Annotated in this window: 55 protein-coding genes and 1 pseudogene (2 of these 56 cut by a window edge); 22 read left to right on the top strand and 34 right to left on the bottom strand. The window is 72.0% G+C overall.

Annotated features, from left to right (window positions below; translation table 11 throughout):
* Together AB0D93_RS14360 and AB0D93_RS14355 are read left to right on the top strand one after the other, a co-directional pair.
* A protein-coding gene (locus AB0D93_RS14360; protein WP_362118509.1) for a lysylphosphatidylglycerol synthase transmembrane domain-containing protein crosses the window boundary here: on the top strand, positions 1-2,335 show its 3' portion. Its footprint begins 488 nt before the window's first position; 2,335 of the gene's 2,823 nt are visible here — the last part of the coding sequence; the start codon falls outside the window, past its left edge; it ends in the stop codon at positions 2,333-2,335.
* A gap of 72 nt (positions 2,336-2,407) precedes the next feature.
* Positions 2,408-3,952, top strand: a complete 1,545-nt coding sequence (locus AB0D93_RS14355; RefSeq protein WP_362118506.1) for an alpha/beta hydrolase — start codon at positions 2,408-2,410, stop codon at positions 3,950-3,952.
* Between the two features lie 63 nt (positions 3,953-4,015).
* Here the strand turns inward: AB0D93_RS14355 and AB0D93_RS14350 are convergent, their stop codons facing one another.
* From AB0D93_RS14350 to AB0D93_RS14290, 13 genes are all read right to left on the bottom strand, one after another.
* Positions 4,016-4,399, bottom strand: coding sequence for a hypothetical protein (locus AB0D93_RS14350; protein ID WP_362118503.1), 384 nt, complete (start codon positions 4,397-4,399; stop codon positions 4,016-4,018).
* A gap of 261 nt (positions 4,400-4,660) precedes the next feature.
* Positions 4,661-5,839, bottom strand: a complete 1,179-nt coding sequence (gene moeZ, locus AB0D93_RS14345) for an adenylyltransferase/sulfurtransferase MoeZ (RefSeq protein WP_362118500.1) — start codon at positions 5,837-5,839, stop codon at positions 4,661-4,663.
* Positions 5,840-5,902: 63 nt separating this feature from the next.
* Positions 5,903-6,652 carry a spherulation-specific family 4 protein gene (locus AB0D93_RS14340; RefSeq protein WP_362118497.1) on the bottom strand — a complete coding sequence of 250 codons (750 nt, stop codon included), beginning with the start codon at positions 6,650-6,652 and terminating at the stop codon, positions 5,903-5,905.
* Positions 6,640-7,599 carry an NAD-dependent epimerase/dehydratase gene (locus AB0D93_RS14335; RefSeq protein WP_362118494.1) on the bottom strand — a complete coding sequence of 320 codons (960 nt, stop codon included), beginning with the start codon at positions 7,597-7,599 and terminating at the stop codon, positions 6,640-6,642. Before AB0D93_RS14335 ends, AB0D93_RS14340 begins: the two co-directional genes overlap by 13 nt.
* Positions 7,600-7,827: 228 nt before the next feature.
* Positions 7,828-9,090 (bottom strand): hypothetical protein, encoded by a 1,263-nt coding sequence (locus tag AB0D93_RS14330; protein WP_362118491.1) that lies wholly within the window; start codon positions 9,088-9,090, stop codon positions 7,828-7,830.
* Complete coding sequence (locus AB0D93_RS14325) at positions 9,087-10,793, bottom strand: DUF3492 domain-containing protein (RefSeq protein WP_362118488.1); 1,707 nt, start codon at positions 10,791-10,793, stop codon at positions 9,087-9,089. Before AB0D93_RS14325 ends, AB0D93_RS14330 begins: the two co-directional genes overlap by 4 nt.
* Positions 10,794-10,995: 202 nt before the next feature.
* Positions 10,996-12,588 (bottom strand): ABC transporter ATP-binding protein, encoded by a 1,593-nt coding sequence (locus tag AB0D93_RS14320; protein ID WP_362118485.1) that lies wholly within the window; start codon positions 12,586-12,588, stop codon positions 10,996-10,998.
* The gene (locus tag AB0D93_RS14315) at positions 12,585-13,583 is read right to left on the bottom strand and encodes an ABC transporter permease (protein WP_362118482.1); all 999 of its coding nucleotides are present in this window, start codon (positions 13,581-13,583) and stop codon (positions 12,585-12,587) included. Before AB0D93_RS14315 ends, AB0D93_RS14320 begins: the two co-directional genes overlap by 4 nt.
* Entirely contained in the window at positions 13,580-14,614 is a 1,035-nt protein-coding gene (locus AB0D93_RS14310) for an ABC transporter permease (protein WP_362118479.1), read from the bottom strand. Before AB0D93_RS14310 ends, AB0D93_RS14315 begins: the two co-directional genes overlap by 4 nt.
* A gap of 4 nt (positions 14,615-14,618) precedes the next feature.
* Positions 14,619-16,337, bottom strand: a complete 1,719-nt coding sequence (locus AB0D93_RS14305) for an ABC transporter substrate-binding protein (protein WP_362118476.1) — start codon at positions 16,335-16,337, stop codon at positions 14,619-14,621.
* Positions 16,338-16,506: 169 nt separating this feature from the next.
* Positions 16,507-16,602 (bottom strand): Ms4533A family Cys-rich leader peptide, encoded by a 96-nt coding sequence (locus tag AB0D93_RS14300; RefSeq protein ID WP_362118473.1) that lies wholly within the window; start codon positions 16,600-16,602, stop codon positions 16,507-16,509.
* A gap of 56 nt (positions 16,603-16,658) precedes the next feature.
* Positions 16,659-17,930: a DUF3152 domain-containing protein gene (locus tag AB0D93_RS14295; RefSeq protein WP_362118470.1), complete on the bottom strand. Its 1,272-nt coding sequence runs from the start codon at positions 17,928-17,930 to the stop codon at positions 16,659-16,661.
* Positions 17,931-18,477: 547 nt separating this feature from the next.
* The gene (locus AB0D93_RS14290) at positions 18,478-19,461 is read right to left on the bottom strand and encodes an alpha/beta hydrolase (protein ID WP_362118467.1); all 984 of its coding nucleotides are present in this window, start codon (positions 19,459-19,461) and stop codon (positions 18,478-18,480) included.
* A 246-nt stretch (positions 19,462-19,707) separates the two neighbouring features.
* Between AB0D93_RS14290 and AB0D93_RS14285 the strand changes: the two genes are divergently transcribed.
* The 4 genes from AB0D93_RS14285 (at position 19,708) to AB0D93_RS14270 (ending at position 21,532) form a co-directional block, all read left to right on the top strand.
* Positions 19,708-19,932 (top strand): hypothetical protein, encoded by a 225-nt coding sequence (locus AB0D93_RS14285; protein ID WP_362118464.1) that lies wholly within the window; start codon positions 19,708-19,710, stop codon positions 19,930-19,932.
* 156 nt (positions 19,933-20,088) lie between these two features.
* Positions 20,089-20,730 (top strand): TetR/AcrR family transcriptional regulator, encoded by a 642-nt coding sequence (locus tag AB0D93_RS14280; protein ID WP_362118461.1) that lies wholly within the window; start codon positions 20,089-20,091, stop codon positions 20,728-20,730.
* Between the two features lie 134 nt (positions 20,731-20,864).
* Entirely contained in the window at positions 20,865-21,092 is a 228-nt protein-coding gene (locus AB0D93_RS14275; RefSeq protein ID WP_031163497.1) for a DUF3107 domain-containing protein, read from the top strand.
* Between the two features lie 170 nt (positions 21,093-21,262).
* Positions 21,263-21,532, top strand: a complete 270-nt coding sequence (locus tag AB0D93_RS14270) for a hypothetical protein (RefSeq protein ID WP_362118457.1) — start codon at positions 21,263-21,265, stop codon at positions 21,530-21,532.
* Between the two features lie 120 nt (positions 21,533-21,652).
* On the opposite strand, the gene AB0D93_RS14265 is transcribed toward AB0D93_RS14270, so the two are convergent.
* Positions 21,653-22,390, bottom strand: a complete 738-nt coding sequence (locus AB0D93_RS14265) for a ferritin-like fold-containing protein (RefSeq protein ID WP_362118454.1) — start codon at positions 22,388-22,390, stop codon at positions 21,653-21,655.
* Positions 22,391-22,895: 505 nt separating this feature from the next.
* On the opposite strand from AB0D93_RS14265, the gene AB0D93_RS14260 reads away from it, so the two are divergent.
* Both AB0D93_RS14260 and AB0D93_RS14255 read left to right on the top strand, forming a co-directional pair.
* Complete coding sequence (locus AB0D93_RS14260) at positions 22,896-25,367, top strand: DEAD/DEAH box helicase (protein WP_362118451.1); 2,472 nt, start codon at positions 22,896-22,898, stop codon at positions 25,365-25,367.
* 188 nt (positions 25,368-25,555) lie between these two features.
* On the top strand, positions 25,556-26,428 hold the full coding sequence (locus tag AB0D93_RS14255) for an alpha/beta hydrolase (protein WP_362118448.1): 873 nt from the start codon (positions 25,556-25,558) through the stop codon (positions 26,426-26,428).
* Between the two features lie 24 nt (positions 26,429-26,452).
* Here the strand turns inward: AB0D93_RS14255 and AB0D93_RS14250 are convergent, their stop codons facing one another.
* Positions 26,453-27,349 carry an NYN domain-containing protein gene (locus AB0D93_RS14250; protein WP_362118444.1) on the bottom strand — a complete coding sequence of 299 codons (897 nt, stop codon included), beginning with the start codon at positions 27,347-27,349 and terminating at the stop codon, positions 26,453-26,455.
* A 195-nt stretch (positions 27,350-27,544) separates the two neighbouring features.
* Between AB0D93_RS14250 and AB0D93_RS14245 the strand changes: the two genes are divergently transcribed.
* Entirely contained in the window at positions 27,545-27,697 is a 153-nt protein-coding gene (locus tag AB0D93_RS14245; protein ID WP_099054875.1) for a hypothetical protein, read from the top strand.
* Positions 27,698-27,742: 45 nt separating this feature from the next.
* Here AB0D93_RS14245 and AB0D93_RS14240 read toward each other — a convergent pair whose 3' ends face one another.
* The 3 genes from AB0D93_RS14240 to AB0D93_RS14230 all read right to left on the bottom strand — a co-directional run bounded on the left by AB0D93_RS14240 (position 27,743) and on the right by AB0D93_RS14230 (position 30,214).
* Complete coding sequence (locus tag AB0D93_RS14240) at positions 27,743-28,348, bottom strand: MarC family protein (RefSeq protein ID WP_362118440.1); 606 nt, start codon at positions 28,346-28,348, stop codon at positions 27,743-27,745.
* Between the two features lie 83 nt (positions 28,349-28,431).
* Positions 28,432-29,289 (bottom strand): PHP domain-containing protein, encoded by an 858-nt coding sequence (locus AB0D93_RS14235; RefSeq protein ID WP_362118437.1) that lies wholly within the window; start codon positions 29,287-29,289, stop codon positions 28,432-28,434.
* 283 nt (positions 29,290-29,572) lie between these two features.
* Positions 29,573-30,214 (bottom strand): DUF6758 family protein, encoded by a 642-nt coding sequence (locus AB0D93_RS14230; RefSeq protein WP_362118434.1) that lies wholly within the window; start codon positions 30,212-30,214, stop codon positions 29,573-29,575.
* A 171-nt stretch (positions 30,215-30,385) separates the two neighbouring features.
* On the opposite strand from AB0D93_RS14230, the pseudogene AB0D93_RS14225 reads away from it, so the two are divergent.
* Positions 30,386-31,596: pseudogene (locus AB0D93_RS14225) on the top strand (MFS transporter).
* 41 nt (positions 31,597-31,637) lie between these two features.
* Here the strand turns inward: AB0D93_RS14225 and AB0D93_RS14220 are convergent.
* Positions 31,638-32,222, bottom strand: coding sequence for a suppressor of fused domain protein (locus tag AB0D93_RS14220; protein WP_362118431.1), 585 nt, complete (start codon positions 32,220-32,222; stop codon positions 31,638-31,640).
* A gap of 486 nt (positions 32,223-32,708) precedes the next feature.
* Between AB0D93_RS14220 and AB0D93_RS14215 the strand changes: the two genes are divergently transcribed.
* Positions 32,709-33,833: a magnesium and cobalt transport protein CorA gene (locus AB0D93_RS14215; RefSeq protein ID WP_362118428.1), complete on the top strand. Its 1,125-nt coding sequence runs from the start codon at positions 32,709-32,711 to the stop codon at positions 33,831-33,833.
* Between the two features lie 24 nt (positions 33,834-33,857).
* The gene (locus AB0D93_RS14210) at positions 33,858-34,373 is read left to right on the top strand and encodes a hypothetical protein (protein ID WP_362118426.1); all 516 of its coding nucleotides are present in this window, start codon (positions 33,858-33,860) and stop codon (positions 34,371-34,373) included.
* A 63-nt stretch (positions 34,374-34,436) separates the two neighbouring features.
* Here the strand turns inward: AB0D93_RS14210 and AB0D93_RS14205 are convergent, their stop codons facing one another.
* A complete protein-coding gene (locus AB0D93_RS14205; RefSeq protein ID WP_362118424.1) occupies positions 34,437-35,180 on the bottom strand; it encodes a hypothetical protein in 744 nt (247 codons plus the stop codon).
* 226 nt (positions 35,181-35,406) lie between these two features.
* Here AB0D93_RS14205 and AB0D93_RS14200 point away from each other — a divergent pair, with 226 nt between their 5' ends.
* The 3 genes from AB0D93_RS14200 to AB0D93_RS14190 are packed head-to-tail and all read left to right on the top strand — an operon-like array spanning position 35,407 to position 38,465.
* Entirely contained in the window at positions 35,407-36,696 is a 1,290-nt protein-coding gene (locus AB0D93_RS14200) for a CBS domain-containing protein (protein WP_362118422.1), read from the top strand.
* The gene (locus tag AB0D93_RS14195; protein ID WP_362118419.1) at positions 36,686-37,288 is read left to right on the top strand and encodes a DUF1003 domain-containing protein; all 603 of its coding nucleotides are present in this window, start codon (positions 36,686-36,688) and stop codon (positions 37,286-37,288) included. The genes AB0D93_RS14200 and AB0D93_RS14195 overlap by 11 nt, the downstream gene beginning before the upstream one ends.
* Before the next feature lie 43 nt (positions 37,289-37,331).
* Positions 37,332-38,465, top strand: a complete 1,134-nt coding sequence (locus AB0D93_RS14190) for an Mrp/NBP35 family ATP-binding protein (RefSeq protein ID WP_362118416.1) — start codon at positions 37,332-37,334, stop codon at positions 38,463-38,465.
* A gap of 76 nt (positions 38,466-38,541) precedes the next feature.
* Here AB0D93_RS14190 and AB0D93_RS14185 read toward each other — a convergent pair whose 3' ends face one another.
* From AB0D93_RS14185 to sigE, 5 genes are all read right to left on the bottom strand, one after another.
* Entirely contained in the window at positions 38,542-39,207 is a 666-nt protein-coding gene (locus AB0D93_RS14185; RefSeq protein WP_362118413.1) for a hypothetical protein, read from the bottom strand.
* Between the two features lie 239 nt (positions 39,208-39,446).
* The gene (locus AB0D93_RS14180; protein ID WP_362118410.1) at positions 39,447-39,881 is read right to left on the bottom strand and encodes a sec-independent translocase; all 435 of its coding nucleotides are present in this window, start codon (positions 39,879-39,881) and stop codon (positions 39,447-39,449) included.
* An 84-nt stretch (positions 39,882-39,965) separates the two neighbouring features.
* On the bottom strand, positions 39,966-41,738 hold the full coding sequence (locus AB0D93_RS14175) for a trypsin-like peptidase domain-containing protein (RefSeq protein WP_362119139.1): 1,773 nt from the start codon (positions 41,736-41,738) through the stop codon (positions 39,966-39,968).
* Between the two features lie 407 nt (positions 41,739-42,145).
* Complete coding sequence (locus AB0D93_RS14170; protein ID WP_362118407.1) at positions 42,146-43,165, bottom strand: zf-HC2 domain-containing protein; 1,020 nt, start codon at positions 43,163-43,165, stop codon at positions 42,146-42,148.
* Positions 43,162-43,872, bottom strand: a complete 711-nt coding sequence (gene sigE / locus AB0D93_RS14165) for an RNA polymerase sigma factor SigE (RefSeq protein WP_362118404.1) — start codon at positions 43,870-43,872, stop codon at positions 43,162-43,164. The genes AB0D93_RS14170 and sigE overlap by 4 nt, the downstream gene beginning before the upstream one ends.
* Positions 43,873-44,133: 261 nt before the next feature.
* On the opposite strand from sigE, the gene AB0D93_RS14160 reads away from it, so the two are divergent.
* Positions 44,134-44,805: an O-methyltransferase gene (locus AB0D93_RS14160; protein ID WP_362119136.1), complete on the top strand. Its 672-nt coding sequence runs from the start codon at positions 44,134-44,136 to the stop codon at positions 44,803-44,805.
* Between the two features lie 83 nt (positions 44,806-44,888).
* On the opposite strand, the gene AB0D93_RS14155 is transcribed toward AB0D93_RS14160, so the two are convergent.
* A complete protein-coding gene (locus tag AB0D93_RS14155) occupies positions 44,889-45,056 on the bottom strand; it encodes a DUF3117 domain-containing protein (RefSeq protein ID WP_069778857.1) in 168 nt (55 codons plus the stop codon).
* A gap of 144 nt (positions 45,057-45,200) precedes the next feature.
* Complete coding sequence (locus AB0D93_RS14150; protein ID WP_362118400.1) at positions 45,201-45,365, bottom strand: hypothetical protein; 165 nt, start codon at positions 45,363-45,365, stop codon at positions 45,201-45,203.
* A gap of 62 nt (positions 45,366-45,427) precedes the next feature.
* On the opposite strand from AB0D93_RS14150, the gene AB0D93_RS14145 reads away from it, so the two are divergent.
* On the top strand, positions 45,428-46,231 hold the full coding sequence (locus AB0D93_RS14145) for an enoyl-CoA hydratase-related protein (protein ID WP_362118397.1): 804 nt from the start codon (positions 45,428-45,430) through the stop codon (positions 46,229-46,231).
* Positions 46,232-46,244: 13 nt separating this feature from the next.
* On the opposite strand, the gene AB0D93_RS14140 is transcribed toward AB0D93_RS14145, so the two are convergent.
* From AB0D93_RS14140 to AB0D93_RS14130, 3 genes are read right to left on the bottom strand one after another with little or no spacing between them, the layout of a single operon-like run.
* Complete coding sequence (locus tag AB0D93_RS14140) at positions 46,245-46,898, bottom strand: GNAT family N-acetyltransferase (RefSeq protein WP_362118394.1); 654 nt, start codon at positions 46,896-46,898, stop codon at positions 46,245-46,247.
* Positions 46,891-47,481, bottom strand: a complete 591-nt coding sequence (locus AB0D93_RS14135; RefSeq protein ID WP_362118391.1) for a DNA-3-methyladenine glycosylase I — start codon at positions 47,479-47,481, stop codon at positions 46,891-46,893. Before AB0D93_RS14135 ends, AB0D93_RS14140 begins: the two co-directional genes overlap by 8 nt.
* Entirely contained in the window at positions 47,478-47,834 is a 357-nt protein-coding gene (locus AB0D93_RS14130; protein WP_362118388.1) for a DivIVA domain-containing protein, read from the bottom strand. The genes AB0D93_RS14135 and AB0D93_RS14130 overlap by 4 nt, the downstream gene beginning before the upstream one ends.
* Positions 47,835-47,971: 137 nt before the next feature.
* On the opposite strand from AB0D93_RS14130, the gene folP reads away from it, so the two are divergent.
* On the top strand, positions 47,972-48,832 hold the full coding sequence (gene folP / locus AB0D93_RS14125; protein WP_362118385.1) for a dihydropteroate synthase: 861 nt from the start codon (positions 47,972-47,974) through the stop codon (positions 48,830-48,832).
* A 28-nt stretch (positions 48,833-48,860) separates the two neighbouring features.
* Here folP and AB0D93_RS14120 read toward each other — a convergent pair whose 3' ends face one another.
* Together AB0D93_RS14120 and dapE are read right to left on the bottom strand one after the other, a co-directional pair.
* Positions 48,861-49,619, bottom strand: coding sequence for a TIGR00730 family Rossman fold protein (locus tag AB0D93_RS14120; protein ID WP_362118382.1), 759 nt, complete (start codon positions 49,617-49,619; stop codon positions 48,861-48,863).
* 154 nt (positions 49,620-49,773) lie between these two features.
* Positions 49,774-50,853 (bottom strand): succinyl-diaminopimelate desuccinylase, encoded by a 1,080-nt coding sequence (gene dapE / locus AB0D93_RS14115; RefSeq protein ID WP_362118379.1) that lies wholly within the window; start codon positions 50,851-50,853, stop codon positions 49,774-49,776.
* Positions 50,854-50,948: 95 nt separating this feature from the next.
* Between dapE and AB0D93_RS14110 the strand changes: the two genes are divergently transcribed.
* Together AB0D93_RS14110 and AB0D93_RS14105 are read left to right on the top strand one after the other, a co-directional pair.
* Complete coding sequence (locus AB0D93_RS14110; RefSeq protein ID WP_362118376.1) at positions 50,949-51,941, top strand: heavy metal transporter; 993 nt, start codon at positions 50,949-50,951, stop codon at positions 51,939-51,941.
* A gap of 287 nt (positions 51,942-52,228) precedes the next feature.
* Positions 52,229-52,651, top strand: coding sequence for an ATP-binding protein (locus AB0D93_RS14105; protein ID WP_362118373.1), 423 nt, complete (start codon positions 52,229-52,231; stop codon positions 52,649-52,651).
* 79 nt (positions 52,652-52,730) lie between these two features.
* Here the strand turns inward: AB0D93_RS14105 and AB0D93_RS14100 are convergent, their stop codons facing one another.
* Together AB0D93_RS14100 and fdxA are read right to left on the bottom strand one after the other, a co-directional pair.
* Positions 52,731-53,828, bottom strand: coding sequence for a bifunctional succinyldiaminopimelate transaminase/glutamate-prephenate aminotransferase (locus tag AB0D93_RS14100; protein WP_362118370.1), 1,098 nt, complete (start codon positions 53,826-53,828; stop codon positions 52,731-52,733).
* Between the two features lie 123 nt (positions 53,829-53,951).
* Entirely contained in the window at positions 53,952-54,272 is a 321-nt protein-coding gene (fdxA, locus tag AB0D93_RS14095; RefSeq protein ID WP_023546973.1) for a ferredoxin, read from the bottom strand.
* A 140-nt stretch (positions 54,273-54,412) separates the two neighbouring features.
* On the opposite strand from fdxA, the gene AB0D93_RS14090 reads away from it, so the two are divergent.
* Together AB0D93_RS14090 and AB0D93_RS14085 are read left to right on the top strand one after the other, a co-directional pair.
* Entirely contained in the window at positions 54,413-55,558 is a 1,146-nt protein-coding gene (locus tag AB0D93_RS14090) for a GNAT family N-acetyltransferase (RefSeq protein WP_362119133.1), read from the top strand.
* A gap of 28 nt (positions 55,559-55,586) precedes the next feature.
* On the top strand, positions 55,587-56,054 hold the 5' portion of the coding sequence (locus tag AB0D93_RS14085; RefSeq protein WP_362118366.1) for a transglutaminase-like domain-containing protein. The gene runs 399 nt beyond the window's last position; the window shows 468 of its 867 coding nt (coding positions 1-468); it begins with the start codon at positions 55,587-55,589; the stop codon falls past the right edge of the window.

The raw sequence follows: 56,054 nt of genomic DNA, 5'->3' as shown, positions 1-56,054 counted from the left end.
GCGGCTGATCAAACGCGACGGGCTGCGCATCGCCGACGGGGTCCTCGCGGCCGTCCTCGCCCACGGAGTGACCCTCGCGACCGACCTGTGGGTCGCCCGGGCGGCTCCGGGCTCGATCCAGGAGGCGCTCACCCAGCCCTCGCCGGGCGACATCCACGCCCTGACCGACCCCGTGCACGGCTATCTGGCGCCCGTGATCGCCTATATGACGGCCGTCGGCATGTCCCGCAGACCCAGATGGCGTGCGGTGCTGTGGATCGTGCTGCTGCTCGACGCGTTCTCGATGCTGGTCACGGGCTACACGACCCCGTTCTCGATCATCCTGACGGTGCTGATCGGCTGGACGATCGCCTACGGCACGCTGTACGCGGTCGGCTCCCCCAATGTCCGCCCCACCGGACAGACCCTGATGGCGGGCCTGAGGCACGTGGGCTTCCACCCCGTCAGCGCGGCCCGTGAGGAGGCCGTGGAGTCGGAGAACGGCGACCGCGGCAGGCGCTACTTCGTCACCCTGGAGGACGGTCCTCCGCTGGACGTCACGGTCGTGGACCGGGAACAGCAGGCCCAGGGCTTCTTCTACCGGGCGTGGCGCAATCTCACCCTGCGCGGCTTCGCCACCCGCTCCAGCCTCCAGTCGCTGCGCCAGGCGCTGGAGCAGGAGGCCCTGCTGGCCTACGCGGCGATCGCGGCCGGGGCCAACGCGCCCAAGCTGATCGCGACCTCCGAACTGGGCCCCGACGCCGTCATGCTCGTCTACGAGCACAGCGGCGGGCGCACCCTGGACTCGCTGGCCGACGAGGAGATCACCGACGAGTTGCTGCGCAACACCTGGCACCAGGTGCAGGCGCTGCAGTCGCGGCGCATCGCGCACCGCAGGCTCGCGGGTGACGCGATTCTGGTGGATCGTTCCGGCAGGGTGATCCTCACCGAGTTGCGCGGCGGCGAGATCGCGGCCGGCGATCTGCTGCTGCGCATGGACGTGGCGCAGCTGGTCACCACGCTCGGTCTGCGGGTGGGCGCCGAACGGGCCGTGGCCTCGGCGGTCGGCGTGCTCGGCCCGGACGCGGTCGCCGACTGTCTGCCGATGCTCCAGCCGATCGCGCTGACGCGCTCCACGCGCGCGACGCTGCGCCGGCTGGCCCGCGAGCGCGCCGAGCGGGAACGGGAAGCGGTCCTGGAGGCGTCCCGGCAGGCCAAGCAGACCCGCCTGGAGGAGGCGTCCGAGACGAGCCGGCCCGCCCTCGAGAAGCCCGACAAGAAGACCGTCCGCGCCGAGCAGCGCGCGGAGCGGCGGGCCATCGACGAAGCGATGGAAGAGGCCCGCGAGGAGGACCTGCTCACCCAGATCCGGCACGAGGTGCTGCGGATCAGGCCACAGGCCCCCGTGGAGCCGGCCCGGCTGGAACGGGTGCGGCCGCGCACGCTGATCAGCTTCATCGCGGGTGCGATCGGCGCGTACTACCTGCTGACGCAGCTCACCCACATCGAGTTCGGCACGCTCTTCGCGCAGGCCCAGTGGGGCTGGGTGATCGCCGCGGTGCTGTTCGCCGCGCTCAGCTACGTCGCCGCGGCGATGGCGCTGCTGGGGTTCGTCCCGGAGCGGGTGCCGTTCCTGAGGGCGGTGGCGGCGCAGGTCGCCGGGTCCTTCGTCAAGATCGTGGCGCCGGCCGCGGTGGGTGGTGTCGCCCTCAACACGCGTTTCCTGCAGCGCGCCGGCGTACGCGCGGGGCTCGCGGTGGCGAGCGTCGGGGCGTCGCAGCTGTTCGGGCTCGGCTGTCACATCCTGATGCTGCTGTCCTTCGGTTATCTCACCGGTACCGAGAAGACGCCGTCGCTGTCGCCGTCCCGCACGGTCATCGCGGGTCTGCTGACCGTGGCGGTGCTCGTGCTCGTGGTGACCTCGGTGCCGTTCCTGCGGAAGTTCCTCGTCACGCGCGTGCGGTCGTTGTTCGCCGGTGTCGTACCGCGCATGCTCGACGTGCTGCAGCGGCCGCAGAAGCTCGTCACCGGTATCGGCGGCATGCTCCTGCTGACGGCCTGCTTCGTGATGTGCCTGGACGCCTCCGTACGGGCGTTCGGCGACGGCTCGACCTCGCTCAGCATCGCCAGCGTCGCCGTCGTCTTCCTCGCCGGCAACGCGCTGGGGTCCGCGGCGCCCACTCCGGGCGGCGTGGGCGCGGTGGAGGCGAGCCTCACACTCGGCCTGATCGCGTTCGGCCTGCCCAAGGAGGTCGCCGCCCCGGCCGTCCTGCTGTACCGCCTGCTGACGCTGTGGCTGCCGGTGCTGCCGGGCTGGCTGGCCTTCAACCACCTCACCCGCAAGGGAGCCCTGTAAGGCCCGGGGGCGTTATACCTCGTACGGCCCGCGCCCCGCGCGCACCGGCGTGCGCGCCGTCAGGATGGGGGCATGGCGAACTCCTCCCGGCTGCGCGCCGCCGCCCTGGCAACCACTGCCGTGCTGCTGTCCGCTCCGCTGGCCGGATGCGGCGACGGCATCAAGGACAGCGACCTCGCGGCGCAGAAGCTGGACTGGAAGGACTGCCCGGCGCCGTCCGAGGCGGAGGGCGGTGGCAGCGCCCCGTCGCCGCTGCCGCACGGCGGCACGTGGCAGTGCGCCACCATGCAGGCGCCTCTGGACTGGAACAAACCGAAGGGCGACACCATCGGCATCGCCCTGATCCGCGCCCGGACCAGCGGCCCCGAGAGCAAGCGGATCGGCTCCCTCGTGTTCAACTTCGGCGGCCCCGGTGGCAGCGGCGTCAGCTCGCTCCCCGCGTTCGGCTCGGACTACGCCGCCCTGCGCACCCGTTACGACCTGGTCAGCTTCGACCCGCGCGGGGTCGGCCGCAGCGCGCCGGTGAAGTGCAAGAGCGACGCCCAGCTGGACGTGTTCTTCCAGCAGGACGCGACCCCCGACGACAGTGCCGAGCGCGCGGCGCTGCTCAACCGCACCAAGCAGTTCAACGCGGCCTGTGAGCAGAACTCCAGGAAGATCCTGCCGCACGTGGCGACCACGGACGCGGCCCGAGACATGGACCTGATGCGTCAGGTCCTCGGCGACGCCAAGCTGCACTACTTCGGCATCTCCTACGGCACCGAACTCGGCGGCGTGTACGCGCACTTGTTCCCGAAGAACGTGGGCCGGGCCGTGCTGGACGCCGTCGTCGACCCCACCCAGAACCCCGAACAGAGCGCGCTCGGGCAGGCCCGGGGTTTCCAGCTGGCGCTGAACAACTTCGCCGAGGACTGCACCTCGAAGGCCACGGAATGCCCGGTCGGCGACACTCCGCAGGACGTGAAGAACCGCATCGCGAAACTGCTCAACGACCTGGAGAAGAAGCCGATCCCCGGTATCCCGCCGCGCCAGCTCACCCAGACCGCCGCGACGAACGGCATCGCGCAGTCCCTGTACTCCAAGGACTTCTGGGAGTACCTCACCGAGGGCCTGGAGCAGGCGTACGAGGGTGACGGCAAGGTCCTCATGCTGCTGTCCGACGCGATGAACGGCCGCAGCGAGGACGGCCAGTACAGCAACATCACCGCGGCGAACATCGCCATCAACTGCGCCGACCAGAAACCGCGGTACACGGCCGACCAGGTCCAGGGGAAAGTTCCCGAGTTCCGTGCCGCCTCCCCGCTGTTCGGGGACTACCTGGCCTGGGGCCTGGTCAGCTGTACCAACTGGCCCGTGGCGGGCGCCGCCGACCACCCCGACGTCAGCGCGCCCGGCTCGGCGCCCATCCTCGTCGTCGGCAACACCGGCGACCCGGCCACCCCGTACGAGGGCGCGAGGAAGATGGCCGAGGCGCTCGGCAAGGGCGTGGCCGTCGAGCTGACGTACAAGGGCCAGGGACACGGGGCGTACGACAGCGGGAACAAGTGCGTGCAGGCCGCGGTGAACGCCTACCTGCTGGACGGGAAGAAGCCGAAGGCCGGCAAGGTCTGCTCCTGACGGCGCCGGGGCCCCGGGCGCCGCACGCGCCCGAGGCCCCCGTCATCCGCGTACGGAACTCCCTCAGCCGCAGTGACCCCAGTTGGTGTCATCTCCGGTGGGCCCGACTTCCCCGCCGAAACGCACACATGTCCCGTGTGCGTAGACGCGCACAGGGCCGGCGTACTGCGTGTAGTAACCCGAGTCCGAGACCTTGGTCCCGCCGAGCACCTCGATCCACACGGCCATGTGCAGTTTGACCCCGGGATTGCGCGAGGTGGCCACCGCGCAGTTGTAGCCGTTGTCGTAATAGAGGTCGGCCCATCCGGTATCAAAGGAAAGGTGCTCGATCCGGGTTCCGGAGCAGCCCGAGGCCGCTTCCGCGGTCCCCGTCCCTGCGAACAGCATCGACCCGGCGAGGGCCGTGACGGCCGCGCCCAGTCCAAGACCTCGAAGCCCCTTGAACAACTTCGATTACCCCCAGTTTCAGCCGACACCACATCAGGTGTTCGGAATACGAAAAGTCACGCTCACACTAGGACAGACGCGTTTTGCATGTCCCCATCAATACGCTCAGGTCCCGGTGATCTTGGTCACGGGGGCGCTCGGCCGCGCGGGGCGTGGGCGGCGCCGGGGGTGCGGTGCTCGGAACAACGACAGAAGCCCACGGCGTCCGACAGGGTCGGAGCCGTGGGCTTCGCTAGCCTCGCCGGTCGGCGAGACCGGTGATCAGTACACCGGCTTGTGCGGTTCGATCTGGTTGACCCAGCCGATGACGCCGCCGCCGACGTGGACGGCGTCCGCGAAGCCGGCCGACTTCAGGACCGCGAGGACTTCCGCACTGCGGACACCCGTCTTGCAGTGCAGGACGATCTTCTTGTCCTGCGGGAGGCCCTCCAGGGCGGTGCCCATCAGGAACTCGTTCTTCGGGATCAGCGTGGCGCCCGGGATGGAGACGATCTCGTACTCGTTCGGCTCGCGGACGTCGATGATCTCGATGTTCTCGCCGTCGTCGATCCACTCCTTGAGCTGCTTGGGAGTGATCGTCGAGTCGGCGGCCGCCGCCTGGGCCTCCTCCGACACGACGCCGCAGAAGGCCTCGTAGTCGATGAGCTCGGTGACGGTCGGGGTCTCGCCGCAGACCGCGCAGTTCGGGTCCTTGCGGACCTTGACCTGGCGGTACGTCATCTCCAGGGCGTCGTAGATCATCAGGCGGCCGACGAGCGGCTCACCGATGCCCGCGAGGAGCTTGATCGCCTCGTTGACCTGGATGGAGCCGATGGACGCGCACAGCACGCCCAGGACGCCGCCCTCGGCGCAGGAGGGGACCATGCCGGGGGGCGGGGGCTCCGGGTAGAGGCAGCGGTAGCAGGGGCCGTGCTCGGACCAGAAGACGGAGGCCTGGCCGTCGAAGCGGTAGATCGAGCCCCACACGTACGGCTTGTTCAGCAGCACGCAGGCGTCGTTGACCAGGTAGCGCGTCGCGAAGTTGTCCGTGCCGTCGACGATCAGGTCGTACTGGCTGAAGATGTCCATCACGTTGTCGGCCTCGAGCCGCTCCTCGTGAAGGATCACGTTCACGTACGGGTTGATGCCCTTGACGGTGTCACGGGCGGACTCGGCCTTGGAGCGGCCGATGTCGGACTGGCTGTGGATGATCTGGCGCTGCAGGTTCGACTCGTCGACCTCGTCGAACTCCACGATGCCGAGGGTGCCCACGCCCGCGGCGGCCAGGTACATCAGCGCCGGCGAGCCCAGGCCGCCGGCGCCCACACACAGCACCTTGGCGTTCTTCAGCCGCTTCTGCCCGTCCATGCCCACGTCGGGGATGATCAGGTGGCGGGAGTACCTGCGGACCTCGTCTACGGTGAGCTCAGAGGCTGGCTCAACCAGGGGTGGCAGCGACACGGGGACTCCGTTGGTCGGTCAATCACTACAGTTGTTCTCCTCGTAACACTGCCACGCCCTTCTTCATTCCGAGACACCTGTTCCGATACGCGAGACGATTTCGTCCCAGTAGCCGGGCATCGTCTCCCAGGGGTCGGCGCGGCCGCGACCGTCCGTGCGATCGGTGAAGTAGATCGTCGCCGCTCCCTGCCAGCGGGCGATGCGCAGCGCCTCCTCCAGATGGCCGCGCGGTACGCCGTGCACGAAGTGGCAGAAGCGGTCCGGTGGATAGTCGGCGGTCCACTCGGCGACCTGCGACCAGCGGTAGTCGGACCAGGGGCCGGAGAAGGTCACCAGCTGGTCGGCGTTCTCCGCGTAGCCGGGGTGCGGGTGGCTGCCGTGGCCCAGGACGATGTGGGCAGTGTCACTGATCGCCCGGAGTGTGGTGATCGCGCGCCGGACCTCGGGGAGCTCGGTGCGGTCGGTGGGGCAGCGGTCCAGCAGGAAGCCGTCGACCCGGTACCAGTCGAGGTGGCGATGGGCGTCGGAGAGCAGGTCGGCGAAGGCGCGGGCGCCGTGGGTGAGGTCCAGGTGGCCGAGGACGCGGACGCCCGCGCCCCGCAGCCGGCCCGCGGCCTCCAGACAGTGCGGGTCCGGGCGCGTGCCGGGGCCGGCGGCCACGTTGAGCACCACCCAGTCCAGCGGGGTGCCCGGGCGCGCGAGTTCGGCCCACTGGGCGGGGGCGACGAGCGGGTGGGCGTAGCCGGGGACACCGATGCCGGTGCGCAGACCGGTGCTCGGGACGCCTGCTGGGGTGCTGGTCAGATGCGGCATGCCGCCTCCATCCAGATGTCGGCCAGGGACTCTTCGAGGTTGATGCGGGGCCGCCAGCCGAGCCGGTCGCGCGCGGTGCGCACATCGGCCTGCTGCCAGCTGCCGCAGCCGTCCGGGTACGGGTAGGCCACCGGAGCCGCGTGGTCGGAGTCCGCGCGGGGATGGCCGATGGGGCTGCGCAACGGGACGGGCGGGGCGTCGAGTTCGTGCAGGGCGCCGCCGTATCCGGCCACGCGGGCGAGGACGGCGGCGGCGTCGCGGAGACGGACGGCACGGCCGGAGCCGATGTTGATGACGCCCTGCGCGGCGGACAGCGAGGCCGCGTGCACGGCGCGGGCGACGTCGCGTACGTCGACGAAGTCGCGCTGGACGCCGAGGCCGCCGAGTTTGAGTTCGCCGTCGCCGGACTGCATGGCCCGCCGCATCGCCTCGGCGAGACGCCCCAGCGGTGAGCCGGCCGGGGTGCCGGGGCCCGCCGGGGAGAAGACGCGCAGTACGACGGCGTCCAGACCCGAGCCGAGGACCAGTTCGGTCGCGGCGAGCTTGCTGACGCCGTACGGGCCGCCGGGGCGCGGTACGGCGTCCTCGGCGGTGGAGGAGCCGGGCTGACTCGGCCCGTACTCGGCGCCGCACCCGATCTGGACCAGCCGCGCCCCGCAGCCGCTGCGGCGCAGGGCCTCGCAGACGGTGGCGACGGCCACGGTGTTGTGCCGGGTGAGTTCGCGGGCGCCGCCGCGGATGGCGCCCGCGCAGTTGACGACGACCCCGGGGTGCACCGCGTCGAGGAAGCGGGTGAGTGCGCCGGGGCTGCCGGTGGCGAGGTCGAAGCGGACGTCCGCGTCGTCGCCGCGGCCGAGCGCGGTGAGCTGGACGGCCGGGTCGGCGAGCAGGCGGTCGGCGACGAAGCGGCCGATGTAGCCGTTGGCTCCGATCAGCAGGACCCTCATCGCGTGGCTCCCGGGGTGTGCGGACCGGCGTGACCGACGGGGCTCGCGTGACGAACGGCTCCGGCGGTCCCGGCGGCTCCTGCGCCTGCGGCTGCTCCGGACGCGCGGACGGTTCCGGAGGCTCCGGACGCGCCGGACGCTCCGGGTCGGGAGGTGGTCATCTGGCTTCTCCTTCAAAAAGGGGTGGTGCGGTCGCCTCCGGCGGCGGTTCGGGCCGGTGACAAGAGGTCAGTCGGGGGTTCCCGTGGGCGCGTGCGCCGAGGCCCGGGTGAGGGTGCGCCCGGCGTGGAGCAGCAGGGCCAGTGCCGCGATGCCGCAGGCGAGGGCCGGGACGGCGGACTCCCCCCAGGCCTGCACGAGGGTGTGGACGGGGGCTGCCAGGACGGCACAGCCGGGCAGCCTCGCGGCCGACGACAGGACGAGGGCCACCGCCTCCGTGGCGGCCGCGGCACCGAGCGCCACGGCCGGGGCGTGCCGGTGGTGGTGCACGGTGAGCAGGCGGGCGAGCAGCAGCAGGGCGCCCAGGGCGAGGGTCTGCGGGTAGGCCGCGGACTGGTGCAGGACGGTGCCGGACACCAGGAGCAGTGCGGTCAGCGCCCCCAGGAACAGGGTGAACGTGCCGAACAGCAGCGGTTTGACGGCGGCCGTGAAGTCCTCCAGGTCCCGGCTGCCGGCGAGTCTGCGGCGGGCGCCCGCGGTGAGCAGGTGGGCGCACCAGGCCGCGGGGGCGCAGGCCAGGGTGAGGGCCACGCAGGGCGCGGTGGCCGTGGGCCAGGGGCCGCCCGGGGAGCCGCTCGGCAGGGCGTCGGGGCCTCCGTCCAGGAGGGCGCCCAGGAGACCGTCGCCGAGGAGGGCGTATCCGAGCAGCCACAGGGTGCACGCGCGCGTGCCGTTCGCCGTGCGCCACGTGTGTGGGCCGGGCAGGCCGGCGAGGGGACCGCGGCGCAGTGCGGCACGGGTGGCGAGGGCGACGGCGAGGATACCGACGGCCGCGGCCAGGAGGCGGGGACGGCCGTGGGTGAGGCGCAGTCCGGTCACCGTGGCCGCGCCGAGGACGCCGGGCGCCAGGGTGAGCAGGATCCAGTCCGCGCGCACGCGGGGCGCGGGCAGGAGCTCGGTGTCCGGGCCCTGTTCGCCGTTGCGCGGCACACGGGCGTACAGCTCCTCGGCGAGCGAGAAGACGTCGCGGTGGCGGAAGCGGGCGGCCGTCCGGTCGGTGACGCCGTGCGCCTCCAGCCCGGCGGCGATCTCCAGCGGGTCCACGGCCCGCTCGCACAGCTCGCGGTGCTGGTGCAGCAGAGCCTTCACGGGGTCGGCGGCTCCCCGCCGGGGCTTGGCGACACGCCGCCCGCCCGGCTCCGGGCCACCCGGAGCGGCGTCGGCGGACCTTGGAGGCGCGTCGAGCCCGTCCTCCCCCTGCGTGCTTCGTTCGCTCAGCCTTCCCAGCGCGCCTCCGCGGCTGTCGGCGCGGTCGTCCCGTACACCCATCACGCCCCCTCCGCAGCGGCCAGTGGTGTGGCGCGTACCGGTGGTGCCGTGGCCCAGCCGGGGAGTGTGCGGGGCAGGACGCGGGCCGTGGGGCCGGTCCAGCGGCCGGGGACGTGGGACTCGGCGGGGGTGGCGAACGGCAGGGGGTCGCCGGCCTCGTCGAGGACGACGCGGCGGACCGGACAGCGCGAGACGATCTGCAGGTAAATGCCGTGAAACGCAGCGATGTTCTGCTCGACGGTGAACAGTTCGAGGGCGCGGGCGCGCGCGGCGGCGCCGAGGCGCTCACGGCGCTCGGGGTCGCGCAGCAATGTCACGCACGCCTCGGCGAGCGCCCGCGGATTGCGCGGCGGCACGACGAGGCCGGTGCCCCCGATGACCTCCACCACCGCGCCGACGTCGGTGGACACCGTGGCGCGGCCGCAGAACATGGCCTCGATGAGACCGACGGGGAAGCCCTCGACCACGCTGGACAGCACGACGACCGCGCCGGCGGCGTACGCCTCGGGCAGGGTCGGGGCCCCCGGGCCGCCGATCTCCTCGAAGGAGACCGGGTTGTCGCCGACCGCGTGCACGCCCTCGGCCTCGTCCGGGAAGAGCTGGGCGGCCAGCGCCCGGCAGTGGCCGAGGTAGGCCGTGCCCTCCGGACCGGAGGCCGCGCCGACGATCCTCAGGCGCGCCTTGGGCTCCTCCCTGCGCACCTCCGCGAAGGCGTGCAGCAGCGAGACGAGGTCCTTGGCGGGTTCGACGCGCCCCACCCAGACCAGCGTGTCCGGGTCGGCGCGGTCCGGGGCCTCGCCGACCTCCGCGAAGCGTGCGGCGTCCATGCCCGGGTGGACGGTCCGGATCCGGGCCCGCTCGGCGCCGCACCGTTCCTGCCAGCGCCGGGCGTGGGCGTTGCCGGGGGTGAGGATCTCGGCCCGCCGGTAGACCTCGGCGGCGAGGCGGCCGTGGAAGGCGCCGAGCAGCGCGCGTACGGCGGGGGCGGCGGTGTCGGGGCCGAGCGCCAGGTAGTGGGAGCGCAGTGGTACGCCGTACTCGGTGACCAGCAGTGGTACGCCGCAGAAGTGCCGGGCGAGCAGCCCGGGTAGGGCGGCGGGGCCGCCGGCCGCGGCGTGGCAGAGGTCGGCCGCGCCGAGTTCGTCGTCGCCGTACCAGTCGAGGGAGAGGGGGCGCAGCGCGCGTTCGAGGTGCGCGGCGACGGTGAGCAGATCGGGCACGCGCGCCTCGTGCGCCGTGCGCAGCGCGCCGGGGGCGCGGCAGGCGCGTTCGAGGATGCGTACGGCGGCGTCCGAGCGGAGGGCGCCGACCAGTCCGCCCTCCTCGCGGGCGAGTTCGGCGAGGCCGTACAGCGCGCTGCCGAAACGGTCCGGCAGATCCGCGGACCCGCCCTCGGACGCCGTGTCGGCTCCGGTACCGGCGCACACCGCTCCGACCAGTTCCCCGTAGTGCTCGGCGAACCGCCGGCGCGCGCGTCGCCCGTACACGATCCCGTCGTCCTCGGCCATCCACAGTGGCGCCGTACGTACCCGGCCGACCTGCGGCGGGAGCGCGACCCAGCCCTCGTCCTCCTGGTGCCGGCCGCGGCTGAGCGCGTAGATGTCGAACTCGTGCTGCTCGAGCCCGCGCACGAGCCGGTCGCACCAGAGTCCGGCGTCACCGCTCACATACGGGTAGCCACCCTCCGTAAGCAGTCCGATGCGCACGTGTGCACCCCCGATCTCCTGTCTGGGGAGCCGCCGTTCGTCCCGGCGGCTCGCAGCGGGACGAACGTAAGGGCACATGGCCGTGGTGCGACGGACGGTTGTCCATCGCACCACCAAAAGGGGTGAACGGTCGTAACTTTCGCGTGCGGGTCGCGTTCCGTCGCGCTAAGGGTTCGGAGCGTGATCGCTCCCGCACGAAACGTTACGCCACGGCCGGTTCACGCCGGGCCGCGCGCCGCTGGGCGGCCAGCTCCGGATCGAGCGCCGGGACGGCGGCCAGGAGCTGCCTGGTGTACGGCTCGCGCGGGCTGTCGTACACCTCGTCCGCCGGCCCGTACTCGACGACCCGGCCCCGGCGCATCACCGCGACCCGGTCGCTGACCTGGCGGACGACGGCGAGGTCGTGCGCGATGAAGACCAGCGCGAGGCCGAGTTCCCGCTGGAGTTCGCCGAGCAGCTCGACCACCTGGGCCTGGGTCGTCACGTCGAGCGCGGAGACCGGCTCGTCGCACACGATGACGCGCGGTTCGGCGGCGAGCGCCCGGGCGATGCCGATGCGCTGCCGCTGGCCGCCGCTGAACTCGTGCGGGTAGCGGTCGTAGTGCGCGCCTTCGAGTCCGACGCGCTCCAGCAGTTCCGTCACGCGCCCCCGGATGCGCTCCTCGTCGGCCTCTCCGCGCGCGCGGAGCGGATCGGCGATGGACTCACCCACGCTGCGGCGGGGGTTGAGCGAGGAGACCGGGTCCTGGAAGACCATCTGGACGGCCGGGTTCACACCGGTGTGCGGGCGGCCCTCGTGGCGGATCGCGCCGGCGGTCGGCTCCAGCAACCCCACGAGCATGCGGCCGAGCGTGGTCTTGCCGCTGCCGCTCTCCCCGACCACGCCGAGGGTCTCGCCGCGGCGGACGGTCAGCGAGACGTCGTCCACGGCCGCGAACGTCCGCCTGCCGCGCCCGAACTCGCGCCGCACTCCGGTGGCCTCCAGCACGACCTCGTCGGAGGCCTGGGAGACGGCGCGGCCGACGTCCACGCGCGGGACGGCGTCGAGGAGTTCGCGGGTGTACGCCTCGGCGGGTGCCGCGAGGACCGTGCCGACCGGGCCGCGCTCGACCGCCCTGCCGTGCCGCATGACGAGGATGTCGTCCACGCTCTCGGCGGCGACGCCCACGTCGTGGGTGACCAGCAGCAGGCCCATGCCGGTCTCCTCGCGCAGCGTGTGCAGCAGGTCCAGGATCTGGGCCTGGACGGTGACGTCGAGGGCGGTGGTCGGCTCGTCGGCGATCAGCAGTTCCGGTTCACAGGCCAGGGCCATGGCGATGAGGGCGCGCTGGCGCATTCCGCCGCTGAACTCGTGCGGGCGGGACCGGGACCGGCGCGCCGCGTCCGGAATTCCAACCCGCTCCAGCACCTCGACGGCACGCGCGCGTGCGGTGCGACGCGACACGCGTGTGTGCACACGATGGACCTCGGCGATCTGGTCGCCGATCGCGTAGTACGGGTCCAGCGACGACAGCGGGTCCTGGAAGACCATGGCGGCCTTGGCGCCGCGCAGCCGCCGCAGGTCGTCGTCCGGGGCGTCCTGTACGTCCGTACCGGCCACCCGCACCGATCCCGTGACCCGCGCCCCGGTACCCCGGTGCAGGCCCAGCAGGGCGCCCGCGACCGTGGACTTGCCGGAGCCGGACTCACCGACGAGGGCCAGCGCGGCGCCCTTCGCCAGGCTGAAGGAGAGTCCGTCCACGGCCCGCAGCGCGCCGAACTCGACGGTCAGGTCCGTCACTTCCACCAGACTCACTGGAGTACCACCCGTCGGTCGGCCACCGCGTACAGGACGTCCGCGACGGCATTGGCGAGGACCACGAAGAAGCCGACGACCAGGACCATGCCGACGACCACCGGCAGGTCGACGACCTTCACCGCGTGCACCAGCTCCTGGCCGATGCCGGGCAGGCCGAAGAGGGTCTCGGTGAGGACGGCACCGCCCACGGCCGAGCCGAAGGTGACCGCGTTCAGCGCGATGACGGACGCCGTCGCCCCGCGCAGCGCGTGCCGGGCGATCACCGCGCGCTCGCCGACGCCGTACGCGCGGAACGTGCGGATGTGGTCCTCGGCCAGCGTCTCCAGCATCGACGCCCGGGTGAGGCGGGCGAAGTTGGCCGCCTCGATGAGGGCGAGGGAGAGCCAGGGCAGCAGCAGGTTCCACGCCCACTGCTCGGGGTCGTCGGTGAGGGCGACGTACTGCGGGAAGGGCAGGAGCTGCAGTTCGCCGCAGACGACGATCATCAGGACGAGGCCGATGACGAAGACCGGCGTGGCGACGCCGGCCAGCGTGACCGCGGTCAGGGCGCGCTCGCTGAAGCGGCCGCGGCGCCAGGCGGACAGCACGCCGGTGCCGACGCCGAGCACCAGCCAGATCACCATCGCGCCGATCACGAGCGAGAAGCTCACCGGCAGCCTGGTCAGGATGATGTCGGTGACCTGCTGGTCGTTCTGGTACGACTCGCCGAGGCAGGGCGCCGCGCAGTGCTCCACGCCGGTGCCGGTCGAGAAGTCCTGGCCCGCGAAGATCCCCTGCAGGAAGTGCCCGTAGCGCACGTACAGCGGGTCGCCGAGGTGGAGTTGCTGGGCCACCTGGTGGACCTGGGCCGGGGAGCAGCGCGGGCCGCAGGTGATCTGGGCGACGTTGCCGGGGGTGACGTAGAAGACGACGTAGATGATCACCGAGAGTGCGAACAGGGTGACCACGGCGCCGATGACGCGGCGCAGGACGAAGCCGGTGAGGCCGTTCATGCCGGGTCCTCCTCGGGCACAGGGGCGGCCGCCGTCCGCGCCCGGTCCTCGCGCTTGCGGCCGGTGCCGACGCGCAGGCGGGAGGCCGCGCGCGGGTCGAGGGCGACGCGGACGCCGTCACCGAGGACGGTCATCGCGAACACGGTCACGAACAGGGCGGCGGCGGGCAGCAGCAGGTACTGCGGTGCCGCCTGGTACCAGACGTCGGCGGAGGTGAGCATCTGTCCCCAGGAGGGCGTCGGCGGCTTCACACCGACGCCGAGAAAGGACAGAGCGGCCTCGGCGCTGATGTTCGTCGGGATGAGCAGCGCCGCGTAGGTGATGACCGGCGCGGCCAGCCCCGGGAGCAGTTCGCGTACGGCGGTGCGCCAGGTGCTCCAGCCGCTGAGCCGGGAGGCGGCGACGTAGTCGAGGTTCTTCAGGGTGAGGGTCTGGGCGCGGACCATCTTCGCCGTCGTGCTCCAGCCGGAGACCAGGGCGATGATCAACGCGACGAGCACGGGCCGCGGGAACCCGTTGGGCACGACGGCCAGCAGCGCCAGCGCCATGATCATCAGCGGCATCGAGACGAAGATGTCGGTGATCCGGCTCAGGACCAGGTCGACCCAGCGGTTGCCCAGGCCGGCGGCGACACCGATGACGACGCCGAGGATCACCTGCACCACCACGGCCGCCAGCGCGACGCCCAGCGACACCCGCGCGCCGTACACCAGCCGGGCGAACAGGTCGCGACCGGTCTGCGGCTCGACGCCCAGCCAGTGGTCGGCGCTCATGCCGCCGAAGGAGCCGACCGGCACGCCCCCGCGCGCGGAGTCGATCAGGGACGGGTGGTACGTGGTGGGGTCCTGGCCCTCCAGGGCCGTCAACAGCGGCGCGGCGAGCGCGATCAGCACGAGCAGCGCGACGACGGCCGCGGCGACCAGGGCGGCGCGCTGCGCCCGCAGCCGCCGCCAGAACTGACGGGCCCCCGAGACCGCCGGGACGGACGACTCCGTCCCGGCGGTCTCGACGGCGACAAGTGCGTCACTCACGGCGCTACTTCACCGCGACCTGGGAGATGTCCAGCACGCCGGTCCAGTCGCTGATGACGATGTTCTTGACGTCCTTGCCGTACAGGCGCTTGTAGACCGGGTGGAACAGCGGCACGACGAGGGCCTTCTCGCCGATCTTCTTGTCCAGTGCGCCCCATCGCTGGGCGGCCGCACCAAGGTCGGTCAACTTGTTGATCGCGTCAATCTCGGCATTGACCGACTTGTCGTCGAGCAGACTTGTGTTGAAGTTCGCGCCGTCCTTGACGATCTGCCGGCCGTCGAAGATCGGGGCGAGGAAGGGACCACCGGAGGGCCAGTCGGCACCCCAGTGCGCGAGGAAGAACCCGGGCTCGGTCTTCACGCCGTGGATCTTGTCCCGGTAGTCGTTGTCCTCCAGGCCCTGCAGCCTGACCGTGATGCCGGCCTTCTTGAGGGCGTCCTGGACGGCGGTCGCGATCTCCGGGCTGGTCTCGAAGTCCTTGGCGTTGGAGTGGGTCAGCGTGACGGTGAGCCCGTTCTTGTAACCGGCCTGGGCGAGCAGGTCCTTGGCCTTGGCCGGGTTGCCGGACGCGCCCGCCGGGAACGGGTCGTACGGCGTGTAGCCGAAGGACTTCTGGTCCGGCAGGAAGGTGGTGGCGGGCTCGGCGAGCGCGCTGCCGCCGGCCGCGTTGACCACCGAGGACCGGTCGACTGCGTAGGCGATCGCCTGCCGCACCTTCGGGTTGTCGAAGGGCTTCACGGTCGGGTTGAACGCGATGTAGTTCGTGTAGCCGAAGTGGCCGGTGCCGACGCGCGCGGCGAGTTCCTTGTCGCCGCTCACCTTCGCGAGTTCGGCCGGGCCGAGGTTCGTGTCGGTGGTGACCGCCGCCGCGTCCGCGCCCTGGGACGCCGACAGCCGCTGGTTGATCACCGAGGAGTCGAGGCCGGAGCGGACGTCGATGGTGTCCGGGTAGGCCTTGCGCTCGTCGTCGGTGGCCGCCGACCAGTACGTGTTGCGCGTGAGGACCAGGTGCTCACCGTCGTTCTCGTTCTTGACGACCTTGTAGGGGCCGGAGGAGACCGGGTGCTCCTCGTACTTGGTGCCGTTGTCCTTGCTCTTGGGCACCGGGGCGAACTGAGTCTGCGTGGCGAGGAACGGGAACTCGCCCTCGGGCTTGTCCAGATGGAAGACGATGGTCCGCGCGTCCGGCGTCTCGATCGCCGAGAGCCCCTTCTTGTCCTTGTACGGCCCCTGGTAGTCGGCCGCGCCGACCAGCCAGTCCCGCAGGTAGGGCGCGCCGCCGGAGAGCTCGGGGGCGAAGGAGCGCTCGATGCCGTACTTGACGTCGGCCGAGGTGATCGGGGTGCCGTCCTCGTACTTGAGCCCCTTCTTCAGGGTGTACGTCCACACGGTCGCGTCCTTGTTGGGGCGCCCGGTGTCGGTGGCGAGGTCGGGGACGACCTTGGAGCCGGCCGCGCCGTTCTCGCGGTTGCGTGTGGTGAGGGTGCGGAAGACCAGCGAAGGGACGTTTCCGCCGCCGGAGGTGTAGAGGCGGGCGGGGTCGAAGTCGGTCTGCGGCTCGGAGTTCAGCACCGTGAGGGTGCCGCCCTTGTGGGGCGTGGAGTCGCCACCGGAGCCCTTGGCATCGTTGTCCTTGGGACCGCAGGCGGCGGCGCCCGCTGCCACGACCAGGGCAAGCGAAACGGTCGCCACGCGGGCGCTGTTTACGGACGGTTGACGCATCGGAATGACGACCTCTCGAATGCTGAGACTGACAGACAAGGAGTGAGACGATTGCGGGCAGACGTCACCCCCGGCGTCGGGTCGTCGAAGATCCATGACTCAGCCCGTGGCTCAGCCACGGACGCAAAAAAGAGGAAAGGGGGTCGCGACGCGAACGCCAGGGGCGGCGTCAGCGACAGTGGATGTCGGCCACGCAGAGTGCGGTCACGCCGATGAGCGTCAGCTCGATGGCTGCGCTCCTCCGGACGGCATGACTAGACCACATGCGCAGAAATATGAACGAACTCGCGGCTCATGTCAATGTGACATGAGCGGCCCCTGTCAACTCCTGGGATAGGGCCAGGGGTTGGGCAGACAGTGGATCCCGTCGTGATCGAGGAACTTGGTCTGCTGCTGCATGACGGGAGCCAGTTCACCGTCCTTCTGGCACGTCACATGGCCGTGCCCGAGCCGGTGGCCGACCTCATGGTTGATCAGCATCTGCCGATAAGGGTAGATCTTGTCCCCATATGTCTTGCTGCCCTGGGCCCACCTGTACGCATTGATCATCACTCGCTCGGTGGCGGCCGAGTCGCAGGAGACGTTGTCCTCCGTGGTGTCCAGCCCGGACTTGGCACACCACTTCGCGGTCGTACCGGGGCTGGCCAGCGTGATGACGAAGTCGGGCTTGCCGGAGGAGATCCGCTCGAAGGTACGGGCACCGCCGTGGGCCCAACTCCGGTCGTCGTTCAGGGTCTTCTGCACGGCCTCGGCGAACAGCTCGCCGTCCAGGCCCAGGCCCTGCTCGATGTCCACGCGGTAGGTGTACTTCTGCCCCGTGCCGGGCGCCTTGGCGTAACCGGGCACCGTCTCGAACTTCCCGGAGCCCTTCAGCGTGGCGCTGAGCGGGTACTTCCGGTCCATCTTCTGCTCGTACGACAGGGTCACCGTGCCCGGCGAGGCGGACGGGATCCCACCGGGCGCGCGTGCGTCCCGGCCCTGGTCGGTGGCGGACTGCGCCTGTGCGGCACCGCCGTCGTGCTTCCCGGTCACCTGGCCGGCGACGACCACCGCGAGCACGGTGGTGACGGCGGCCGCGGCGATGCCGGTGAAGGTCCGCCCCTTGCCGCTGGGGCGCTGCGCGGGCAGGTCGACGGAGCCCCGCGCGGCCGGCCCGGCGGCGGGTGTGCCGTCGCTGCCGGCCTCCGGTGCGTCGGCGGGGTGCTGCTCGGCAGGGCCTGGCTTCCCCGGACGCGGCGTGAAGACGTCGACGTCGTCCTCCAGGCCGACATCACCGCCGCGACCGCCGGCGAAGGCGTCGAGGTACTCCGGCCGCGGCCCGGCCGGCCGCGGCCGCGGAAGCACGGCCCCGGGCCCGGCCGCCCCCGCGACCCCACCCCATCCGCCACCGCCTTCCCGCTGCTCGGGATGCCCACCACGAGCGGAAGCCCACTCCCGCACCCCGGGCACGCCGTGCGCGGGGGTGCCGTCGGGGAACCGGGGCATGCCGTGCGCGGGAGTGCCGTCCGGGAACGGGGGCGCTCCCTGCGCGGGCGTTCCGCCGGGAACCCGGGGCACGCCATGCGCGGGGGTGCCGTCGGGAAGCCGGGGCACGCCATGCGCGGGCGTGCCGGCCGGGAATGCCGACGGTCCCTGCGGGCCGCGCGGCGGACGACCGGCGGGACCGGCGCCGCCGGGCGCCTGTCGCTGCCCGGGCAGCACCGGCCGGCCGCCTCGCGCGGCTGCCGCACCGGGGGCAGGTGCAGCACCCCGCGCCCCGAAAGCATCAGGGGCACCCGAAGGACCCGAAGCACCCAAAGGATTTGAAGGACCCGAAGGACCTGAAGCACCGGCAAAGCCCGGACCACCGGCAAAGCCCTGACCGCCGGGCGCGCCAGGAACACGTGGAGCACCTGGCACACCGGCGAACCCCTGGCCACCGGGGCCGCCAGTTCCCCTGGCGCGCCCAGACACCGCACCGGAGGCCCCCGCACCACCACCAACCCCGTGAGCGCCCTGAGCGCCCGGCCCGCCCCCCTGGTCCGGGACGGCCCGGCCGTCGTCCGTGCGGGCACCGCCCTGTTCCGTGCGCCCTGTTGTTATGTCCGCGGAGGCGTCCTTGGGTGCCGGGCCGCGGCGGCTGTGGCGTCCCACGCCGGCCTCAGCTCCCCGTGCCCGAGTCGGCGGCGGCGTGCCCGGTCTCCGTGAGGAGTTCCCGGAACGCCGTGGCCACCACGTCCGGGTACTCCATCATCGCCACGTGCCCGGCGTCCGGCAGGGACAGCAGGCGGGAGTCGCGGAAGGCGCGGGCGGCCCGGCGGGCCATGCGGAAGCCGACGAGCTGGTCGCGGCCGCCGTAGATCAGCAGGGCCGGGGCGAGCACGCGCTCGGCCTGGCGCCACAGCCCGTGCTGTCCGCCGAGCGTGTAGGCGTTCACGATCCCGCGCGCGGAGCGGGACATCGCGTCCCAGAAGTACGGCAGTTGCAGTCGCCGCTCCAGCTCCTCGACGGCGTCCTGGAACGCCTCGGGCGACACCCTTGTGGGATCGCCGTAGCAGAGCGCCATGACCCCGCTCACCCGCTGCTCGGCCGTCCACTCCTTGGTGATCCGGGTGAACAGGGCGGCGACACCGGGCACGGCGAGCAGCGCGGTCGGTGCGGCGGTGCGCTGGATGCGCAGCTCCGGCAGGGCGGGCGACACGAGCGTGAGCGTACGGACGAGATCGGGCCGTACGGCGGCCACGCGCGTGGTGACGGCCCCGCCGAGCGAGTTGCCGAACAGGTGGACCGGGCCGCGGCCGGCCGCGTCGAGATAGCGGATCACCGCACGCGCGTGCCCGGTGACCGAGTAGTTCCCGTCGTCCGGGGGCGGGGAGTCGCCGAAGCCGGGCAGGTCGACCGCCTCACTGTCGACGACGCCGTCCAGCTCGGCCATCAGCGCCGACCAGTTCTGCGAGGAACCGCCGAGCCCGTGGACGTACAGTGCGGGCGGCAGGCCCTCGCGCGCGGGACGACGGGACCGGATCGACAGGGTGACTCCGGGCAGTCCCACGGACCGCAGCCGCTCGCCCTCACCGACCCGGACGGGCGCCACCTTGGGAAGCACACTGGCGGCCGACACGGACGGCGACTCGGTCGAAGACATGCGGGCAATGTTACGAGGTGATCACGCCGGGGTTCGTGTGTCGGCCGTCACAGAGTGAACCATGGACGGCGGGTGAACCGGACATCTGCGGGCGGACCACAGGAGACCGGTGAACACCGGTGGACATGGGCGGTGAACGGGCGAGACGGCATGGCGTCCGGATCGGGTGTCTCCTAGGCTCGTACAGAGGGCACCCGCATGTGGCCCCTGCATCTTCCAGGGACGTTCGTAGGAAGGGAGCCCACCATGGCCTATGACCCCATCGAGCCGGACACGACCGAGGACCTGGAGAACGGCACGGCCCCGGAGGTCGACGTCGAGGCCCCCGAGGTGGACGCCGCCGAGCAGCACACCGACCTGGCCCCGGACCGTGACGACCCGCTGACCGGCGTGGATCCGGGCCGCGCGAATGTGGCCGATCTGGTCGAACAGGCACGTGTCGTCTCGCTCGACGAGGACGACTACCGCTGACCTCGACCGACTCCGCGACCGCCCGAGGTACCCGGCGCGGCTTTCGCCACCGTCCGGTACGTGAAATTCTGCGCTCGCACCGCGCACACCACGGTTACCGAAAAGTACGATGGCCGCGCGGCTGACACCGCGATATGGACGACTTTGGGAGGCGGCGTGACAGCCATCGAGCAAACTGAGGCGGCCCGCCCACGTGGCACCCGTCTGCCGCGCCGAGCCCGACGGAACCAGTTGCTGGGCGCCGCCCAGGAGGTATTCGTCGCACAGGGCTATCACGCGGCGGCGATGGACGACATCGCCGAGCGGGCCGGCGTGAGCAAGCCGGTGCTCTACCAGCACTTCCCCGGCAAGCTCGACCTCTACCTCGCCCTGCTGGACCAGCACTGCGAGTCGCTGATCCAGGCCGTGCGCGGCGCGCTGGCGTCGACGACCGACAACAAGCAGCGCGTCCGGGCCACCATGGACGCCTATTTCGCGTACGTCGAGGACGACGGCGGCGCCTTCCGGCTGGTCTTCGAGTCGGACCTGACGAACGAGCCCGCGGTGCGCGAGCGCGTCGACAAGGTCACCAACGACTGCGCGGAGGCGATCTGCGACGTCATCGCGGAGGACACGGGCCTGTCGCGCGCGGAGTCGATGCTGCTCGCCTCGGGCCTCGGCGGTCTCGCCCAGGTGGTGGCCCGTTCCTGGCTGCACAGCGACCGCAGCGTGCCGCGCGACCAGGCAGTGCAGCTGCTGACCTCGCTGGCCTGGCGGGGCATCGCCGGCTTCCCACTGCACGGCACCGAGAACCACTGACGGGCGTTTGTTCCCGGAGGCTGTTCGCTGTTGGCGTGCCGACCCGCAGCGTGTACGTCCCCTCACCGGACTAATGTGTGCTGCGTACGGCGCGGAAGATCGCGCACATCACTGGCCGTCGGAGGGACATAGCCGTGGAGGTCAAGATCGGCGTGCAGTACGCGCCCCGCGAGATCGTTCTGGAGAGCGGTCAGAGCGTCGAGGAGGTCGAGCGCCTGGTGAGCGACGCGCTGGCCGGAAAGACGCAGCTGCTGAGCCTGCAGGACGAGAAGGGCCGCAAGGTCCTGGTGCCGACGGACCGCCTGGCGTACGTGGAGATCGGCGAGCCGACCGTGCGCAAGGTGGGCTTCGGCACGCTGTAGGCCGACATCGTGGAAGGGCCCGGCGGCCGTGTGCCGCCGGGCCCTTCTGCTTGGGGAGTGCACACAGACGGAGCACAACTCCTCCACAGCGGAGGATTGCACTCCGCAGGTCACGGGTATGACGGGGTACGACCACATCTGGACGGGCCGGCCGTGGGAGGGACCCCGACATGATCCTGGAAGCACTCGCGTCCGCAGTGCTGGGTCTGATCCTCGCCTGGGCGGCGGCACACAGTCTGTCCCACCGGCTGCCGACGCGCCCGCTGGTGCTGTGCACGGGCGTGGCCGGCGCTCTCTTCGGTGACTTCGTCACCCACACCGCGCTCGGACCCGGTGTCGCCTGGCTGAGCCTCGTGGGCGCCGCGGTCATCTCGGCGGCGTCGCTGTCCCTGCTCATCCGCCCGGCGGGCGGACTGCGCCGACGATCCCTGACGGCGTAGCCGTCCAGGGGCGCGGGGAACCGCGCGAGCAAGCGCAACGCACCCCGCACCCCGCACCCCGCACCCCGCACCCCGCACCCCGCACCCGCCAACGACGGGAACCCGGCGCCCCGACAGGCGCTACGCCGCCAGGCCCAGCGCCGCCATCCGCTTGGTGTGCGCCTCGGTGATCCGCGAGAACATCTTCCCGACCTCCGCGAGGTCGAACCCGTCGGCCACGCCGCCCACGAGCATCGTCGACAGCGCGTCCCGGTCGGCGACGACCCGCTGGGACTGCGACAGCGCCTCGCCCATCAGCCGCCGCGCCCACAGCGCCAGCCGGCCGCCCACACGCGGGTCGGCGTCGATGGCGGCCCGCACCTTCTCCACCGCGAACCCGGCGTGCCCGGTGTCGTCGAGAACGGCGAGAACCAGCTCACGCGTGTCGGAGTCGAGCCGCGCCGCGACCTCCCGGTAGAAGTCGCTCGCGATCGAGTCGCCGACGTACGCCTTGACCAGGCCCTCCAGCCAGTCCGAGGGCGCGGTCTGCTTGTGGAAGCCGTCGAGCGCGGCGACGAACGGGTCCATCGCGGCCGTCGGCTCCTCGCCGATCTCGGTCAGCCGGTCCCGCAGCCGCTCGAAGTGGTGGAACTCGGCCGAGGCCATCTTCGCCAGCTCCGCCTTGTCCGCGAGGGTCGGCGCGAGCTTCGCGTCCTCCGCGAGCCGCTCGAACGCTGCCAGCTCCCCGTACGCGAGCGCGCCGAGCAGATCCACGACGGCGGCGCGGTACTGCGGGTCGGCGGAGGCCTGCGCCCAGTCCCGGGCGGCGACGCCCGTGGGTGCTGCGGAGTCGTTCTCAGGCTTGTCAGAGCTAGTCATGAGGCGCACAATAGCCCGCTCGCACGGCCTCGGAAGGTCCTCCCCGGTCAGTGTGACCACCACGACGTGACGGAATCGGCCATCACATGTGCGCGGATCCGGGGTATGGTGGTAATGCGCCTGCCAGAGTGCGTCGACGGTGTTCGACGTCTCGCGACAGGGCGCACGCATGAGGATGCCCGGTCGGTGGCCCGATCGGCTCCGACCCGACAGCCCTCCCTGGCCGTACGTCACAGTACGTACGACGACCGGAGGGACACCCTCAGCGGTACGAGCGCTAGAGCGTCGGCAGAGGTCCCGTGTCATACGGCTTGCCCGAGTGGTTCGCCCGTACGGCAGCCGACGTCCCCGGCACGGTCAGACATGACCCCCGCGCTCGCCTCGCACCGCGCCACACAGAAGAGGCAGCACCCTGACTACGACGTTTCGTGAACTCGGAATCCTTCCCGAGACCGCCGAGGCCCTGGAAGCCGTCGGCATCATCAACCCCTTCCCCATCCAGGAGATGACGCTCCCCGTCGCCCTTTCCGGCACGGACGTCATCGGCCAGGCCAAGACCGGCACCGGCAAGACGCTGGGCTTCGGCCTCCCGATCCTCGAGCGCGTCACCGTCCCCGCCGACGTCGAGGCCGGACGCGCCGCCCCCGAGGCCCTCACCGACGCCCCGCAGGCGCTCGTCGTCGTCCCCACGCGCGAGCTGTGCACCCAGGTCACCAACGACCTGCTGACGGCCGGCAAGGTCCGTAACGTGCGCGTGACGGCGATCTACGGCGGCCGGGCCTACGAGCCCCAGGTGGAAGCCCTCAAGAAGGGCGTCGACGTGGTCGTCGGCACCCCGGGCCGGCTGCTCGACCTCGCGGGCCAGAAGAAGCTGGACCTCAAGCACGTCAAGTGCCTGGTCCTCGACGAGGCCGACGAGATGCTCGACCTGGGCTTCCTGCCCGACGTCGAGAAGATCATCGACATGCTGCCGGTCAAGCGCCAGACCATGCTGTTCTCGGCGACGATGCCGGGCGCGGTCATCGGCCTCGCGCGCCGCTACATGTCCCGGCCCACCCACATTCGCGCCACCGCGCCGGACGACGAGGGCGCGACGGTCGCGAACATCAAGCAGTTCGTCTACCGCGCGCACAACATGGACAAGCCGGAGATGGTCGCCCGCATCCTGCAGGCCGAGGGCCGCGGACTGGCGATGATCTTCTGCCGGACCAAGCGGACGGCCGCCGACATCGCCGAGCAGCTGCAGCGCCGCGGGTTCGCCTCCGGCGCGGTCCACGGCGACCTCGGGCAGGGCGCCCGCGAGCAGGCGCTGCGCGCCTTCCGCAACGGCAAGGTGGACGTCCTGGTCTGCACCGACGTCGCCGCGCGCGGCATCGACGTCGAGGGCGTGACCCACGTCATCAACTACCAGTCCCCCGAGGACGAGAAGACGTACCTGCACCGGGTCGGCCGTACGGGCCGCGCGGGCGCGAAGGGTACGGCGATCACGTTCGTCGACTGGGACGACATCCCGCGCTGGCAGCTGATCAACAAGGCGCTGGAGCTGGACTTCAACGACCCGGTGGAGACGTACTCCTCGTCCCCGCACCTGTTCTCCGACCTCGGCATCCCCGAGGGCACCAAGGGCACCCTGCCTCGCTCGGAGCGGACCCGTGCGGGTCTGGACGCGGAGGAGCTGGAGGACCTCGGCGAGACCGGCGGCCGTGGCGCTCGCGGCCGTGGCCGTGGTGGCCGCGGTGAGCGTGACGGCCGTCCCGAGTCCGTCGCCGCCGAGCGCGAGCGTACGACCCGCACTCCGCGCCGTCGCCGCCGCACCCGTGGCGGGGCACCCGTCGACGCCGCCACGACCACCGCGGTTCCGGCCACCGAGTCCGGCGCCACCGACGTCACCGGCGCGGAGGAGCCCAGGGCTCCCCGCACCCTGCGCCGTCGTCGCCGTACGCGCGGCGGGGCCTCGGAGCGGCCGGTCGCCGCTGCCGGGACTGCCGTCGAGGCGGTGGACACGGTGGAGAGCCCGGCGGAGCCGGAGACTTCCCAGCCCGAGACCTCCCAGCCGGAGGCCGTGGAGAAGCCGCGCCGCCGCCGCACCCGCAAGTCGGCGGAGCCGGCCCTGCCCGAGACGGCACCCGAGCCGTCCGCACCTGCGGCGGACGCGGCGCCCGTGGCCACCGAGCCCCAGGCCGAGTCCGCGCCGGTGGAGGCTCCGGAGGCCAAGCCGCGCCGCCGTACCCGCAAGACGGCAGCCGCCGAGGCAGCCGTGGACACGGCCGAGGCCACGGAGGCCAAGCCGCGCCGCACGCGCAAGACGGCAGCCACCGCGCCGGAGACGACCGCCGAGGCCCCCGAGGCCGAGGCCAAGCCCCGCCGCACCCGCAAGACGGCAGCCACCACGGTCGACACCGCTGAAGGCACGGAGCCCGAGGCCAAGCCCCGGCGCACCCGCAAGACGGCCGCCACCGCGCCGGACGCCGCCGAGGCCCCCGAGGCCGAGGCCAAGCCCCGCCGCACCCGCAAGACGGCAGCCACCGCGCCGGAGACGACCGCCGAGGCCCCCGAGGCCGAGGCCAAGCCCCGCCGCACCCGGAAGGCGGCAGCCACCACGGTCGACACCGCTGAAGGCACGGAGACCGAGGCCAAGCCGCGCCGCACCCGCAAGACGGCAGCCACCGCACCGGAGACGACCACCGAGGCCCCCGAAGCCGAGGCCAAGCCCCGCCGCACCCGCAAGACGGCAGCCACCGCCGAGGCAGCCGTGGACACGGCCGAGGCCACGGAGGCCAAGCCGCGCCGTACCCGCAAGAAGGCCGCCACCGCGCCGGAGACCACCGAGGCCCCCGAGGCCGAGGTGAAGCCCCGCCGCACCCGCAAGGCGGTCGTCGCCGCGGAGATTCCGGCGCAGGCCACCGAGGAGCCGGAGGCCAAGCCGCGCCGCCGTACCCGCAAGGCCACGGCGGCCGTCGAGGTCGTCGAAGGCTGATCCGGCACCGTACGCCGACGGCCCGGTCCACCCAGGTGGACCGGGCCGTCGCCTGTCCGGTCGTACCGACAGGGGTGCACGGGTGGCCGCGGCGGTCTCCCGTTCGCGCCGGTGAGCGGCTCCGCCCCCGCCCGGCCACGGACCGGGGCACCCGTCCGCCATCGGCACCGCCCCGGTAGCCTCTCCCCATGAGCAGGCCCGCCACCTTCGTCCCGCCGCCCGGTGCCCGGGCGTACGCGCTGCGGACCGCGCGCGGTGAGTTCGCCGTCGTCGACGCTCCCGTGGCCGACGGCGTCGAGCCCCGCGGGGTCGCGCTGCTGCTGCCCGGGTTCACCGGGAGCAAGGAGGACTTCAATCCGCTGCACGTTCCGCTCGCACGGCGTGGGTATCGGACCGTGGCCGTGGACGGGCGCGGGCAGTACGAGTCGGACGGGCCCGAGGGCGACGAATCCGCCTACGCCCAGCAGGAGTTGGCGCTCGACGTGCTGGCGCAGGCCGAGGCGCTCGGACAGCCGGTGCATCTGCTGGGCCACTCCCTCGGCGGGCAGATCTCCCGTGCGGCCGTGCTCACCGACCACGCGCCCTTCCGTTCGCTCACCCTCATGGCCTCCGGCCCCGCGCAGATCTCGGAGTCCCAGCAGCAGCGCGTGAAGCTGCTGCGGGACGCGCTCGCGGTGATGAGCATGGCGGAGGTGTGGGACGCGATCCAGGCGATGGAGACGCCGGAGGACACCGAGACGGCGGCGCTCGACGGCGGTCTCGACGAGCGGCACGACCTGCGGCGCCGCTGGCTGAGCACCCGGCGCGCGCAACTCCTCGCCACCGGGCGCCAGTTGTGCACGGAACCGGATCGCGTCGCGGAACTCGCCGCCGTAGCGCTGCCGTTCCACGTGCTGTCCGGCTCGCGGGACGACACCTGGCCGTTGCCCCTGCTGGACGACATGGCGCTACGGCTGAACGCGCGGCGGACGGTGATCGAGGACGCCGAGCACTCCCCCAACACCGACCAGCCCCTCGCCACGGCCCGCGCGCTCGCCGACTTCTGGGACGAGGCGCGGTAACGGGGCGGGGTCCGCCGAACGGCGCTAGTACTGCGCCTGAAGATGCTCCCAGAAGCCGTCCCTGAGGGCGCGGCGCAGGTCGGCCTGGCCGCGCAGGGAGTACTGGAGCAGGCCCTCGGCCTCGACGAGTAGGTCCTGGTCGACGGAGCCGGGGAGGTAGGGGTGGCCGGGCAGCAGTTCGGCCAGGGCCTCACGGCCCCGGGCGGACAGCCACTTGGCCGCGATCTGGGCGCCGACGAAGCGGACGTCCTCGCGGGTGGGGCGGGCGCCGGCGGTGGCCTCGTAGGCGGCGGCCGTCCGCCGGGAGACGTACGGCTTGAAGAACTCCAGGTCGAGGGTGCGCTGGCTGTCGACCTCCCAGAGCAGGGGCTCGGCCTGGTTGCGGCCCTCGGGGGCCTCGATGCCCCACAGGTGGACCCGGGCGCCGTACCCCTGCGCCGCCTCGACGGCCGAGACCAGGTCCTCGTCGCCGCCGAGCAGGGCCGCGTCGCTGATGGCGCGGTGGCGGGCCAGTGACTCCAGGTCCGAGCGGATCAGGGAGTCCACGCCCTTCTGCTGGTTGTTGGCGTTGAGGTTGCCCAGGCGGACCTTGACGTCGGGGAGTTCGGCGATGGTCTGCTGTTCGGCGGTGTGGATGCGGCGGCGGGCGCCGTCGTACCAGTAGACGCGCAGCAGACGGCTGTCCGCGAAGACCGAGCGGGCACGGTCGATGAGGGCCTCGATCAGGCCCTCGGCGTCGAGGTCGAAGGCCCGGCGGTCCTCGGTTCCGGCGACCAGTCGGCCCGCGGCCGCGTACAGATAGCCCGCGTCGACGAAGATCGCGTGGGTGGAGGGCGTCTTCGCCACCTCGGCGAGCATGCGTTCCAGCAGCTCGTTCGTGCGGTCGATGCGGGCGTCCAGGGCCGCCAGGTCGTCGTTCATCGCCTCCATTGTCCCGGCGGTCACAGTGCGAACACAACCGTACGCCTACCCGTCAGTAATTAGGCGTTCGAAAAATTTCTTTAGCGTAGGGAATGTTTGTAACAAGCAGCACGTTCACTACCTACGAGGCCGGATACACATCCGGCCCGCCAAGTAGTTCTCCGCAGGAGGATGACCAGACGAAGGGAGAAGCCCGTGCGCTTCGAGATCATGCGACTCGACGAGGTCGACGGCACCACCGTGGACAGCACCGTCGTGGACGCCGCCTCCGTCAACAGGATCGTTCAGCAGGCCGCCGCCATCGGGCAGCGACTGTGGATCCGTCCGGCCGAGACCCAGGCCTCGTAACGGGAGTCACACTCAAGCTTTCCGGGGGAGCCGAGCCGACGAGGCTCAGCTCCCCCGGATCACCTGAGTGATCCCGTTGATGATCTGCTGCACGGCGATCGCGGAGAGCATCATGCCCGCGAGCCGCGTCACCAGCACGACACCGCCGTCCTTGATGACCCGGATGATCAGCAGCGAGTAACGCATCACCAGCCACAGCACGACGTGGATCGCGAGGATCGCGGACCACACCGAGATCTGCGTGGCCACACTGCCGGCCTTCTGCACGGCCAGGATCACGGACACGATCGCACCCGGACCGGCCAGCAGCGGCATGCCCAGCGGCACGAGCGCCACGTTCACGTCCTTGGTCTGCTTCGGCTCGTCGGTCTTGCCGGTGAGCAGGTCCAGCGCGATCAGCAGGAGCAGCAGACCGCCCGAGATCATCAGTGCCGGGACGGAGACGTGCAGGTAGTTCAGGATCTGGTGGCCCAGGACGCCGAAGGTGGCGATGACCCCGCCCGCGACGCACACGGCCTGGAAGGCCATGCGCTTCTGCACCTTGGCCGGACGGCCGGCGGTCAGCGCGAGGAAGATCGGGGTGATCCCGGGGGGATCCATGATGACGAAAAGGGTCAGAAACAGTGAGCCGAAGACAGCGACGTCGAACATGGTGGTGCGGCAGGCCTTGCAGGAAGAAGTGACACGGGCGTGAGGAGGTGCGGCGGTCCGGCCCTCGGTGAGGCGGTCCGGTCTCAGGCTCCGCCGGTCCCCGGAACCGGGAACGCCCCGGTGGCCCGTCGGGTGATCTCCCCGTACACCTCGGGGTCGGTCGTGTACGCGCCCAGGGCGACGTCCTTGCGGCTGCCGTGGTAGTCCGAGGAGCCCGTGACCAGCAGTCCCAGGTCCTTCGCCAGGGCGCGCAGCCGGTCGCGGGCGTCGGCGTCGTGGTCCATGTGGTCGACCTCGATGCCGTCCAGACCGGCCTCGGCCATCTCCGCGATCCGCGCCTCGGGGACCGTACGCCCCCGCTTGGCGGCGGCCGGGTGCGCGAACACACAGACCCCGCCCGCGTTCTTGACCAGCCGGATCGCCTCGAAGGGGTCGGTCTCGTGCTTCTCCACGAAGGCCCGGCCGCCGTCGGCGAGCCACTCCTCGGTGAACGCGTCGCTCACCGTCGGTACGACGCCCAGCTCGACCAGCGCCGTCGCCACGTGCGGGCGCCCCACGGAACCGCCGGCCGCGATCCGCTCGACCTGTTCCCAGGCGACCGGCACACCCAGCGCGTTGAGCTTGGCGACCATGCCCTTGGCCCGCGGCACCCGGTCGTCCCGCACCAGCTCGCGCTCGGCGAGCAGTTCGGGCTCCTCGGGGTCGAAGAGGTAGGCCAGCATGTGCATCGAGATGCCGTCGACACGGCAGGACAGCTCGGCACCGGTGACCAGGGTGAGCCCCTCGGGCAGCGCGGCGATCGCCGCGGCGTACCCACGGGTGGTGTCGTGGTCGGTCAGCGCGACGACGTCCAGCCCGGCAGCGGCGGCGTTGCGCACCAGCTCGGCAGGCGTGTCCGTGCCGTCGGACGCCGTGGAGTGACAGTGCAGATCGACGCGCACGCTGACTCCAGACGGTGACGGACGGAAGGGGACACCTAAGGATAGCGGGGTTTTGAAGTCCGACTGTCACACCCGAACCCGTGGAGCACCCTTTACCGAGCCGCCCCAGGGGCGCGGGGAACCGCGCGACAGGCCACGGCGAGAACCCGCGCCCGCGCACGGCGAGAACCCGGCACCCCGGTGGGCACTACGGCCGAAGCGCCGTCACCCCGGTGGGCACTACGGCCGAAGCGCCGTCACCCCGGTGGGCACTACGACCGAAGCACAGGCACCCCGGTGGGCACTACGGCCGGAGCAAGCGCGGCGACAGCGCTCCGCAGGGCACCAGATCCACCTCCGCACCCACGTCCCGCAGATCCGTCAGCACCAGTTCGTCGTACATGAGCAGTGCGGACTGCTCCGGCCACATCACCGCCCAGAGCCACATCCCGAGCGCCTCACCGGCGAAGACGGCGCGGTCGTCAGGGGTGCGGTAGACGTGCCAGAGCGGGGTCGGGCGGCCGGCGGCCAGGACCTTGGCCTGCGGCGGCTTCTCGATGTTCATGTACGACCCGGGGTCCGGGCCGTCGATGCCCGCGTACCGCGCGCCGAGACCGACGCCCAGTTCCTCGGCGACCAGGATGAGTTCACCGGGGCCGCCGAGCGGGCCGGGTCCGGAACAGGCGACGGCGGTCGCGCGGCCACCGCTGCGGTCGTCGCCTGCGTAGGCCACGCCCGTGAAGAGCCAGCCGACCGGAAGCGGCCAGGGCATCCACAGCGGCACGTGCGTGCGGTGCACGACGGCACCGAGGGCTTCGACACTGGGCGGGATCACGGGCTGCAGCGGATACACCGTGCCGTGCACATCGCACTGCCACGAATCGGCGAAGAGACCGGGCGCCCTGACCCGGCCACCGCACCTCGGGCAACTGGGTTCGCCCCTCATAGGGCTCCACGGTCCTACCCCGGCCCGCCCACGTCAAGGACGATCACCCGTCCGGGCGGAGGGGCGACCGAGCGCCACTGACCGGGCAAAACAAGATGCATCTTGCATTAATTAGATGCACTAACTTACTATGTGTATAAACCAACCATCTGTCCGGGACGGGAGAAGCACATGGACCCCTTCGACGCCGGAGCCGGTGGCATCCTGCGGCAGCCCAAGGCGGTCTGGGCCACGGCAGGCGCCTCCGTCGTGGCCTTCATGGGCATCGGCCTGGTCGACCCGATCCTGCCGTCCATCGCGCAGGGCCTGAACGCCACCGCCAGCCAGGTGTCCCTGCTCTTCACCTCGTACTTCCTGATCACCGCGGTCGCGATGCTGCTGACCGGCTTCGTCTCCAGCCGCATCGGCGGCCGCAAGACGCTGCTGCTCGGCCTCGCCTTCGTGGTCGTCTTCGCCGGTCTGGCCGGCACCTCCGGCTCGGTCGGGCAGCTCGTCGGCTTCCGGGCGGGCTGGGGCCTCGGCAACGCGCTCTTCGTCTCCACCGCGCTCGCGGTCATCGTCGGCGCTGCCGCCGGCGGCAGCGCCGCGGCGATCCTGCTGTACGAGTCCGCGCTCGGCCTCGGCATGGCCTGCGGCCCGCTGCTCGGCGCCGTCCTCGGCAACGTCAGCTGGCGCTACCCCTTCTTCGGCACGGCCACGCTGATGGCGATCGGCTTCCTGTGCATCACGGCGTTCCTGAAGGAGCAGCCGAAGCCGGCCCGCAGGACCTCGGTGCTGGACCCGATCAAGGCGCTCGGTCACGGCGGCCTCGCTCCGCCTTCTTCTACAACTACACGTTCTTCACGGTGCTGGCCTTCACGCCGTTCGTGCTGGACATGACCCCGTACCGCTCCGGTGCGGTGTTCTTCGCCTGGGGCGTGCTGCTGGCGGTCTTCTCCGTGATCGTGGCGCCGCGCATGCAGGCGCGCTTCGGATCGCTGAAGGTGCTCGGCGGCTCACTGCTGCTGCTCGCCGCGGACGTCCTGGTGCTCGGCTACGGCAACCACACCACCGCGATCGTCTGCACGATCCTGTCCGGCGCGTTCATCGGCGTGAACAACACCGTCTACACCGAGCTGGCCCTCGGCGTCTCGGACGCACCACGACCGGTGGCGAGCGCCGGCTACAACTTCGTCCGCTGGTTCGCGGCCGCCGCCGCTCCCTACTTCGCGCCGAAGATCGAGGAGTGGAGCGACATCCACATCCCGTTCGTGGTGGCGGCGGTCACCGCCGTGCTGGGCGCGGTCGTGGTCGTCGTACGCCGCCGCGCCCTCACCCACGAAGCGGAGGAGGCGGAGCCGGCGCACGCCGCCGAGGACGGGATCACCGTCTTTGCCAACTGACTGGTTCCGGCCTTGCGTTGGTGAGATCGGTCACGGCCGGTTCAGTCGAGCGGGACGGACCTGCGGGCGGGGTCCCTCAGGTCCGTCCCGTTGGTGAGCCAGCGCTCCTGGAGGGCCTGGGCGCCGTGCACGCGCTTCCAGGCCGCCTCGGTCGGGGTCATCGGCAGCAGCGGCAGGAACCGGACGGGCTCCATCGGGTCGTCCAGCTCCAGGTCCTCCACCAGGCCGCCGGGCTCACCCACCAGCACCGAGGTGAAAGGGGCGCCGGGCCACAGCGGCTCGCCCACGTCCAGGGAGGCGCCCGGGGTCACGATCAGACCCTCCACCTGCGGCGTCGCGGCCAGCACGGCGAGTGGACGCAGCACCTTGTCGGTGTCGGCGAGACCGGCGCGGACGGACAGGACCAGCTCGGCGCGGGGGCCCTTGACCGGGTCGGCGAGCGTCGCGGTGGGGTCGGTCATGGGGTGCGCGGACATGCCCAGCGTGGCGTACCGCACGACGTCCCCCTCCTGGAACCGGAGCACCTCGATGCGGTCCGTGCCGAGGAAGGTGACGGCCGCGCGCGCGTCCGGCTCGCCCAGGGCGGTGGTCAACCGTGCCTCGACCAGAGGAAGAACATCAGCCATGCGGCGAGCATAGAACTCGTCAGTGGCGGGCAAAGCGGCGCCTTGACACTTCGGGCGACTGCTACGCTGAGCCGGTGGTTCGGGACAGCACGCAGAAGCGTCGCTATCGAGTCCCGACGCCGAGGACACTCCCTTACGAGGGACCGGCCGGAGGAGGTGGGGCTGTCATGGATCGAAGTCGACCGTGCAGTACCACTCGCTCTTCCGCCCGTTGATGTAGTCACTGGCTGGTTTCCGGCTGCTCTACGCCTTCCTGTGCGCGTTGCCCTTCGGAAGAGCACTTCGTTTCGCTTTGCCCTGATCGTCTGATCGCCCGATCTGCCTGATCGAATCAGTTCTGCATCAGTAGCGAAGTCGCCACCGCGACGGTGCGGTGCTCCCCGCTTTGTGGACGTGCCAAACATCCCACAGTCAGGACGTCCCCATTCCGGGTAGTTCCACCCGTCGCCGGCGGTCTTTCGTTGCCTGTCGCGAAGGAGCCTGCCCATGTCGATGATCCGCGACCTGCGCGCCGTGGTCCGTCCGTCCCGCGTCTCCCTGCGTAAGGACACGAGTGCGTCGTCGTACGACACCACCCGTGACCCGGCCACGCCCTCGGCCGTGGTGGACTGCGCCGTCTACCGCGACGGCACCCGTGTCGCGGGCACGGGGCCGCTCAGCCCGCACGAGGCGATGCGGCAGGTGCGGCGTGACGGCGGCTTCGTGTGGATCGGGCTGCACGAGCCGACCGAGGCCGAATTCGCCGGTATCGCGAGCGAGTTCGGGCTGCACCCGCTGGCCGTGGAGGACGCGGTGCAGGCCCACCAGCGGCCCAAGCTGGAGCGGTACGACGACTCGCTCTTCACCGTCTTCAAGACCATCCACTACGTCGAGCACGACCGGCTCACCGCCAACAGCGAGGTCGTCGAGACCGGCGAGGTGATGTGTTTCACCGGCCGGGACTTCTTCATCACCGTCCGGCACGGCGGCCAGGGCTCGCTCCGGGCGCTCCGGCACCGCCTGCAGGACGACCCGGAGCTGCTCGCCAAGGGCCCCTCGGCCGTGCTGCACGCCATCGCCGACCATGTCGTCGACGGCTACATCGCGGTCGCCGACGCGGTGCAGGACGACATCGACGAGGTGGAGACCGAGGTCTTCTCGCCGGGCCGCAAGGGCGGGGTCTCGCGCGGTGTGGACTCGGCGAGGATCTACCAACTCAAGCGCGAGGTGCTGGAGTTCAAGCGCGCGGTGGCTCCCCTGCTGCGCCCGATGCAGCTGCTGAGCGAGCGGCCGATGCGGCTGGTCGACCCCGACATCCAGAAGTACTTCCGGGACGTCGCCGACCACCTCGCCCGGGTCCAGGAGCAGGTGCTGGGCTTCGACGAACTCCTCAACTCCATCCTCCAGGCCAACCTCGCGCAGGCGTCGGTCGCCCAGAACGAGGACATGCGCAAGATCACCGCCTGGGCCGCGATCATCGCCGTACCGACGATGGTGTGCGGTGTGTACGGCATGAACTTCAAGTACATGCCGGAGCTGCACTGGAAGTACGGCTACCCGGTGATCATGGGCGTCACGGTCGTCATCTGCGTCGGCATCCACCGCACGCTCAAGCGCAACGGCTGGCTCTGAGCGGGCGCTGGATAGGCTGGGCGCATGACAAGCGAGCTGCTCGACCGGGCCCTCATCGAGGAGGCCTCGAAGAAGTCCGGCCTCATCTGGGTCAGGGGCGCCGGGACCTCCGCCGCGCGTGCGCTGTGGCACGTGTGGCACGAGGGCGCGGTGTGCCTGGTCGGGGACGGGCCCGGTGAGCAGCCGCTGGAAGGGCTGGTCGACGGGGGGTCCGCCGAGGTGACCGTGCGCAGCAAGGACAAGGGCGGCCGGCTGGTGACGTTCCGGGCGACCGTGTCCGAGCCGGCACCCGGCTCCGAGGAGTGGGAGGCGGCCGTCGCCGAGCTGAAGGGCAAACGGCTGAACGCCCCCGACGGCGAGCAGATGCCGGCCCGCTGGGCGCGCGAGTGCAGGGTGCTGCGCCTGACTCCGGCCGGGCCGGTGCTGCCGTTGCCCGCCGACAGCCTGGCCGAGGCTCCCGTGCCGACGCCGGCGACCACGCGAAGGCCGATCCCCGCCGGGCTGCCGAAGCTTCTCGGCAAGGGCCGCAAGCGACGGTAGTGGCGGTGCCGGGCGGGGCTCCGCACCGCCGGGGCTCCCGGCAGCGGACGGCTTTCCGTCCGGCTACGACGTCGGCAGCTGCTGTCCGTAATCCACGGTCTCACCTTTCGCGGGCTCGGCCACGGCGAAGTCCTTACCCCAGTCGGAGAAGCTGAGGGTCCCGGCGCCGCCGGCGCGGACCAGACGGAGGGGGTAGGGCGTGCCCTCCAGGGAGACGTCGAGGCTGCCGCCGGAACCCTTGTCGCCGGTGATGCGGATGGTGCGGGTACCCGCGTCGTCGTGATGCCCGTCCGTCCCCAGTGCGCCGTGCAGGGTGAGCAGCCCGTCGAGAAGGAGGTCCTTGTCCGTGAAGCCGCTGAACTTCTTGTACGCGGGGTCCTTCTGCGGGACCTTCACGTACTTGCCGTTCAGTGTGCCGGCCGCGCCGTCACCCTTGGCGCCGGCCTGGTTCCAGAAGTCCGCGTCGGCCTTCATGTACAGCTGCCTGCCGACCCGCAGCAGTTTGAAGGTGGCGCCCTTCGAGGTCACCGAGCCGGTCCCGCCGTCGGCCTTCAGCCGCATGTCCAGCTGGTACGTCCGGCCGCTGGTGACCACGGTCCCGGACAGCCGTACCGCCGACGCCGCCCGGGCCGCCGCCCGGGTCTTCGTCTGGATCCTGTCGGCGGGAAGCTTGCCGACGCCGTTCGTCCCCGCGTCCGGATCCTCGCCGCCGCACCCGGACAGCACCGCCGTCCCCGTCACGGCCAGTGCGCAGATCGCGGTCACCAGCGCGGCCCGGCGGGTACGGCCCTGGGGAATCGCAGTCACAGGTGGGGTCGCCTCTCTGACGGTTCCTGAGCGGAGTACCGCAGCGTACCCGTGCCTCGGCCGCCGGGCGGAGCGAGTCCGTCCGGACCGCCCACCAGGGCGTATCCGACCGGTACGGGCTAGCCTGAAGCGCAACCGAGCGGGCAAATCCGAGCAATTCACCGACAAAGCGGAACACCCCAGTCAAGGGCGGTTCCCAGGCCACGTCAGCAGAGGAAGCACAGCCATGGCAGCCGGCGCCCCCCGGATCTTCGTCTCGCACCTCGCCGGGGTCCCCGTCTTCGATCCGAACGGCGACCAGGTGGGCCGCGTGCGCGATCTGGTCGTGATGCTGCGTGTGGGCCGCAGGCCCCCACGCGTCCTCGGGCTGGTCGTCGAACTGTCCACCCGGCGCCGCATCTTCCTGCCCATGACCCGGGTCACCGGCGTCGAGTCCGGGCAGGTCATCACCACCGGCGTGATGAACGTCCGGCGCTTCGAGCAGCGGCCCACCGAGCGGCTGGTCTTCGGCGAGCTGCTGGACCGGCGGGTGACGCTGGTGGAGACCGGCGAGGAGGTCACCGTCCTCGACGTGTCCGTGCAGCAGCTGCCGGCCCGCCGCGACTGGGAGGTCGACCGCGTCTTCGTCCGCAAGGGGAAGAAGGCGAGCGCCTTCCGGCGGGCCAAGGGCGAGACGCTGACCGCCGAGTGGTCGGCCGTCACCGGGTTCTCCCTGGAGGAGCACGGCCAGGGCGCCGAGAGCCTGCTCGCCACCTTCGAGCAGCTGCGCCCCGCCGACCTCGCCAACGTCCTGCACCACCTGTCCGCCAAACGGCGGGCCGAGGTCGCCGCGGCGCTCGACGACGACCGGCTGGCCGACGTACTCGAAGAGCTCCCGGAGGACGACCAGATCGAGATCCTCGGCAAGCTGAAGGAGGAGCGGGCGGCGGACGTCCTGGAGGCCATGGACCCCGACGACGCGGCCGACCTGCTGTCCGAGCTGCCCGAGGACGACAAGGAGCGGCTGCTGAGCCTGATGCAGCCGGCCGACGCGGCCGACATGCGCCGCCTGATGTCGTACGAGGAGCACACGGCCGGCGGTCTGATGACCACCGAGCCGATCGTGCTGCGCCCGGACGCCACGGTCGCCGACGCGCTCGCCCGCGTCCGCAACCCCGACCTCTCCCCCGCGCTCGCCGCCCAGGTCTACGTCTGCCGCCCGCCCGACGAGACCCCGACCGGCAAGTACCTGGGCACGGTCCACTTCCAGCGGCTGCTGCGCGACCCCCCGTACACGCTGGTCAGCGCACTCCTGGACGAGGATCTGCAGACCCTGGCCCCGGACGCCGCCCTGCCCGTCATCGCCGGGTTCTTCGCCACGTACGACATGGTGGCCGCGCCCGTGGTGAACGAGGCGGGGGCGCTGCTGGGCGCGGTGACCGTGGACGACGTACTGGACCACATGCTCCCCGACGACTGGCGGGAGACGGAGTTCCACCTGGACGAGGGAGAGGAGGCGGCCACGCATGGCTCCTGAGCGCGAGAGCACCCGCGAGCGCACTCCAGTGGGGGCCACGGCCGCCACCCGGCCGCGCGCGCCCCGCCTGGACCAACCGCGCCCGCCGCGCCGCCGGTTCCTGCCCGAGTGGGATCCGGAGGCCTTCGGCCGGCTGTCGGAGAAGATCGCCCGGTTCCTGGGCACGGGACGCTTCATCGTCTGGATGACGGGCGTGATCATCCTGTGGGTGCTGTGGAACATCGCCGCGCCCGTCGCCCTGCGCTTCGACCAGTACCCGTTCATCTTCCTGACCCTGGCGCTGTCCCTGCAGGCCTCCTACGCGGCCCCGCTGATCCTGCTCGCGCAGAACCGGCAGGACGACCGCGACCGGGTCAACCTGGAGCAGGACCGCAAGCAGAACGAGCGGTCCATCGCCGACACCGAGTACCTGACCCGGGAGATCGCCGCGCTGCGCATGGGCCTGGGCGAGGTCGCGACCCGCGACTGGATCCGCTCGGAGCTGCAGGACCTGGTCAAGGAGCTGGAGGACAGGCGACGTCACGACGGGCATGTCGTATTCCCGGCGGAACGGGCAGAACGGTCTCCCGGACGTGACACAGACGACCGCTGAGGGGCATCCCTCAGGTCCCTCAGCGCGCCGTACCATCGTCCTTATGGCTACGGAAGACGCGGTGCGCGAGGCACTGGCGACGGTGAACGACCCCGAGATCAACCGACCCATCACCGAACTGGGGATGGTCAAATCGGTGGAGATCGGCGCGGACGGAGCGGTCGCGGTCACCGTCTACCTGACGGTGACCGGCTGCCCCATGCGCGACACCATCACCCAGCGCGTCACCGAGGCGGTCTCCCGGGTCGAGGGCGTCACCCGGGTCGACGTCACGCTGGACGTCATGAGCGACGAGCAGCGCAAGGAGCTGGCGACGGCCCTGCGCGGCGGCCAGGCCGAGCGCGAGGTGCCCTTCGCCAAGCCCGGCAACCTCACCCGCGTCTACGCGGTGGCCTCCGGCAAGGGCGGCGTCGGCAAGTCCTCGGTGACGGTGAACCTGGCGGCCGCGATGGCCGCCGACGGCCTCAAGGTGGGCGTCGTCGACGCCGACATCTACGGCCACAGCGTGCCGCGCATGCTGGGCGCGGACGGCCGTCCCACCCAGGTCGAGAACATGATCATGCCGCCGTCCGCGAACGGCGTGAAGGTCATCTCCATCGGCATGTTCACCCCGGGCAACGCCCCGGTCGTCTGGCGCGGCCCGATGCTGCACCGGGCGCTGCAGCAGTTCCTCGCGGACGTCTACTGGGGCGACCTGGACGTCCTGCTCCTGGACCTGCCGCCGGGCACCGGTGACATCGCGATCTCCATCGCCCAGCTGATCCCGAACGCCGAGATCCTGGTCGTGACGACCCCGCAGCAGGCGGCGGCCGAGGTCGCCGAGCGCGCCGGGTCCATCGCGGTCCAGACCCACCAGAAGATCGTCGGCGTGGTCGAGAACATGTCCGGCCTGCCCTGCCCGCACTGCGGCGAGATGGTCGACGTCTTCGGCACGGGCGGCGGCCAGCTGGTGGCCGACGGCCTGACGCGTACGACGGGTACGACGGTGCCGGTGCTGGGTTCGATCCCGATCGACGTCCGCCTGCGCGAGGGCGGCGACGAGGGCAAGCCGGTCGTCCTGACCGACCCGGACTCCCCGGCGGGCAGCGCGCTCAGGGCGATCGCCGGGAAGCTGGGCGGCCGGCAGCGGGGCCTTTCGGGCCTGTCGCTGGGGCTCACGCCGAAGAACAAGTTCTGAGGGCTTTCCGCGGACCGAGGGCCCCGCTCGGGAGCCCTGCGGCGAAGGGGCGCCGGGACGAACCGGCGCCCCTCGGTCACGCGTAGGCGGAAATGTCCTTCACCACGGCGAACCCGAGACCGTACGCGCTCATCCCCCGCCCGTACGCCCCCAGGTGCACCCCGGCCTCGGTCGTGCCGGCCAGCACCCACCCGAATTCGGACTCCCGGTAGTGGAACGAGGCCGCCACCCCGTCCACCGGCAGGGAGAGCCTGGACCACTCCGGGCCCTCCAGATCGTCGGCCAGGGCCCACGCGGTCTCCGTCTGCTGGTCCAGCCAGTCGTCCCGCAGGGTGTGGTCCATCTGCCCGGGCCAGGTGAACGACAGCAGCCCCACCCCGGCCAGCCAGGCCGCCGAGGACACCGACGTCGCCTCCAGCAGCCCCGTGCCGTCGGCGCTCCTCCGGGACGGCTGCGCGGCGACCGTGACGACCACCGCGAACTTCTCCCGCGGCTCACCGGCGGAGCCGGCCTCGCCGCGCACGGAGGGCTCGTCACCGTGCCCGATGGACCCGTGCTCGACGGCACCGTCGGCCGCCGTCCCGACCTGCATCAGCCAGCGCGGCCCGGTGAACGCCTCGTCGAGGCCGTACCACGGGAAGGGCGCCCGCAGGTAACCGTCGACCGTACGCCGGGCGGAGGGGAGCTGCTGCGCACCCTCCGCGGCCGGCGCCTGCGCGCCCACCCGACTCGTCGTCTCCATCTGCCCGGACGCCTCCTCGCTCTCGTCGGACCGGGGCGGCCCGCCCCCCTTCGGGCGTACTCCTCCGGTCCGCACATCAACTCGGCAGCATAACCACACCGGTGAGAGCCTCAGGGCAGGCGCTGGATGCGTGGGTCGCACGAACGACCTGTTCAGGCCGTATGCGACGGGCACGTGCTATGAAACGCGTCACGTGCGCGGTGTGCGCCCGCGTGCGCGTGTCGGCGCCGGTGACCGTGCTAGGTGGCGTCCGCGTCGAACGGCGGCCGCTCGTCCGCGCCGAGCTCCTCGGGCTTCTTGGTCATGTCGACGCGCCCCGAGGCGGGCACGGAGGACGAGGAGACTTCGCTCTCCCGCCCGTGCACGGCATCCGTGACCTCGGCCATCTCCTTCTTCAGGTCGAAGCCGTTGCGGATCTCCTTCAGCCCCAGCTCGTCGTTGTCAAGCTGCTTGCGGATGAACGCCTTGGGGTTGAGGTCCTCGAACTCGAAGTCCTTGAACTCCGGGCCCAGTTCGTTGCGGATGTCCTGCTTGGCACTCTCCGAGAACTCGCGGATCTTCCGGATCGTGCGCATGACGTCCTGGATGACCTTCGGGAGCTTGTCCGGACCGAAGACGAGCACGGCGAGCACAATGATCGTCACCAGCTCCAGTGGCCCTATGTCATTGAACACCTGACGCTCCTTGCGATGTCCTCGGTCGCTCAACGGTACCCGGCGTTCCTGTCCGACCGGTACCGTCCCGAGGTGAGACTTGTGTCAGTTCTGCTCCGTCGCGCCCAGTCGGAGCGGGAAAATCCGGTCGGTGCCGTCGCGTCGGACCGTCAGCCGCAGCCGGTCACCGGGCCGGTGGGCGCGGATCTTGACGATCAGCTCCTCGGCCGTGTGCACGCGCTCTCCGTCGACCTCGGTGATGACGTCGCCGGCCTTGAGACCGGCCCGTTCGCCGGGGCCGCCCCTGCTCACGGCGGGGCCTCCGTTCGCGCTCTTGCTGTCGACACGTGCGCCGTCGCCGGTGTACGCCATGTCGAGAGTGACGCCGATCACGGGGTGGGTGGCATGGCCGTCGTTGATCAGTTCCTCGGCGACGCGCCTGGCCTGGTTCACCGGGATGGCGAAGCCGAGACCGATGGAGCCGGCCTCGGCGCTGTCCGAGTCCGAGCCGCCGTCGGCTGACCGGATGGCGGAGTTGATGCCGATCACCCGCGCGCGGGAGTCGAGCAGCGGGCCGCCGGAGTTGCCGGGGTTGATGGGCGCGTCGGTCTGCAAGGCGTCGACGTACGAGACGTCGCTGCCGTCGCCCTTCTCCCCGCCGGCCGTGATGGGCCGTTCCTTGGCGCTGATGATGCCGGAGGTGACGGTGTTGGCGAGGTCGAAGGGGGCGCCGATGGCGACCACGGGATCGCCCACCCGCACGTCGTCGGAGTCACCGAGCGGCAGCGGGGTGAGCCCGTGTACGCCGTGGACCTGGACGACGGCGAGGTCGTAGCCGCTGTCATGGCCGACGACCTTGGCCTTGACGGTGTCACCGCTGCTGAACGTCACGGATATCGCCCCGTTCGATCCGGCGGGCGCGACGACGTGGTTGTTGGTGAGGATGTGGCCCTGGGTGTCGAGCACGAAGCCGGTGCCGGTGTCCTGCTGATCGGTCCCGGTGACGTGCAGGGTGACGACGCTGGGCAGCGCGCGAGCCGCTATCCCGGCCACACTGTCCGGCGCCCGCCCGGCGGGCACGCGCCCGGCCTGCGGCAGACGCACGTCCCCGACCAGGCCCTCCCGCTCGACCCAGGCACCGGCGACCCCACCGACGCCCGCGGAGAAGAGTGCGACCAGCAGGCTCCACCCGAGCAGAGACCGCCCCACCCGCCGACCGGCCTGCCCACCGTCCACCGCCCGGCCACCGGTCTGCTGCAGCGGCCCCCGGCCGTACACCTGCTCCGTCGGAGACCCACCGGCCCAGGGGTCATAACCGCGAACGGCTCCCCCACCCGTCTCGGGCGCCACTGGTGCACCTGTGGCAGCGGTGGTGGTTGACGCCCCAGGGGCCGGGACTCCGGCTGCGGAGGAGCCGGGGGGCGGCAGCGGGGTGCCGGTGTCGGGTCCGGCGGCTACCGGGGGGTGCTGCACGGAAGCAGGAGTAGGGGCGGCGGCTACCGGAGGGTGCACCGCGGGGATGGGTGAGCACGCGCCGGTTACTGGTGCGGGCAGCTCGTGGAACGGTGCGGGAGGCCCGTCGACGGGTGCGGGAGGCCCGTGGACGGGTGCGGGAGGCCCGTGGACGGGTGCGGGAGGCCCGTGGACGGGTGCGGGAGAACCCGGCGCAGGGGCGGCAGTCCCGGGGGACTGCGGGGCCGGTGGGAGGGGCACGGGTGTTGTCTGGGCGGGGGTGGCCGCCGGGTGCTGTACGGGCGGTGCGGGCGCCCAGGGGCCCGGCTCGCCGTACGGCGGGGTGCTGTAGGGGTCGGGGTCGTGCAAGGGCTTGGGCCGCCCGGTGGGAGCCGCCCAAGAGGCTTCCCCGGTCCCCGCTGACACGACGGTCCCCGCGGTGCCGTCCGCCTCATCGCCGCCGGTCGGCCCCGGCACCGGCTTGGCCAGCACGAAGTCCCCGTCGGCCGCGGCCCCGGCGCCCTCCGGCCCGGCCGCGCCGTCCGTCCCGGTGCTCGCCGATGCGGGATCCGTCGGCTCGGCCCCGGCCCGCTCGGCGGCCGTGCGCGTCGTGGCGTCGGTTCGGTCGGCCGGTGTCGCCCCCACCCGTCCTTCCGGCCCTTCCGGTCCTTCCTCCGGCAGGACGCGGTTCCCCTCGTTCATGCTCTCCCCACGGCTGGCCGCGGCCGCACGCGTCGGCGGCAGCGGAACGTCGGCCACGCCCCCGGGTCATCGCCGCGGGAACGGCCCTTACCGGATTCAACCAGGTTCGCGGGCCGTGGCGAAGTGGCCGGTCAGGGCGTCTGGTGAGGTGGGGAGGGGGACGGCGTGGTGGCGGGGGTGGCGTCGGGGAGGGGAGCGGTCAGCAGGCCGGAGCCGGTCACCGCGGGGACCGTGGACCAGGCGGCGAGCGGATAGACGACGGTGTCGTCGAGCGGGCGTATCAGCGGGGAGACGGCGGCCGCACCCGCCATCACCGGCGCGGTCAGGCTGCGCAGGGTGTCGCTCTGGGCCTGGCCGGTACCGGCGGACGGCAGTCCGGGAACCAGCGGCGCGGACATCGAGGTCGGTACCGCCATGGTCTGTCCGAACTGTGCGCCGCCCTGGGCCGACAGCGGCCCCACAGCACGCCGGCGCTGATTGTCCGGTGTGGCGGCGCCCGTGCCCGCACCCGTACCCGTGCCGGCCGAGCGTGCCGGGACGACGTTGTTGCCGGTGCCGGAGCCACCGCGGGCGTCCACGGCGGTGTCACCGGGGATGCCGGTGGTCACGCCGCCGAGTGCGACCGCGGCCAGCGACACCGCGCCGGCGGCGGCGACGGCGAACCGCAGACCGCGCGAGGCGGAACGCCCGTCGTCCGGGCGCCCGACGGGATGGATGCGGAAGCCGCGCTCCTCGGGTGCGGGGACGACAGGGTCGTGCGGGCGGGCGGGCACGTACCCGAACGCGAAGCGCTCGCCGCGCCTCACTCCGAAGACGCCGGTGGCCGCGGCGGTGTCGTCGACGCCGCGTCCGAAGAGGCCTCCCCCGGGCGGCGACATGCCGTCGCCGTCCAGGTCACCCCCTCCGGGAAGGCCCTGGAGGCGGGCCAGCAGGCTCGCCGAGGGCGGCGGCGGGGCCGCCTCTGCGAACACGTTCTTCAGCCGGCGCTGTGCGTCCGCCTCCGCCTTGCACCGGGCGCAGGTGGCCAGGTGTGCGAGGACCCGCTCACGCGACTCATGACCGAGCTCTCCGTCCACCAGGGCGGAGAGCCGGTCTCCCAGGTGCTGCTCGGCGAGATGCGCCTCCGCAGGTTTCGGTCGGGATCCACTCACGCGGTCGCGCCCCCTCCCCCCAGAGCGGGGACACGGGCCAGGAACGAGCGCCGCTCGGCCGCGCGCGCCTCAGGGGAGCGGTGCGCGAGGGCCTTGCGGAGCTGGGAGCGGCCACGGTGGATACGGGAGCGGACCGTGCCGAGCTTCACGCCGAGGGTCGCGGCGATCTCCTCGTACGACAGTCCCTCGATGTCGCACAGGACGACGGCGGCGCGGAACTCGGGCGCGAGGGTGTCCAGGGCCTGCTGGACGTCGGCGTCGAAGTGCGCGTCGTTGAAGAGCTGCTGCGGGGTGGGCTCGCGGCTGGCCAGGCGCTCGGCCGCGTCCTCGCCGAGGGCGTCGAAGCGGATGCGCTGCTTGCGCCGGACCATGTCCAGGAAGAGGTTGGTCGTGATGCGGTGCAGCCAGCCCTCGAAGGTGCCCGGCGAGTAGGTCGACAGGGAGCGGAAGACACGGACGAAGACCTCCTGGGTGAGGTCCTCGGCGTCGTGCTGATCGCCGGTCAGGCGGTAGGCGAGGCGGTAGACACGGGCGCTGTGGGTGCTGACGATCTCCTCCCAGGTGGGCGGAGTCCACGCCTGCCCGTCCGCGTCGGTGGAGAAGGTCGCGGTCTGGGCCTCGCCTGCGGCGAAACCGGCGTGGTGGTCAGCAGCGGTGTCGGTCACGGATTTCGGCCTGCCCGCCGACCCGAGGAAGCGCCGCAGCACTCCACCCCGGTCTCCGGGCGCAGCCGCACCTCCCCTGTCGGCTCTGGTGGTGTCCAGTGGAGCCCCTACCATAGCCACCTCGCCCGTTAGCTCCGGATAAGCGGTTTTACGAGAATTTGATACACGCTGATACGGCTCATGCGGCTGCGTCAGCAGTTGCTCGGCGTCCTGATCCACACCTCTTACCCCCCGTCGCACATCCGGGCACCGTCTCAACCCTGTAAACGTCCGGTCCCATCTGCGGGTTCCCGACGCCAACGGATACAGTCACGCCAGGAATTCAGGGGACGGGAGAGGGTCATTACCGGCAACCGGCAGACGAGCTGGGCGTTCGCCGACGCCTTTGTCGCCGAGGACGAAGCGCTGCGGTGGGCCCGTGACCGGGCCCGCGAGGCAGGGCTGCGCTCGGTGTCGCCCGGCACGGGCGCCGCGCTGCGACTGCTCGCCGCCTCCGTGGACGCGAAGGCTGTCGCGGAGATCGGCACGGGTTGCGGGGTGTCCGGAATCCATCTGCTGCACGGCATGCGCCCGGACGGGGTGCTCACCACCGTCGACCCGGAGCCGGAGCACCAGCAGTTCGCCCGGCAGGCCTTCCGCGCCTGCGGATTCGCCAGCAACAGGGCCCGCTTCATCCCCGGCCGCGCCCTGGACGTGCTGCCCCGGCTCGCGGACGCCGGCTACGACCTCGTCTTCTGCGACGGGGACCGGCTGGAGTACCTGGACTATCTCGCTGAATCGTTGCGCCTGCTGCGGCCGGGCGGGCTGATCGTCTTCGAGGGAGTCTTCGCCAACGGCCGTACGGTCGACTCGGGACCGCAGCCGACGGAGGTGCTGCGGCTGCGGGAGCTGCTGCGCGCGGTGCGCGAGAGCCAGGAACTGGTCCCGTCGCTGCTGCCGGTGGGCGACGGGCTGCTGTGCGCCGTGAAGCGCTGACCGGCCGCCGGGGGCGGGAAACGCGGCTGCCCCGGCACCGCGTACGATGCCGGGGCAGCCGGAAGGACCGAATCGCCGGGCCGTCAGCCGGCGACGTCCTGGAGGGCGTCGCCGAGCGCCTTGGCCTCGTCAGGGGTTAGCTCGACGACGAGTCGACCGCCGCCTTCGAGCGGAACGCGCATGACGATGCCCCGCCCCTCCTTGGTCACCTCGAGCGGGCCATCACCCGTCCGCGGCTTCATGGCCGCCATGCTCGTTCCCCTTCCTGAAACCAGCTCATCGTCTGCCGAGAGCCCTGGGAGGGCATCCGCGGTTCCGGAACGGACACGCGACACCGGCATCGAACACATTGCTTCCCAGCCATTATCCCGCATCGCAGGACCCGATGACCAACATCAGTCGGCATCGCTTGGGCAACGCGCGCGAGCAAAACCACCCAATTCGGGGATGTGGCTGCGATACTGCACCGCCGCACGGAGATCCGCCTGCCGGCTCCGCTCCGTTTTTCTTTGACGCAGGTCACATGTCCCGTCCGGCCCTTGGGCGGTGATCTCCGCCATGCTGTCCTTCATACAGGGACGTACTGAGCGGTACGTCATCCGTGACACCGAGGGGATGCGCCATGGCCGACACCGTGCTCTACGAGGTGAGCGACGGACTCGCGACGATCACGCTGAACCGCCCCGAGGCGATGAACGCGCTGAACGTCGCCACCAAGGTCGCCCTCCGCGAGGCGGCTGAATCCGCGGCCGGGGACGCGGCCGTACGGGCGATCCTGCTGACCGCCGCGGGGGACCGGGCGTTCTGCGTCGGCCAGGACCTCAAGGAGCACATCGGGTTGCTCGCGGCCGACCGGGAGACCGGGTCCGGGCAGACGATGAGCACGGTCAAGGAGCACTACAACCCGATCGTGAGGGCCCTCGCCGGGGCTGCCAAGCCGGTCGTCGCCGGGGTGAACGGGGTCGCCGCGGGGGCGGGCTTCGGCTTCGCGCTCGCCGCGGACTACCGGGTGGTCGCCGACACGGCCGCCTTCAACACGTCGTTCGCGGGCGTGGCCCTGACCGCCGACTCCGGGGTCTCCTGGACCCTGCCCCGGGTGATCGGCCCGAGCCGCGCCACCGACCTGCTGCTGTTCCCGCGCAGCATCAGCGCCCAGGACGCGCTGGAGCTGGGCATCGCCAACCGGGTCGTACCCGCGGCCGAGCTGCGGGCCGAGGCCGAGAAGACGGCGCGGGCGCTGGCCGAGGGCCCGACGGTGGCGTACGCGGCGATCAAGGAGGCGGTGGCACACGGCCTCACGCACTCCCTCGCCGAGACGCTGGAGAAGGAGGACGAGCTGCAGGCCCGGGCCGGTCGGTCCGAGGACCACGCGATCGCCGTGCAGGCCTTCGTGAACAAGGAGAAGCCGAAGTACCTCGGCCGGTGAGAGCGGTGGGCTCCTAGGGCGCGACGAGCAGGGCCTCCGCGCCCACGGGCCGGTATCCGGCCGCCTGGAAGGCGCGCACGCTGCGGGCGTTGCCCGCGGCCTGTTGGGACCAGACGTACTGCCCCGGGGGGACGAGGTGCCGGGCGGCCGTGGCCAGGGCCCGGCCCAGCCCCCGGTGCCGTGCGTCCTCGTCCACCTCGACGGCCGTCTCCCAGCGGCCCGCCACACCGCGCCCGAGCACGAGCACTCCCCCGTCCGTCGCCCAGACGCGGACGTCGTCCCGGCGCGTGCGGGCGCTGTGCACGCGCGGGTGATCCGGGTCGGCGAGCTCACGCAGTTCCAGCGGGGGGTCGCCGGGCAGGGAGCCCGCCACCGTGAGCAGGTCGACGGTGTCGGTCGTCCGGCCCGTGCGGGCCAGGAACGCGGCCAGGAAGCGGGCGTTCATCGCGGCCGCCAGTTCGTCGCAGTCCAGGGCGGCGAGCGTGCCGCGCACCCAGTCGGGGTCCTCGTCGGTGAACACCACGGAGTGCGCGGTGAAGGCGATCACTCCGGCGTCCCGGTGGCTGGGTTGGGGCACCACGGTCGTACCGCCGTCGGGCGCCGGAAAGCGCCCGCGCGCCGCCGCCTCCAGGATGTCGGCCAGGCTCCGCGGGCCGGGGTCAGGCACCGGCGCCCCTGGCCACGCACGCCGCCAAGTGGTCGTCGACCAGGCCGCATGCCTGCATCAGGGCGTACGCGGTCGTCGGGCCGACGAATCTGAGGCCCCGTTTCTTCAGGGTCCTGGACAGGGCCGTGGACTCCGGGGTCACGGCCGGGACGTCGGCGAGGGTCTTCGGGACCGGACGGCCGGCCGGGTCGGGGGCGTGGGACCAGATCAGCTCGTCCAGCTCGCCCTCGGACCAGTCGGCCAGCACGCGCGCGTTGGCGAGCGTGGCGTCGATCTTGGCGCGGTTGCGGATGATGCCCGCGTCGGCCAGCAGCCGCTCGCGGTCCTCCTCGGTGAAGGCGGCGACCTTCTCGATGCGGAAGCCGGCGAAGGCCGCGCGGAAGCCCTCGCGGCGGCGCAGGATCGTGATCCAGGACAGGCCCGACTGGAAGGCCTCCAGGCTGATCCGCTCGAAGAGGGCGTCGTCGCCGTGGACCGGGCGGCCCCACTCCTCGTCGTGGTACGACACGTAGTCCTCGGTGGACAGGGCCCAGGGGCAGCGCAGGGCGCCGTCGGGTCCGGCCAGGGCGGCTCCCTCGGTCATCGCCGGTCCTCCGGACGGTCGGGCTTCGCCATGTGCACGTGCGCCGCCGCGGCCCTGGCTCCGGCCAGCGCCGACTCCAGGTCGGCGATACGGGCGTCCCGCTCGGCGAGTTCGGCGGCGACGCGGCCGAGGGCGTCGTCGACGTCCGCCATGCGGTAGCCGCGCGGGGCGACCGGGAAGCGCAGGCTCTCCACGTCCGCCCGGCCCACCGGGCGGTCCGGGGGCAGCGGGTCCTGCAGCCGCTCCGGTGCCGCCTCGGGCAGCGGGCCGCTCCCGCCGCCGCCCACCACGGCCAGTGTCACCGCGGCGACCACGACGGCCAGCGCGACGACCAGGAACAAGAACATCACCATCGCCTCAGGGTCCCCACGCTCTCTGCCGGACGCTGTGCCGGACATCGAATCTGTCTGGGTCCGATCGTGCCATGCGAGTCGGACGGTTAGGGTCACGGTGGCCGTACTGCGGGACGTACTAGGAGAGGTCACAGCGGATGCTCAGGCTGGGCGGGCGGGAATTCGGGCCCCACGAGACGGTGATCATGGCGATCGTCAACCGGACTCCGGACTCCTTCTACGACCAGGGGGCCACGTTCCGCGACGAGCCCGCGCTCGCGCGCGTGGAGCAGGCCGTGGCCGAGGGCGCCGCGATCATCGACATCGGCGGGGTGAAGGCCGGACCGGGCGAGGAGGTGACGGCCGAGGAGGAGGCACGGCGGACGGTCGGCTTCGTGGCGGAGGTACGGCGCCGCTTCCCGGACGTGATCATCAGCGTGGACACCTGGCGGGCCGAGGTCGGCGAGGCGGTGTGCGAGGCGGGGGCGGATCTGCTGAACGACGCGTGGGGCGGCGTCGACCCGGCGCTGGCGGAGGTCGCGGCGCGGTACGGGGTGGGGCTGGTGTGCACGCACGCGGGGGGCGTGCAGCCGCGGACCCGTCCGCACCGGGTGACGTACGACGACGTGGTGGCCGACATCCTGGACGTCACCCTGGGGCTGGCCGAGCGGGCGGTGGCACTCGGGGTGCCGCGGGAGTCGGTGCTGATCGATCCCGGGCACGACTTCGGGAAGAACACGCGGCACAGCCTGGAGGCGACGCGGCGGCTGGACGAGATGGTCGCCACGGGGTGGCCGGTGCTGGTGTCGCTGTCCAACAAGGACTTCGTCGGCGAGACGCTCGACCGGCCGGTGAAGGAGCGGCTGATCGGTACGTTGGCGACGACCGCGGTGTCGGCGTGGCTCGGGGCGCGGGTGTACCGGGTGCACGAGGTGGCCGAGACCCGGCAGGTCCTGGACATGGTGGCGTCCATCGCCGGCCACCGGGTGCCCGCGGTGGCCCGGCGGGGCCTGGCCTGAACACCAGGGCCTCCGCCGGACCGTTCCCCTAGCGGGCCGCCTCCTTGGAGACGAGGGCGACTGCCTCGTCCACCTCGTCCGTCACATGGAACAGGAGCAGGTCCTTCTCCGCGGCCTTGCCCTGGGCCACCAGGGTGTTCTTCAGCCAGGAGACCAGGCCGCCCCAGTACTCGCTGCCGAAGAGGACGATCGGGAAGCGGGTGACCTTCTGGGTCTGGACCAGGGTCAGGGCCTCGAAGAGTTCGTCCAGGGTGCCCAGGCCGCCCGGCAGGACCACGAAGCCCTGGGCGTACTTCACGAACATCATCTTGCGCACGAAGAAGTAGCGGAAGTTCAGGCCGATGTCGACGTAGGGGTTGAGCCCCTGCTCGAAGGGCAGTTCGATGCCGAGGCCGACCGAGACTCCGCCCGCCTCGCACGCGCCCTTGTTGGCGGCCTCCATCGCGCCCGGGCCGCCGCCCGTGATCACCGCCCAGCCGGCCCCGACCAGGCCCCGGCCGAGCCGCACCCCGGCGTCGTACTCCGCCGAGTCGACCGGCGTACGGGCCGAGCCGAACACACTGATCGCGGGCGGGAGTTCGGCGAGCGTGCCGAAGCCCTCGATGAACTCCGACTGGATGCGCAGCACGCGCCAGGGGTCGGTGTGGACCCAGTCCGAGGGGCCGCCCGCGTCCAGCAGACGCTGGTCGGTGGTGCTGGCCGTCACCTGTCCCCGCCGCCGGAGGACCGGTCCGAGACGCTGCTCGTCCGGCGGGACCTTCTTCCCCTCGGGGTTTCCGGTAGGCATATGCGCTCCCTCAGCGGTTGGGGCCTCCCCGGCTCCGGCGAGGCCGGGGGCCGGGGAGGTAGTTCGATCTCAGACTAGATCCACGCCGGTTACGGAGGGGGGACGTGCGCGTGTCCGGCGTGAGGCTCCCGACGACAGCCCCGGGCGGTGAGCCCTAGGCGGTGAGCCAGTTCCGCAGGCGCTGCTCGCCCGCCAGGATCTTCGCCGTCTCCACCCGCTCGTCGCGCTTGTGCGCCAAGTGCGGGTTGCCGGGGCCGTAGTTGACGGCCGGGATGCCGAGCGCGGAGAAGCGGGAGACGTCCGTCCAGCCGTACTTGGGCCGCGGGGTGCCGCCCACCGCCTCGATGAAGGCCGCGGCGGCCGGATGGGAGAGGCCGGGCAGCGCGCCGCCGCTGTGGTCGTCGACCACGAACTCCTCCACACCGCAGTCCGCGAACACCTCACGGACGTGCGCGATCGCCTCCTCCTCCGTGCGGTCGGGGGCGTAGCGGAAGTTGACCGTCACCACGCACTCGTCGGGGATGACGTTGCCGGCCACTCCCCCGCCGACGCGGACCGCGTTCAGGCCCTCGCGGTACTCCAGGCCGTCGATCACCGGGTAGCGGGGCTCGTAGGACGCCAGGCGGGCCAGGATGGGGGCGGCGGCGTGGATGGCGTTGGAGCCCATCCAGGAGCGCGCCGAGTGGGCCCGCTCGCCCGACGTCTTCAGCAGCACCCGCAGGGTGCCCTGGCAGCCGCCCTCCACCTCGCCGTCGGAGGGCTCCAGCAGGACCGCGAAGTCTCCCTCCAGCCACTCCGGATGGGCCTCGGCGACGTGCTTGAGGCCGTTGAGCTCGGCGGCGACCTCCTCGTTGTCGTAGAAGACGAAGGTCAGGTCGCGGTTGGGGGCGGGGACCGTGGCCGCGATGCGCAGCTGCACCGCGACGCCCGACTTCATGTCGCAGGTGCCGCAGCCCCACAGCACGCCGTCCTCGTCCAGGCGCGAGGGCACGTTGTCCGCGATCGGCACCGTGTCGATGTGACCGGCCAGGATCACGCGCTCGGCGCGGCCCAGGTTCGTACGGGCGATCACGTTGTTGCCGTGGCGGTCCACCGTCAGGTGCGGCAGGGCACGCAGGGCGGCCTCGATCGCGTCCGCGAGGGGCTTCTCGGTGCCGCTCTCGGAGGCGAAGTCCACGAGCTGCGCGGTGAGCGCGGCGGCGTCGAGCGTGAGGTCAAGCGAGGTGTCGGCCATGTTCCGACCCTAGCGCGCCGCCCGCGGGGGCCGGGTGCAAGCGCTGTCCGCCGACCCCCCGTGAGGGCCCGGCGGGCCTCCAGTACCTTGTACGCGTGTCAGAGCCGTCCCCCACCCGTCCCAAGCGCCGCGGTCGCCTCTTCCGGTTCGCCGCGGCCCTGTTGGTCCTGTGCGGTGTCGCCGCGTACCTCGTGGTGCAGTACGTCACGGGAGGCGGCGGAGCGCGCGGCTGCAAGGTCGTCGCGGACGACGGGACCGGGACGGCGTACGAGTTCACTCCGGAGCAGGCGGTGAACGCGGCGACGATCGCGGCCGTGGGCACCGGGCGCGGGATGCCCGAGCGGGCGGTGGCGATCGCGCTGGCGACCGCTCTGCAGGAGTCGGGGCTGCGCAACATCGAGCACGGCGACCGGGACTCGCTGGGCCTGTTCCAGCAGCGGCCCTCGCAGGGCTGGGGCACCGAGCGGCAGATCATGGACCCCGCGTACGCGGCGGGCATCTTCTACGCGCACCTGGCCAAGGTGCCGGACTACGCCGATCTGCCGCTGACCCGGGCGGCCCAGGAGGTGCAGCGCAGCGGCTACCCGGAGGCCTACGCCAAGCACGAGCCGGACGCGACGCTGCTGGCGGCGGCGCTGACCGGGCGCGCGGCGGCCACGCTGACCTGTGACGGGCGTCCGGACGGCACGGCCACGACGACCGGCCCGGATGCCGTACGGGCCGCGCTGGTACGGGACTTCGGGCGGGACGCGCTGCAGGAGACCGGTGCGCAGGTGGGCGGTACGCCCGTGCCGTCGCCGTCTCCCTCGCCGAGCGTGACCGCGACCGCGCAGGGCCGCACCGTGACCGTGCCGGTGCCGCAGGGCACGAAGGTGGACGCGAGCGGGCGTGGCCCACGGCAGCGGGGCTGGCAGCTGGCGCAGTGGGCCGTGGCCAACTCCTCGGCGCTGCACATCCAGCGGGTGTCGTACGCGGGGCGGGAGTGGGCCGCCGGGAGCGACGGCGGCCGGTGGAAGCCGGGCGCCCAGGGCGGGGCCGCCGGCGCGGAGAAGTCCATGGACGTCGTCCGGATCGTGACCGGACAGTAGTACGAGGGATCCCTCCGGCGGGTTGCTCGGCACCGGTTCGGCCGACCGTCCGGGCAAGCCGGGCACCGGATCCGCGATCCCTTGGAAATCAAGGGACGTAAGGATTCTGCGGGATTTCCGGGAGACGTTCTTTGCCCGTTTTTATCCACACCTGATAATGCGATGCGTTATCCATTCTTTACCTGAGGCGTCCGCAACCTTCGCGGGCTTCGAGCGGTAGTCACGGCGTCCGAGCACGGACCCGAGCCCGGACACACACACCGTTCTCTCCCGTCGAATGGAGCATCATGTCCCTCCCTCTGACCCGCCGGATCGCCCGTGCCGCGCTGCTCGTCGCAGCGGGAGCGGCAGCCGGGGTCGGTGCGGCCGGCTCCGCCGGTGCGGCCACGAACCTTCCGGCGGCGACCCCGAACCTGGGGGGCCTGACCTCCCTGGACACGGCGAACGTCGCCAACACCGTCGACGGCGCCGCGACGAACGTCACCTCGCTCGCGGGCCACACGGGCGGCAAGGCGGTCGAGCAGGCGGTGCCGGCCGCGGGCCAGGCAGGCGGCGGTGCCCTGAGGAAGACCACGCCGGTGGCGCAGAAGGCCGCCGGTGACACCGCCGGGGCGGCCGGAGAGGTCCTCGGGGGCGCCACGTCCGGCGTCACGAAGGGTGGACTGCCCACGTCCAACCTGCCGGTCAAGGGGCTGCCGATCAGCGGCTGACGGTTCGCCGCCACCGAGCTGAGCCGCGACGGGGCCCGGGGAAGTTCCCCGGGCCCCGTCCGTCTTCGTGCCGCTGTTCTCAGGCCGTGAGGCGGGACACCGCCGCCCGCACGCGTTCGTCCGTCGCCGTCAGGGCCACGCGTACGAACTTCTCGCCCGCCTCGCCGTAGAAGTCGCCCGGCGCGACCAGGATGCCCAGGTCGGCCAGGTGGGCGACCGTGGCCCAGCAGGACTCGTCGCGGGTGGCCCACAGGTAGAGGCTCGCCTCGCTGTGCTCGATGCGGAAACCGTGGCCCAGCAGCGCGGCGCGCAGGGCCTCGCGTCGGGCGGCGTAGCGCTCGCGCTGTTCGTGGACGTGGGTGTCGTCGCCCAGGGCCGCCACGACGGCCGCCTGGGTGGGCGCAGACATCATCATGCCGCCGTGCTTGCGGATCTCCAGCAGCGGGCCGAGGACGGCCGGGTCGCCGGCGATGAAGGCCGCGCGGTAGCCCGCGAGGTTGGACCGCTTGGAGAGGCTGTGGACGGCGACGATGCCGTCGTGGGAGCCGCCGTTGACGTCCGGGTGCAGGACCGAGACCGGGTCGGCCTCCCAGCCCAGTTCCAGGTAGCACTCGTCGGAGACCAGCAGGACGCCGTGGGCGCGGGCCCAGGCGACGATGTCCGTGAGGTCCCCCTTGGAGATGACCCTGCCCGTCGGATTGGACGGGGAGTTCAGCCAGAGGAGCTTCAGGCCGGCGGGGTCGAGGTCGCGCGGGTCGTCGTAGGCCTCGTAGGCGGCACGGGCGAGGCGGGCGCCGACCTCGTAGGTGGGGTAGGCGAGGCGCGGGTACGCGACCCTGTCGCCGGGGCCGAGGCCCAGCTGGGTCGGCAGCCAGGCCACCAGCTCCTTGGAGCCGACGACCGGCAGGACGTGGCGGTGGGTGACCCCACGGGCGCCCAGGCGGCGCTCCAGCCAGCCGGTGATCGCGTCGCGCAGGGCCGGGGTGCCCCAGACGGTCGGGTAGCCCGGCGAGTCGGCCGCGTCGATCAGGGCCTTCTGGATCAGTTCGGGCACCGGGTCGACCGGGGTGCCCACGGACAGGTCGACGATCCCGTCGGGGTGCGCGGCGGCCGTCTTCTTGTACGGCTCCAGCTTGTCCCAGGGGAAGGTGGGGAGCCGGTCGGAGACTGCGGACACGGGAATCAGGCTCACTTTCGTACGGTGCGGCAAACGCCTCGGTCCCGTACGGCGGTGATCGGGACGATCGGGCCGTACGGGACCGAGGCGGCGCGGTTTGCGGGCCGCTTGGCGCTCAGACGGTCACTCGCCCTGCGGCGGCAGCGCGGCGACGAAGGGGTGGTCGCGCTCGATCAGCCCCAGCTTGCTGGCACCGCCGGGAGAGCCGAGCTCGTCGAAGAACTCGACGTTCGCCTTGTAGTAGTCCTTCCACTCCTCCGGGACGTCGTCCTCGTAGAAGATCGCCTCGACCGGGCAGACCGGCTCACAGGCACCACAGTCGACGCATTCGTCCGGGTGGATGTACAAGGACCGCGAGCCCTCGTAAATGCAGTCGACCGGGCACTCCTCGATGCACGCCTTGTCCTTCACGTCGACACAAGGCTGCGCGATGACGTAGGTCACGCTGTCGTTCCTCCTCGATAGGGCGCTGGCGGGCCTCCGTAGGCTCCGCCGCCTGGCGCGCGGGAGCGCGGCGTCGTCGATGCCCGCCCCTAGTATCTCCGTTCCGGAGCATGATCCGAACAGGAGGGGTGAACTGGCCAGTGGAAATCTCGGCGGCAGGGCGTCTGGAAGTCCGTATCAACCCTTCTGACGTGGGAAAACGGGTCTCCGTACGGCGCTTGAGCGAACCTGGGGCGACGCGGGAGAAGTTCACCGACACGGTCGGTGTTCTCACATCATGGGATGATGGCGTGCTCATGATCACACGACGGGACGGGCAAAGTGTCCGGATCGCCGAATCCGCCCTCGTCGCGGGCAAGGTCGTGCCGGCCGCTCCGGCACGCCGCCGCGGGCCTTCCGCCTCGTACGCGGAGCTCGCACGGGTCGTCTCGCACGGATGGCAGCCGCTGGAGACCGAGCGGCTCGGGGAGTGGGAGCTGCGGGCCTCCGAGGGGTTCACACGGCGGGCCAACAGCGTGCTGCCGGTCGGCGACCCGGGCCTTCCGCTCGACGCGGCCCTCGCGGTGGTACGACGCTGGTACGGCGAGCGTGGCCTGCCCGCCTACGTCCAGACGGCCACCGGAGCCGAGGGCACGCAGGAGCTGCTGTGCGCGGAGCTGGAGCGGCGCGGCTGGGTGCGGGAGGTGAGCTCCGAGGTGTGGACCGGTGCTCTGGCGCCGGTCGCGGACCGGGCCGGGGGCACGGGTGTGCTGCTGTCCCGGTCGGCGGACGAGGCGTGGCTCGCCCGGTACCAGCGCAAGGGGGTGAGCGAGGTGGCCCTGCGGGTGCTCGGCGGCGGACCGTCGGTGTGGTTCGCGACCGTCCCCGGTGCCGAGGGCGAGGCTCCGGCGGCGATCGGCCGGTGTGTCGTGGAGGGCCGGTGGGCCGGCTTCGCGGCGGTCGAGGTGGATCCCGGGCGGCGCCGGCAGGGGCTTGCCACGCAGGTGCTGGCCGCGCTGGCCCGCCGGGCGCTGGAGGAGGGCGCGTCGGCGGCCTGGCTGCAGGTGGAGACGGACAACGCGGCCGCACACGCGCTCTACGCCGCGCTGGGCTTCACGCCCCACCACACGTACCACCACTACCGGGCTCCGCAGGAGGACGACCCCGAGGGTCCGGGCCGGGAGACGGAAGCGGGCGGCGAGGGCCGGGGCCGGCTCCCCGACCCGTCCGGGACGGCCCGGGAAGCGGAAGGCGAAGGGCGCGGGCCGGACGCGGTTCCGGGCGTCGGTGGGGCGGGGCGGTCGTAGAAGCGCTGTGAAGGGGCATGAACCTGGCATGCGTCACCCGTATCTGCCGCCGCCGTACCCGCCCCCGCCGGAGCGGTCCGCCGAGGTGCGCCGGAGATTCGGCGAGGAGGCGCGGTCCGGGCGGCCGGATCTGGCGATGCTGTGTCTGCTGATCGGCGCCGAGACGGACGGCTCGCTGGACGAGGCAGGGATCGACGCCGCGCAGCTGGAGCTGGACCGGCTCGCGGGCGAGCTGCCGTACCGGCCGGGCGGCCCGCGGGCGTGGGCGGAGGCCGTGGGACGGCTGCTCGGGGAGCGCTACGGCTTCCACGGGACGCCCGGTGACTACCAGCGGCTGGAGTCCTCCCTGCTGCACAAGGTGCTGCGGCGGCGGCGCGGGCTGCCGATCCTGCTGTCGGTGGTCTGGCTGGAGGTCGCCCGCAGGGCCGGCGCTCCGGTGTACGGGGTCGCGTTGCCGGGGCACTTCGTGGTCGGGTTCGGCCCGGCCGAGGAGCAG

The organism is Streptomyces sp. NPDC048191, assembly GCF_040652655.1.
GTDB lineage: Bacteria > Actinomycetota > Actinomycetes > Streptomycetales > Streptomycetaceae > Streptomyces.
This window is presented reverse-complemented; position numbering and strand designations above follow the sequence as displayed.

Coding starts and splice junctions, on each gene's coding strand:
- AB0D93_RS14355 (WP_362118506.1), top strand. CDS start 2,408: ATGGCGAACTCCTCCCGGCTGCGCGCCGCCGCCCTGGCAACCACTGCC.
- AB0D93_RS14340 (WP_362118497.1), bottom strand. CDS start 6,652: ATGCCGCATCTGACCAGCACCCCAGCAGGCGTCCCGAGCACCGGTCTG.
- AB0D93_RS14335 (WP_362118494.1), bottom strand. CDS start 7,599: ATGAGGGTCCTGCTGATCGGAGCCAACGGCTACATCGGCCGCTTCGTC.
- AB0D93_RS14315 (WP_362118482.1), bottom strand. CDS start 13,583: ATGAACGGCCTCACCGGCTTCGTCCTGCGCCGCGTCATCGGCGCCGTG.
- AB0D93_RS14305 (WP_362118476.1), bottom strand. CDS start 16,337: ATGCGTCAACCGTCCGTAAACAGCGCCCGCGTGGCGACCGTTTCGCTT.
- AB0D93_RS14300 (WP_362118473.1), bottom strand. CDS start 16,602: ATGTGGTCTAGTCATGCCGTCCGGAGGAGCGCAGCCATCGAGCTGACG.
- AB0D93_RS14290 (WP_362118467.1), bottom strand. CDS start 19,461: ATGTCTTCGACCGAGTCGCCGTCCGTGTCGGCCGCCAGTGTGCTTCCC.
- AB0D93_RS14285 (WP_362118464.1), top strand. CDS start 19,708: ATGGCCTATGACCCCATCGAGCCGGACACGACCGAGGACCTGGAGAAC.
- AB0D93_RS14270 (WP_362118457.1), top strand. CDS start 21,263: ATGATCCTGGAAGCACTCGCGTCCGCAGTGCTGGGTCTGATCCTCGCC.
- AB0D93_RS14265 (WP_362118454.1), bottom strand. CDS start 22,390: ATGACTAGCTCTGACAAGCCTGAGAACGACTCCGCAGCACCCACGGGC.
- AB0D93_RS14260 (WP_362118451.1), top strand. CDS start 22,896: ATGACGCTCCCCGTCGCCCTTTCCGGCACGGACGTCATCGGCCAGGCC.
- AB0D93_RS14255 (WP_362118448.1), top strand. CDS start 25,556: ATGAGCAGGCCCGCCACCTTCGTCCCGCCGCCCGGTGCCCGGGCGTAC.
- AB0D93_RS14250 (WP_362118444.1), bottom strand. CDS start 27,349: ATGAACGACGACCTGGCGGCCCTGGACGCCCGCATCGACCGCACGAAC.
- AB0D93_RS14240 (WP_362118440.1), bottom strand. CDS start 28,348: ATGTTCGACGTCGCTGTCTTCGGCTCACTGTTTCTGACCCTTTTCGTC.
- AB0D93_RS14230 (WP_362118434.1), bottom strand. CDS start 30,214: ATGAGGGGCGAACCCAGTTGCCCGAGGTGCGGTGGCCGGGTCAGGGCG.
- AB0D93_RS14220 (WP_362118431.1), bottom strand. CDS start 32,222: ATGGCTGATGTTCTTCCTCTGGTCGAGGCACGGTTGACCACCGCCCTG.
- AB0D93_RS14215 (WP_362118428.1), top strand. CDS start 32,709: ATGTCGATGATCCGCGACCTGCGCGCCGTGGTCCGTCCGTCCCGCGTC.
- AB0D93_RS14210 (WP_362118426.1), top strand. CDS start 33,858: ATGACAAGCGAGCTGCTCGACCGGGCCCTCATCGAGGAGGCCTCGAAG.
- AB0D93_RS14200 (WP_362118422.1), top strand. CDS start 35,407: ATGGCAGCCGGCGCCCCCCGGATCTTCGTCTCGCACCTCGCCGGGGTC.
- AB0D93_RS14195 (WP_362118419.1), top strand. CDS start 36,686: ATGGCTCCTGAGCGCGAGAGCACCCGCGAGCGCACTCCAGTGGGGGCC.
- AB0D93_RS14190 (WP_362118416.1), top strand. CDS start 37,332: ATGGCTACGGAAGACGCGGTGCGCGAGGCACTGGCGACGGTGAACGAC.
- AB0D93_RS14185 (WP_362118413.1), bottom strand. CDS start 39,207: ATGGAGACGACGAGTCGGGTGGGCGCGCAGGCGCCGGCCGCGGAGGGT.
- AB0D93_RS14155 (WP_069778857.1), bottom strand. CDS start 45,056: ATGGCGGCCATGAAGCCGCGGACGGGTGATGGCCCGCTCGAGGTGACC.
- AB0D93_RS14150 (WP_362118400.1), bottom strand. CDS start 45,365: ATGGCGGAGATCACCGCCCAAGGGCCGGACGGGACATGTGACCTGCGT.
- AB0D93_RS14145 (WP_362118397.1), top strand. CDS start 45,428: ATGGCCGACACCGTGCTCTACGAGGTGAGCGACGGACTCGCGACGATC.
- AB0D93_RS14135 (WP_362118391.1), bottom strand. CDS start 47,481: ATGACCGAGGGAGCCGCCCTGGCCGGACCCGACGGCGCCCTGCGCTGC.
- AB0D93_RS14130 (WP_362118388.1), bottom strand. CDS start 47,834: ATGGTGATGTTCTTGTTCCTGGTCGTCGCGCTGGCCGTCGTGGTCGCC.
- folP (WP_362118385.1), top strand. CDS start 47,972: ATGCTCAGGCTGGGCGGGCGGGAATTCGGGCCCCACGAGACGGTGATC.
- AB0D93_RS14120 (WP_362118382.1), bottom strand. CDS start 49,619: ATGCCTACCGGAAACCCCGAGGGGAAGAAGGTCCCGCCGGACGAGCAG.
- dapE (WP_362118379.1), bottom strand. CDS start 50,853: ATGGCCGACACCTCGCTTGACCTCACGCTCGACGCCGCCGCGCTCACC.
- AB0D93_RS14105 (WP_362118373.1), top strand. CDS start 52,229: ATGTCCCTCCCTCTGACCCGCCGGATCGCCCGTGCCGCGCTGCTCGTC.